This is a genomic window from Mesorhizobium sp. 2RAF45 (assembly GCF_052115225.1).
GTDB classification, from domain to species: Bacteria; Pseudomonadota; Alphaproteobacteria; order Rhizobiales; family Rhizobiaceae; genus Mesorhizobium; species Mesorhizobium jarvisii.
The window spans coordinates 845,725-901,261 of sequence record NZ_JBFRGG010000001.1; the positions used below are offsets into that span (position 1 = coordinate 845,725).

The following is a 55,537-nucleotide window of genomic DNA, read 5'->3' on the forward strand; positions in this document are numbered from 1 at the left end:
GCGCCAATCTTTCACGCACTTGCTCCCAGGCCCACCGGGCTCTCCTCGCCATGGATGTTGAGCGCGCTCGCTATCAGCGCCCGCTCGGTGATCTCGGCGCCGACCAGTTCGCGCTTGACCGCGCCGTCGTAGAGCACCAGCACGCGGTCGCAGCAGCCGATCAGCTCGTCATAGTCGGTCGAATAGAACAGGATCGCGGCCCCGGCGTCCGCCAGCTTGCGCATCAGCTGATAGAGCTCCTGCTTGGTGCCGACATCGATGCCCCGCGTCGGGTCGTTGAGCAGGATGATGCGCGGCTGGCGCATCAGCCATTTGGCGATGACCACCTTCTGCTGGTTGCCGCCCGACAGCGCGCCGACCGGAATATCGAGGCCCGCCGTCTTGATCGCGAGCAGGCCGACCATATCGTCGATCAGCCGCTGTTCGGCGGCGCGGTCGATGATGCCGCCCTTGGACAAGCGATCGAGCGCGGCGAAGGACAGATTCTCGCGCACCGTCATCGGCAGCATCAAGCCTTCGGTCTTGCGGTCCTCGGGGATCAGCGCCATGCCGATGCCGTCCTCGCGGGCCGCCGCGGGACTGCTGATCGCCACCGGCTTGCCGTCGATCAGCACCTCGCCGGAAAGGCCGCGCAGCACGCCGAAGAAGGCAAGCAGCAATTCGCGCTGGCCCTGGCCGTCGAGACCGCCGAGGCCGACCACCTCGCCTGCCCTGACGGTCAGCGAGATGTCGTGCAGCCGGTCGGCCCAGGAAAGCTTGCGGGCTTCAAGCCTGGGTGCGGCTGTAGCTGGCACGGTCGCCGGTTTGGGCGGGAAGATGTGACTGTATTCGCGGCCGATCATCAATTCGACCACCTCATTGTCGCTCTTCGAGCCGGCCTTGTAGCTGGCGACTTTGCGGCCATTGCGGAACACCGTGCACTGATCGGCAAGTTCGGCGATCTCGTTCATGCGGTGCGAGATGTATAGCAACGCCAGCCCTTCCGAGCGCAGCCGTTTCAGGACGCCAAAAATCTTCGAGACATCCGCCGCCGTGAGCGCCGATGTCGCCTCGTCGAGGATGAGAATGCGTGGCTTTCTGGCCAGCGCCTTGGCGATCTCGACCATCTGCCTTCTTGAAAGGGGAAGGTCCTTGACCAGCGCCAGCGGATGGATGTCGGCCGCGCCAGCGCGCGCAAGGGCTTCCTCTGCGACGCGACGTTGCGCCTTGCGGTCGATCATGCCGAAGCGTTTGGGCGGATCGGAAATGACGATGTTGTCGGCGACGCTGAGATCTGGAACCAGCGACAGCTCCTGGAAGATGCAGACGATGCCTGCCTGGTTGGCGGCGGCTGGCGACAGGAAGGTCACCTCACGGCCATCCAGCGTCATGCGGCCCTCATCGGGCGCCACGACACCGGCCATGACCTTGATCAGCGTCGACTTGCCGGCGCCGTTTTCGCCAAGGATAGCGTGGATGCTGCCGGATGTGACGACAAGCTCCGCCTTTTCCAGAGCTCGCACGCCACCATAGCGCTTGGATATGCCTTCCATCTGAAAGAGCGGAACCGCACTGTCCATCGGCCCTCCCCGGGGCGCTTTGAGCGTATCAATTGACCGGCGCCGCGGGAGATCCCACGGCGCCGGGAGTGCAGCCTACTGGTCCGCCTTGGTCTGCCCCATGATTTCCTGTGCGGTGAAATTGATGCCGCAGGTCGGGAAGGAATTGCCGACGAAGAAATTGTCGGACTGGTCGGGGAAGAAATCCTGACCAGCCTTGAAGTTTGGATCCTCGACGATCGCCAGCGGCAGCTTGACCGATTGCGGGACGACATTGCCTTCAAGCGCCGCGATCGCCGTCTTGATGGCAACCGCCACCTGCGCCGGGCCAGTACCGGCCGACGAGCACTTCAACCCGTCGGCCGCATGGGCCGCGCAGAATTTGCGGAAGCCGTTCTCGGTCTCGCCGCCGAACGGCACGAAGGGATGCTTGGCATCGATCATCGCCTGCACGATGCCGGTGTCGCCGCCCTGCCCGGTGACGCCGTCGAAGGGGCCGTTGGTGGCGATCGCATCGGCCGAAGCCTTTTGCGCAACGCCGTCGTCCCACTTGCCGACGACCTCGGTGACGGCCCATTTCTTGCCGGAGGCATCGAGAACCTCGTGGATGCCAGTGTGGCGGTCAGTGTCGACCGACGTGCCGGCAACGCCGCGCACCTCGAGCACCTTGCCGCCATTCGGCACATGGGAGACCAACCATTTGCCCCACAGCTCGCCAAGACCCTTCTGGTCGACATTGACGTTGATGGCGTCCTTGGTGTCGAGAATGTTGTCGAAGGCAACCAGCACGACGCCGGCTTCCTTGGCGCGCTTGATCACTGGCCCGAATGCGGTCGGGTTCTGCGCGTTGACGACGATCGCGTCATAACCGGAATCGATGAAGTTGTTGATCGCCGAAATCTGCGCCGGCACATCTTCGCCGGTCGAGACGACCTTGAATTCCTTCAGCTTCGCGGCGACGTCCTTCTGCGCCGCATAGGCCTTCGCGGTCTGCACCATCTGGATGCGCCACGTATTGGCGATATAGCCATTGGCGAGCGCGATGCGGTACGGCCCAGCCTTCTTGGGGAACTTGAAGAATTGGGTGTCAGCGGCCCAGGGCGCGAAACAGTCAGGCTCGGCAGCCGGACCTTTGACGATTTCGGGACCCGCGGCAATCGCCGACGAGCTCAACATAACGAATGCAGTGGCGGCAACGATGCCACCGACGATTGACTTGATCATCGATAATCCTCCCGATTGCAGTTCTGATTTGTTGCTTCAGTTTCATGCAATTCTCGCGTTTCCGGCAGGCCCTCCCGCCTTGCCCAGTCACGCCTACCCAGGTGCCAACGACCTTTGCGCCACCTCCCCTTTGCCGTCCCCGTCGATCGAAGAAAAACTATCATATTATACATAATAAACAAGCATGAGCTGTTGCTTATGTATAATAAACAAACCCAGCACTTCAGAGGCGAGGCTCGTTCAGAAAAATGGTAGCGCTACCATAACGTTGTGTAAAGCACCATTTGAGCGTCTTCTAGAAAGCGGGTTCAGCGGGCTGTACTCTCGCGGCGCTTGAGCTCGAAGCCGAGATCGACGACCCGCTCCTGCGGCCGGTCACCGGCGATCGCCGCCAGTGCCATGGCCACGGCACGCCTGCCGATTTCGTAGCGGTAGGTGCGGATGCTGGTGATCGAGGGAAACGCCACCTGCATCATGTCGAGATCGTTGAAACCGACGATGCCGATGGTCTTGGGCACATCGATCGCGGCGCGGTGGCATTCGAACAGCACACCGAGCGCGATGTCGTCATTGTTGCAGAACACGCCGTCGAGCGTCGGCATCTTGGCCAGGGCATCGCGGAACAGTTCTCGCCCAAGCGGCACGCTAGACAGCACCGGCGTGGTGGTGACCAGGCGCGGATCAAACAGCCCGGCCTTCTCCATCGCCGCGCGGTAGCCGGCGAGGCGCCGCTGCGAACGCGGGTCCATGCGCGCGCCGATGAAGCCGATGCGGCGATACCCTGCCTCGATCAGGTGCTCGGTCGCCGTCCTGCCGCCGTCGAAATGCGAGAAGCCGACCATCATGTCGACGGGATCGGGCCCGGTCTCCATCACCTGCACCACGGGGCAGCCGGCATTTTCGAGCAGTTTTCGCGAGGTAGGCGTCTGGTCGATGCCGGCGACGATCAGCGCTGCCGGCCGCTGCGAGCCGAACAGCTGCAAGAGCCGCTCCTCCTCGAGCCCGGAATAGTGCGTGTTGCCAAGCTGGATGCGGAACGGGCTGTCCGACAGGCTGTCATAGATGCCGCGCACCACCTCGGCGAAGACGTTGTTGGTGAGCGATGGCACCAGCACGCCGAACACCTCGGCGCGCGCCGAGGCCAGCGCGCGCGCATTGGGGTCCGGCACATAGCCGAGCTCGTCGACGGCGGCCTGGATCTGACGGCGCAATTCTTCCGAGACGCGCTCCGGCTCGCGCAGCGCCCGCGACACGGTGATGGCGCCGACGCCGGCCTTGCGCGCGACATCCGCTATGGTCGGGCGGCCGCCGCCGCGGCGCGAGCGCGGCTTGATCAAGGCCGAGGTCCGCTTGCACACATCCGCAGTACGATCATCTCAGCTGCCGCCATCTCACCGGCCTATCGCCGCAACCCTTGATGTCTGGGGTCGCGCAGTGCCTGCCTATTGTCAAGCCGAGGCGCGCCTCAGGCTGCCATGACGGCCCTTTGCCTTGCCTTCCACATGAACAGCCCGATCGCCACTATGTTCAGCAAATTCCAGGCGATGCCATTGAGGAAGGCTACGGCGTAGGATCCGGTCAGGTCGTAGATCCAGCCCGACATCCAACCGCCGATCGCCATGCCGAAGATCGTCGCCATCATGACGATGCCGATACGCTGGCCGGCCTCCTTGGCCGGCAGGTATTCGCGCACGATGATCGCATAGCAGGGCACGATGCCGCCTTGCGACAGGCCGAACACCAACGACACGACGTAGAGCGAGGCGAGCCCGTCGAACGGAATGTAAAACAGCAGCGACAGGCATTGCAGCACCGAGCCGATGACCAGGGTCTTCGCACCGCCGATGCGATCGGCGATGAAGCCCGAAGCGAGCCGGCTGACGACGCCCGCCGCCATCATGATCGACAGCATGTCGGCGCCATGCGCAATGCCGTAGCCAAGATCCATGCAATAGGCGACGATATGCACCTGCGGCATCGACATCGCCACGCAGCAGCCAAGGCCGGCGACAACCAGCAGCGCCTGCAGCGCCGCCGGCGACATGGGAATCGGCTGCACAGACCGGCTTCCCGGTGAGCCGGCGGCGGTAGCCTCAGGAGCGCCGCGCCGCAGCATCAGCACCAACGGCACCATGGTGACCAGGCAGAAGATGCCGATCGCGGCATAGGTGAAGCGCCAGCCTTCCGCCTTGATCAGCGTCGGCATGATGGTCGGCCAGAGCGTTCCGGCGAGGTAATTACCGGCCGCCGCCGCCGTGACGGCGACGCCACGCCGGCGGTTGAACCAGTGCGAGATGTCGGCGATGAGCGGCCCGAAGATCACCGACGTGCCGACACCGATAAGCAACCCTTGCGCAAGGGTGAATTGCAGGATCGAGGTCGAAAGTGCGGCAAGCAGCAGGCCGGCCGAGAGTGCCACGGAGGAAATCAGCGCCGGGATCCAATACCCCATGCGATCGATGGCGCGGCCGACCAACACATTGCCGGCGGCGAAGCCCACCATGGTCGCGGTGTAGGGCATGGATGCCGCGGCGCGGTCGACGCCGAACTCCGCCTGCACCGCGGGCAGCACCACGACGACAGCCCACATGCCGACCCCACCGATCGTCGCCAACACCATCGATATGGCCAGGCGCACCCAGGCGTAGGAACTGTCTATGCCGGGGCTCGGCCGGTTCAGGTCGGTTCGGGTCAATGGCGTTTCCTGTCGGCGGTCTCGAAAACCGGCCACCGTTTGCGCCACTATCGGCGCATTCTCTGCGTGCAGCAGCGCCACAGCAGGCAAATCCGTGGCTCCAGAGCGGACAGAAGGCGGGAACCGACGCCAATGTCTGGAGTTTTCCGACCATCAAACCGCAAAGGAGTGCCAGCCATGACCGCTGCCAGGCAGAAATGGTCGGCCGAGGTGACCGAGCACAGCAACGCTATGGATCTCGAGGATCACATCTTCGAGTCCGACGATGCCAGGAAGATCGCCGCCTCGCTCAAACGGTCGGCCGAACACAGCCACCGCCGCAAGGCCGAACCTTTTCAATCCGCCATGTCGATGCTGAATTTCTATATCAACCGCGCCGGCAAGAACCTGCCCGCCACGCGCAGGCGAGTGCTCGAGCACGCCAAGGACGAACTGCGCGTGGCCTTCGGCCGCGAGAAGGAAGGTTAGCTCCAGCCTCGGGTGTATTGAGATTCAGGTCAGGCCGAGCCGAGAATGGTGGTTTTCGAGAACCGGCGCGCAGCGTACGTTTGGGTACGTGAGCACCGGAAGCGCAGAAAACTGCCGTTCGCAGGCCGGCATCACCTGAATATCAACACACCCTAGCGCGACTTGATCACGTGATCGGTGTTGGCGAGCAACTTGCGCACCGCGGCGCGCGCTGCGTCCGGGCGTTGCAGCCGGATGTTCTTCTCGATCGCCTCATGCAGCTTCTGCACGTGATTGAGATCGTCGACCGCCCGTGTCGTAAAGGTGAAGAGATGGTCGAACGCGGATTCGATCAGTACTCCGAGCGGCACCAGAAGATCATTGCCGGATGCGCGCAGGATGGCCAGGTGGAAGCGTGTGTCGGCGCGCGTGCGTTCCTGCAGGCTGGCCGCCTCCCCCATCTCGCGGCAGGCCTGGCTGATCTCGGCCATCTGCTCGTCGGTCCGCCGCATGGCGGCGAAGGCGGTGGCTTCCGGCTCGATGATGTGGCGGAATTCCTGCACCGTCTTCAGAAACACCTCGCGGTCGGGCGAGGTCGCGTACCAGGCGAGCACGTCACGGTCGAGCAGGTTCCAGCGTTCCCTGGGCTCGACCCAGCTGCCGATCTTGGGGCGTGAAGCAAGCAAGCTCTTGGCCATCAGCATCTTGATCGCCTCGCGCACCGCCGAGCGACTGACGCTGAAGGTTTCCGACCATTTCGCCTCATTGGGCAGGATGGTACCGGGCGGATAATCGCCGCGCACGATCCGCAGGCCAATTTCGCTGGCCAGCGACGTGTGCACGCTAGCGCCGGGAATGCGTGCCGCGTCGGGCCGGCGAACACCGGAGGGGCGTTCGGCGGATGCCGGCTTTTTCGGCGATTTTTCCTTGTTCGGCTTTGCGTCCCGCATGGACTTCAGAAAGGCCGGTTTGCGGAAGCTGTCAAGCACCACCGGGCGGTTGGGCCACAAAGCGCGCCGCTATGCACAGCCCAACCCCGTTTTGCCTGCTTGCTCAGGCGGTTTTGACGTATTTGCGCCAGCTATGCTCCGGACGGAAGCCCAGCATATCGCGCGCCTTGCGGTTCGACAGCAGCGTCTCGTACTCACCGAGTTCGGCCTTGACCGGCACGTTGGGATAGAATCGCTTCAGGAGTTCGGCCGTCGGCAGGTCGGACGAAGTGTCGTCATTGGCGGCGTTGAACACCTGGTAGCCGAGCCCGTCCTTTTCGATGGCGCGCAGCGTGATCTGGCCGAGATCGCGCGCGTCGACATAGCTCCAGGCGATGCGCTTGCGGAAACCGGGATCGGCGAACCATTTCGGGAACAGCGAATATTCATGCGGCTCGATGACATTGCCGATGCGCAAGGCATAGATGTCGGTGCCGTTGCGCTGCGCGAAGGCACGCGCGGTCTTTTCGTTGACGATCTTGGACAGCGCATAGCTGTCCATCGGGTCGACGTCATACTCCTCGTCGAGCGGGAAATATTTGGGGTCGCGCGGTTCGTTGGCGAAAACCAGGCCGTAGGTCGTCTCCGAGGAGGCGACGATCACCTTGCGGATGCCGAGCTTCACCGCCGCCTCGATGACATTGTAGGTGCCCATCGCATTGATGCGGAACACTTCATTGTCCGGCGTGATCATGATGCGCGGGATGGCAGCGAAATGCACCACCGCATCCACCGGCTGCGGGCGCAGCGAGGGGTCGAATTCGTGCAGGCCCATATAACTCGACAGCGCGTTGAACACCTGCCCGCTATCGGTGATGTCGGTGACCAGCGTGCGCACCTTGGGATTGTCGAGCGGCTTGGTGTCGATGTTGAGCACCTGGCAGCCCTGTTCGACAAGATATTGCACGACATGGCGCCCAGCCTTGCCGCTGCCGCCGGTGAACATGATCCGCTTCGTCATTCTGGTCTCCATGACAGGCTCTGGAATTACCGTCTATTGTCAGACAATATTGCTTTCTGCAACCGCATATGGCTAAAACAGCGGCGCAATTATCGATAATCCGGGATAGGACGACGACATGAACACCACCACCGCGCGCGAAAAGATCGGCTTCATCGGCCTTGGACTGATGGGGCACGGCATTGCCAAGAATATCGTCGACAAGGGCTATCCCCTGACATTCCTTGGCCGCAAGAACCGCAAACCCGCGGAGGACCTCCTCGGCCGCGGCGCCAAGGAGGCGTCGACCTCGCGCGATGTCGCTGCAGCGTCCGATATCGTCTTCATCTGCGTCACCGGTTCGCGCGAAGTGGAAGCCATCATCCGCGGCCCCGGCGGCCTCAAGGAAGGCTTGAAGAAAGGCTCGGTCGTCGTCGATTGTTCGACCTCGGACCCGGTCTCGACCGTGGCGCTTGCGGCCGAACTCAAGGCGCTTGATATCGACTATGTCGACGCGCCGCTGAGCCGCACGCCGAAGGAAGCCTGGGAAGGCACGCTCGACGCCATGGTCGGCGCACCCGACGCCGTCTTTGCCAGGGTCAAGCCGGTGATCGAGACCTGGGCCGGCCGCATCGTCCACATTGGCGACACCGGCGATGGCCACCGCATGAAGCTGCTCAACAATTTCATTTCGCTGGGCTACGCCGCCATCTATTCCGAGGCGCTGGCCCTGGCCGAAAAGGTCGGCATCTCACCGCCGCGTTTCGACAGCGTCATCCGCAACGGGCGCATGGATTGCGGCTTCTACCAGACCTTCATGCGCTGGACGTTGGAAGGCGACCGCGACGCCCACAAATTCACCATCGCCAACGCCTTCAAGGACCTGACCTATCTGGAATCGATGGCGGGTGCCGCCGGCATCGCCAACCCGCTCGGCAACGCCACCAAGAACTCCTTCGCCGGCGCCCATGCCACCGGCCCGGCCGAGCAGTTCGTGCCGATGCTGGCGACGCATATCGGCAAGGTCAACGGCGTCGACCTGATGCCGACCAAGGATGGTAAGAAGCAGACGATTTAAGGCTCTAACTCTTTGTTTTGACGCAACTCCCTAGGGAGAGCGCTACGCGCTTTCCCGGGAATTGCTCTAACGGCCGGACGGCTACCGCCGCCGGCTGCCGATCCCCTCATCGGTGTCGGCGAGCAGCTTGTGCACGGCATTGCGCGCCGCCGCCGGCCGTTGCAGGCGGATGTTCTTCTCGATCGCCTCGTGCAGTTTCTGCGCCCGGTTCTGGTCGCTGACCTGGCGTGTCGTGAAAACGAAGAGATGGTCTAGTGCGGACTCGATCAGCACGCCGAGCGGCACCAGCAGGTCGTTGCCCGAGGCCCGCAGGATGGCGAGGTGGAAGCGCGTGTCGGCACGGATGCGTTCCGGCAGGTTCGCAGCCTCCCCCATCTCGCGGCAGGCCAGGCTGATCTCGGCCATCTGCTCGTCGCTGCGCCGCATGGCGGCGAAGGCGGATGCTTGCGGCTCGATGATATGGCGGAACTCCTGCACGGTGCGCAGGAAGGTTTCACGGTCGGGTGCGGTCGCGTACCAGGCAAGCACGTCGCGGTCGAGCAGGTTCCAGCGCTCCTTCGGTTCGACCCAGCTGCCGATCTTGGGACGTGATGCCAGAAGGCTCTTGGCCATCAGCATCTTGATCGCCTCGCGCACCGCCGAGCGGCTGACATTGAACGTCTCCGCCCATTTGGCCTCGTTGGGCAGGATGCTGCCGGGCGGATAGTCGCCGCGCACGATCCGCAGCCCAATCTCGCTGGCGAGCGAGGCATGAACACTGGACCCGGGAAAGTGCGCCGCATCCGCCCTGCGCACGACCGCCGGATCGCGGCTGGCTTGCGCCTTGGCCCGGCTGGCTTGTCTCTTTGCCTTGTCCTGGGGCATCCACGTTCCAATAGGTCGGCCGCCTGTCGCCCGGAGATACTCCGAACCCTTTGGCGCGCCGATCCCGTCACCGAAAAATCCAAACCACGGACGCGTCAAGGCCGGAGCCTGTTGCCCCTTGCCACGGCGTCTCGCTCAGGAATTGACGGGGCGCCCGTTGCCGAGCGCCCCGGATCGGAAGACCTATTTCTGGATGCAGGTGTCGACCGTATCCTTGGTGCATTCGTCGAGGCCGGTGAAGACCGGATCGTCGACCTTCTTGCCCTCGATCAGGTCGATCATCACCGACGGCGCCTTGTAGCCCATTTCAAAAGGCCGCTGGCCGACCAGCGCGGTGACCAAACCATCCTTGGCGATCGCCACTTCGTCGCCGATCGTGTCGGCGGCGCCGATGACGAAGTCGTTCTTGGCCAGCCGGTCCTTCAGCGGTCCAACCAGGTCACGATAAGGCTGCGGCGCGCCGAACAGCGGCCAGCCGCCCATGATGCCGAAGGCGTCGAGCTTGGGGTTGGCGGCGAGGATGTCGGTCATCGCCTGAACGCCCTTGGCGCCGTCGTCATTGGTGAACACCGGGCAACCGGCGACTTCCGTCCATCCGCCTTCACCGGCAAGTGTCGCGAGACCTTCCTTGCCCGTCAGAGCGTCGCGCATGCCTTGTGCGCGGCGCAGGATGTTGTCGGCAGCCGGATTGCCTTCGATCGTGCAGATCGTGCCGCCCTTCGGCTTGGCCTTCTTGATGTACTCGCCGATCTTCTTGCCCATCAGGTAGTTGTCGGTGCCGAGATAGGTCTTGCGAAGGGCTGCGTCTTCCTTGGCAAGGTCGGCGTCGACGGTCATGATCGGGATCGACGGATTGGCGCTCTTGATCGTCTGCGCGATCAGCGGCGCGTTGGACGGCGAAATCGCCATCGCAACGGTGTCGGGCTTGCTCAGCATATCCTGGACGATCTGTGCCTCGCCGGCCTCGTCGGACGTCGACGCCGGACCGGTGTAGAAGCACTCATATTCCGAGCTGGCATTCTCCTTGTTCCATTTCTCGCAGCCCTGATGGATGGCTTCGAAGAACGGGTTGTCGAGACCTTTCACCACGATGACGAGCTGCTTCTTGGCCAAAGCCGGCCCGGCGCCCAGCGCCATGGCGGCGACGGCGGCGAGCAATACTGTTTTCCTCATGTCAGTCCTCCCTTGGAAACAAACGGACACGGCGTGCCCGCCATACAAATCGACTTGATGCGAGATGGCAGAGCCAACGCTCGTGCCGCCGGGCAAGGCCGATAAGCATTTTCAGATGCGACCGGACCGGCAACGTGCCGGAACGGCCGATAACCTCCCACCGGTCCCGCCGCGACAAAGGCCCAGGACCGGAAATCTTTCTCCGACCATCAACTAATAACGGCGCGGCGCCAACGTCAATTGCTATTTGTCCTACAAAACGGATTTTTCAGAAGCACATGTCACTATTCGTCTGACAAATAGCCAATTTCGACAATTGACGCCCGAGTAGGCATTCGCGTAAATGCCGAAGATCGTTGCTTCCGGGAGGAATGGGGAGCACGATATCGGAGCTGCGACCTGGAAAAGGCATGCAGCAAGACATGGGAGGCAACAGGCTGGTGGCGGTTCTCGAACTCACCAACATCTCGAAGCATTTTGGCGCCATCCAGGCTGTCAACGACGTGTCGCTGTCGATCGAACCCGGCCAGGTCGTCGGCCTGATGGGCGACAATGGCGCCGGCAAATCGACGCTGGTCAAGATGATCGCCGGCAATTTCCATCCGAGCCATGGCACCATGCGCATGGACGACAAGGAATTGATCCTGAACAAGCCGGCGGAGGCCCGCCAGCACGGCATCGAAATTGTCCATCAGGATCTTGCACTCTGCAACAATCTGACGGCCGCCGCCAATGTTTATCTCGGCCGCGAGCTGCGGCGCGGCGTCGGTCCATTCCGCATTCTCGACTATGCCGCGATGTACAAGCGCGCCGGCCAGCTGTTCGCCGAGCTGAAGTCCGAGACCCGCCCGCGCGATCTCGTCAAGCAGATGTCGGGCGGCCAGCGCCAGGCGGTGGCGATCGCCCGCACCATGCTGTCGCAGGCCAAAATCGTGCTGATGGACGAACCGACGGCGGCGATCTCGGTCAGGCAAGTCGCCGAAGTGCTCAACCTGATCCGCCATCTGCGCGACCAGGGCATAGCGGTGGTGCTGATCAGCCACCGCATGCCCGACGTGTTCGACGTCGCCGACCGCGTCATCGTCATGCGGCGCGGACGCAAGGTCGCCGACAAGGCAATCGCGTCGAGTTCGCCCGAGGAGGTCACCGGGCTCATCACTGGCGCCATCGAGCAGGTCTCGTGAGCGCGGCTAATCCGGATTTCACCAGGCTGGCGTGCATCGCCGCCGGCAGGAAAGGTCGATAATGGCAGTCACCCTTGATCAGACGATCGCGCAGAAGCAGCACACTTTCCTGTCGCGGCTGTTCTCCACCCAGACCTTCTGGGTGGTGATCGCCGTCATCCTCGCCTGCATCTTCCTGTCGTTCGCCACCGACGCCTTCGCAACGTCGAAGAACCTCTACAACATCACCCGCAACATCACCTTCGTCGCCATCGTCGCGCTCGGCATGACCTTCGTCATCATCACCGGCGGCATCGACCTTTCGGTCGGCTCGGTTCTGTGCCTGTCGTCGATGGTGCTGGCCGTCACCATGCATGCCGGCTATTCGATCGAGATCGGCATCCTTGCCTCGATCGCCACCGCGCTCGCCATCGGTGCCTTCAACGGCATCCTGACCGCCTATCTCGGCTTTCCACCTTTCGTGGTGACGCTCGGCATGCTGTCGATTGCCCGCAGCCTGGCCATGGTCGCCTCCAACAACACCGTCGTCTTCCAGTTCGGGCCGGACCACGACAAGCTGCTGGCGCTCGGCGGCGGCGCCTGGGTGTTCGGCATCGCCAATCCGGTGCTCTACATGATCCTTTTGGCGCTGATCACCGGCTTCATCCTGCGCTGGACCAAGTTCGGCCGGCACATCTTCGCCATTGGCGGCAACGAGCACGCGGCGACGCTGACCGGCGTCCCGGTGAAGCAGATCAAGGTCGCCGTCTACATGATCTCGGCACTGTCGGCGGGCATTGCCGGCATCATCCAGACCGGATGGCTCGGCGCCGTCACCACCAATCTCGGTACCGGCATGGAGCTGCAGGTGATCGCCGCCACGGTCATCGGCGGCGCCAACCTGGCCGGCGGCGTCGGCACCGCCTTCGGCGCCATTGTCGGCGCCGCCCTCATCGAGGTCATCCGCAACAGCCTTGGCCTGCTCGGCATCAATGCCTTCTGGCAAGGCACCTTCATCGGCGGCGCCATCCTGCTGGCGGTGCTGTTCGACCGCATCCGCAATTTCAGGCGCAGCGACTGATTCAAGCGCCTTTCCTTCTCCCTGGTGGGAGAAGGAAAGTGCCGGCGTTATTCGTTTCACCTCCTATCGCTCAGTCTGAAAATCGCCTGAAGCGGCTCGCCCTGCCTATCGGCCAACGGCCGATGCCTTGACGGAAGCCGGAAACCGGCCGCACAATCCTCGATGCAGACGAAGGGAGGCCAGTCGCCTGCGGGAGGATATACCCATGACGGAAGCGATCAGGCTCTACTGGGGCCGGTTCGGACATGTTTCTGTCCTGAATGTCGCGAGCGACTTCGTCACCCATGCCCATGTCGAGGCCCATCTGATCATCTGGCTCGAAGGCACCGCCGGCGAGATGACCATCGGCCGCGAGACGGTGCGGCTCGGCCCCCGCACCGCCGCCGGCATCAATTCCTTCCAGCCGCACAGCCACGTCCTGTCGCAAAACGGGACGCCAGGTCTGTTTCTCGCCTTCTACATCGATCCCGACTGGGCGCGCCGCCGCCGCGACCTGCCCTCCTCCGCGCCGCTGTTTGCCCAGGCGAAGATCACGCTCGAGCCATGGCTGCACCAGGCCGCCGCCAGCCTGCTCGACCATCTGACCGACAATGAGAGCGTCGACGACGTCGCCAATTACGAGATCGAGCGCTTCATCGATTCGGTGCTCGATGCCGCCGATGCGTCTGCGCCGCAGGAGGCGCGCACCCGCATCAACACCATGCAGGACTTCCGCGTCCGCAAGGCCATCCAGCTGATGAAGGCCAATGTCTGCGAGCGCATTTCCTTCGACGATGTGGCGCGAAGCGTCGGCCTGTCGCGGCCGCATTTCTTCGCCCTGTTCAAGGAACAGACCAATCTGACGCCCAATGTCTACTGGAACACGCTGCGCATGGAGGAAGCGGTGCGGCAGTTGCAGTGGTCGCAGGAGCCGCTGATCTCGGTTGCCTGCAATCTCGGCTTCACCACGCAGGGCAATTTCTCGCGCTTCTTCCGCGACCATGTCGGCGTGCCGCCGACGCTCTACCGCGAGGCCGCGCGGGCAACCGCCTGAGCCTGCTTTTTCAGACTCCTTGATACGCGCGCAAGACGCTTTGATAAGTGCTGCCGTGAAAGGCGCCCTACCCTTGCCCGACTGTCGCATTCGCAAGGGAACGTCCTATGGCAAAAGTCACCATCTCCAGCGTCATCGACGCGCCGGTCGAAAAGGTCTGGGCGCGCATACGCGATTTCAACGGCCTGCCGGGCTGGCATCCGCGCATGGTCGAAAGCCATATCGAGGACGGCAAGAACGCCTCGACGATCGGCTGCGTGCGCAATTTCGAGCTGATCACCGGCGCGCGGCTGCGCGAAAAACTGCTCGACTTTTCCGATGAGAACTACCTCGTCAGCTATTCCATCCTGGAAACGCCGCAGCCGCTGACCAACCACAAGGCGACGCTGCAGCTCAGGCGTGTCACCGATGGCGACCGCACCTATGCCGAATGGACCGCCAGCTTCGACGCAGCGCCCGAAGAAGCCGACAAGATCGCCGCCGGCATGGGCGCCAACGTCTTCCAGGGCGGTTTCAACGCCCTGAAGAGCCATTTTCCGGCCAGGACTGAAAACAGGAGCGTTCCATGGCGCTTGCCCTCCAGACTTTCCCGACCGTGAAGGACGCCAACGCAGCGCTGAAGGCGGCCGGCACCCGCTATCTCGGCGGCGGCACCCTCGTGGTCCGCGCGGCCAATGAAGGCGATGTTTCAGTCTCCGGCCTTGTCATGTCGACCGACCCGGCCCTGTCGGCCATCGCGGCCGCCGGCGGCAAGGTCCGCATCGGCGCTTCGGTGACCATGGCGGCGATCGCTCGTCATCCCGACCTTGGCCCCCTCGCAAAGGCCGCACGCGCCGTCGGGGGTCCGGCGATCCGCAACATGGCGACCGTCGGCGGCAATCTGTTCGCGCCAGCGCCCTATGGCGATTTCGCCGTGGCCTTGCTGGCGCTCGACGCCGCGGTCGGCACCGAGGATGGCGAATTGCCGATCGAGACTTTTCTAGCCAGGCGGGACGGCAGCCGCTCCATCGTCACGTCAGTGAGCTTCACGCTGCCGAAGGCCGACGGCTTCCGCTTTCTGAAAGTGTCGCGGGTCAAGCCCAAAGGCGTTTCGGTGCTCAGCATCGCGGCCGTTCTGGAACAGGCTGCCGACGGCACCGTGTCCTCGGCGCGGATCGCGCTTGGCTGCATGGCCGACCGGCCAATGCGGGCCAAGGCGGCGGAAAAGGCGCTCAAAGGAAAGAAACTCGACCAGAACGGCATCGCGGCAGCACTGGCCGCCGCCACCGAGGGCATTGCGCCGATCACAGATCCGATCGCCAGCGCCTGGTACCGCGCTGAAGTCCTGCCGGTCCATCTCGGCCGGCTGCTGCTGGCCTGAAATCACCGTTGGGGGGCGCGCGTCTGTCCGATCCGTCGGGCAGGCGCGCAAGGAGGAAACATGGCGAAGGTCCCGGTTCAATTCACGCTCAACGGCTCCGAGAAAGCCGAATTCATCGACAGCGGCACGACGCTACTCAACGCTTTGCGCGACAAGATCGGCGACACTTCGCCGAAAGGCGGCTGCCACCAGGGCACATGCGGCGCCTGCTCGGTCATCATCGACGGCGAACTCAGGCTGTCCTGCCTGACATTAGCCGAAACCTGCAATGGCGCTGCCATCACCACGACATCCGGCCTTGCCGAAGGCGGCGTGCTGCATCCACTGCAGCGCGCCTTCCTCGACACCTTCGCCACGCAATGCGGCTTCTGCACGCCGGGAATGATCATGGCCGCCAAGGTGTTGCTCGACCACACGCCCAACCCCAGCCGCGACGAGGTGGTGGAGGCGCTGTCGGGCAATATCTGCCGCTGCACGGGCTACGAGCCGATCATCCAGGCGGTGCTCACCTCGGCCCGCGCCAATTCGCAGAACGCGGCCTAGAGCCGGATGATTTCAGGTCTGTTCGACCTGAAATCCGAATCCGGCTCTAAATCAAAGAGATAGAGCATGATGTCGTCCGAAAACCGCTTCACACTTTTCGGCATCATGCTCTGAGGGGAAGCAAAGATGGAACTGCGCAAGAACTACTTCGCCGATGTCCGCAAGGACGATCTGCACGAAATCGGCCAGCCCCGGCCCCGTTCGGATTCACCCGGCCATGTCACCGGCAAGACTGCCTTTTTCGCCGACCGCAGTTTTCCCGGCATGCTGCACCTGAAGATGGTGCGCAGCCCGCACCACCATGCCCGCATCCGCAGCATCGATACCTCGGAGGCCGAGAAGCATCCCGGCGTGGTGAAAATCCTCACCGCCAGGGATGTGCCGCACAATGTCTACACCATCCTGATCCTCATCCAGATCGGCCCTGAGGACGAGACGGTGCTGGCCGACGGCAAGGTGCGCTGGAAGGGCGAGGCCGTGGTGGCGGTGCTGGCCGAGACCGAGCGCGCCGCGCAGGAGGCCGCCGCCAAGGTCAAGATCGACTACGAAGTGCTGCCGGCCGTCTTCGACATGGAGGAAGCGCTGAAGCCCAGCGCGCCGCTGGTCAACGAATATCACGGCCAGAACTATTATCTCTATGACAGCGGCGAGTGCCGCAAGGTCCGCTTCGGCGATGTCGAGGCGGGGTTCGCCAGCGCCGACCACATCCTGGAGCAGAGCTACCAATCCTCGCCGATCGAGCATGCGCCGACCGAGACCACCGGTTGCGTGGTGGCGCCCGAAGGCAATGACCGCTTCACCTGCTACACCAACACGCAGGCGATGTTCTTCACCCTCGACAACACCTCGATCATCCTGCAGATGCCGGGCTCGAAGCTGCATTTCGTCGGCGGCACCGTCGGCGGCGGCTTTGGCGGCAAGGTCGACGTCATCGTCGAGCCTATCGCCATCCTCGGCGCCAAGCTCACGGGCCGGCCGGTCTCCTTTGTCTACAGCCGTGAGGAGGAGATGCAGATCTCCTCGCCCCGCGCCGCCGAAAAGGTGGTCATCAAGGATGGCGTGATGAACGATGGCCGCATCGTCGCGCGCAAGGTCACAGGCTACACCGATGCCGGCGCCTATTCACGCCACTCGCCCTATGGCGCGCAGAAAGGTGCCGGGCACTATCCCGGCCCCTACACCATCCCCAATGTCTGGATCGACACCTATTGCGTCTACACCAACCGCACGCCGTCCTCGGCCATGCGCGGCTTCGGCGTCACCATCGGCGATTTCGCGCTGGAGGTCCAGATGGACAAGCTGGCGCGGCTGATCGGCATGGACCCGCTCGAATTCCGCTTCATCAACGCCTATCGCGACGGCGACATGAAGGCACACCGCCAGCCGACGGAAGGGGCAGCACTCATCGAGTGTATGCAGGAAGCGTCGCGCGCCGCCAACTGGCCGGTGGCGGAGAAATTCATGGCGATGTCCTCCTACAGGAAGGGAGCCTGATATGGCGATCCGGCGTGGACGCGGCGTCGCCGCGATCAACTATCCCACCGGCATGAATCTTGGCGGCGACCCGACCCAGGCGCTGGTGCATTCGACGCCGACCGGCAATTTCATGGTGACGCTGTCCTCCGTCGATCTCGGCCAGGGCATGAAGCAGATCATGGCGCAGATCTGCGCCGAGACGATCGGCGTGCCCACCGACCGCGTCGTCGTCGACACCGCCGACACTGACACCGGTCCGCACTGCATGGGCACCTTCGCCTCGCGCGGCACGCACCGCGCCGGCAATGCCGTCATCCAGGCGGCCAGGGAAGCCCGCCAGGTGATGCTGGAAGTGGCGGCCGAGGAATTGGAAGTGAATGCTTCCGATCTTGAGACCGACGGCCAGGGCAACATACTGGTCAAGGGCGCGCCGCAGAAATCGATCTCGATCTTCGATGTCGCGCTGTCGGCGCATTTCAAGCGCGGCCGGTCCATATCGGGCCGCGGCATGTTCCTGATCCCGCGCTCCTATCCGGAGAAGGAAACCGGCGCGATGAAGCCGTCGACCTGCTACGCCCACGCCTGCACCGTGGCCGAAGTCGAGGTTGACGACGAGACCGGCGAGGTCACGGTTCTAACGGTCAAGAACGTCTTCGAGATCGGCCGTGCGCTGAACCCGAAAATGGTCGAGCAGCAGCTGGTCGGCGGCTCCTGGATGGGCATCAGCCACGCGCTCTACGAAACCACCGAGCCCTATTATCCCAACCGCGACCATGGCGGCACCGACTTCAACCAATATCTGATGCCCGGTCCTGGCGACCTCGCGCAAACCGAGATCATCGTCCTGGAGCGGCCTTCGGCGGATGGTCCTTACGGTGCCAAGGGACCGGGCGAAATGTGCGCCAATCCGCAGATACCGGCGGTCGCCAATGCCGTCTTCGACGCCGTCGGCGTGCGCATCGACACGCTGCCGATCACGCCGGAGCGCATTTTGCGCGCGCTCAAGGCGCAAGCGGCGAACTGACATGCCCAAGGTGAAAGCCGAGTCCGTCGCGACCTCGCCGGAGGCGGTGACGCAGCACCTTGCCGCCTCGCGCTATCTGGCCGACGACAGCCTGGCCACGGCCATCTTCCTGGCGATACGCCTGGGCAAGCCGCTGCTGCTCGAAGGCGCGCCAGGCGTCGGCAAGACGGAAGCGGCCAAAGCGATCGCCGAGCTGCTCGGCCGCGATCTGGTGCGGTTGCAATGCTATGAAGGCATCGATGCCGCGCATGCGCTTTACGAATGGAATTACCAGCGCCAGCTGCTCGCCATCCGCCATGCCGGCGAGCATGAGATCGACATCTATGACGACCGTTTTTTGATCGCCCGCCCGCTGCTGCAGGTGCTGAAGGCGCCGGAGCAGCGCGTGCTGCTGGTCGACGAGATCGACCGTTCCGACCATGAATTCGAGGCGCTGCTGCTGGAATTCCTCTCCGATTTCCAGATCAGCATTCCCGAGCGCGGCACCGTCCGCGCCGCAGCCCAGCCGATTGTCATCCTGACCTCGAACCGCACCCGCGAGCTCGCCGAGGCGTTGCGCCGCCGCTGCGTCTACCACTGGATCGGCTATCCCGATGCCGGGCGCGAGGCCGCCATTATCATGCTGCGCGCCGGCGACGTCGCCGAGGCAACCGCGCGCGCCGTGGCGGCAGCCGTGCAGACTATCCGTGCCCGGCCGCTGGCCAAGCCGCCCGGTATCGCCGAGGCCGTGGAATGGGCCAATGCCGCGACCATCCTCGAAAAAGGCGGCAGCCCCTGGCCGGAAGCCTTCCGCCGCGCCATCGGCGTATTGATCAAGGACGAGGAGGACCTCTCCTACATCGCGCCTGAGCTTGGCCGGATTGTTGAGGAGGCACTGGGGTGAGCCGCGACCTCAACAATCCCTTCTCCCCGTTTACGGGGAGAAGGTGCCCCGAAGGGGCGGATGAGGGGCAGCGCCATCATGGGCAGAAGATGGCGCTGCCCCTCACCTGCCTGCCGGCATCGGGGGTCGAGCCGCCTGTCTCGACCCGTCCTGCGGACCCCCGTAAACGGGGGGAGGAGAGCCTACCTCCCGCCGCCCAACCCTTCCTCAGCTTCGGCCGGCTGTTGCGCCGCTACGGCTTCGCCGTCGCACCGGAGCAAATCTCCGGCTTCATGCAAGCGGTGACATTACTTGGCCCGCGCTCAATGGCCGACATTCGCGAGGCGGCCCTCGCCACGCTGGCACCCCCACCCGATCGCCGCGACGAATTCGAAGCCCATTTCCAGAGCCATTTCTATGGGAACACTTCAGCCGTGGTCGAAGGCGAAGCGGAGGAGGAAACCCGCATCAAGGATGATGGCGGCGCCGATAACGAGCGGATCGAGGCCGAGCGCAGCCAGGAAGGCGGCGAGCTATCTTCGGCACTCGAGCAGTTGAGCACGCGCGATTTCCAGCGCGACGACGACAGCCTGACCGCCTTCCGCCGCAAGCTCTCCTCCGCTTTGCCCGCCCGCCGCTCCTTCCGCACCGTTCGCACCGCTTCGCGCGGCAAGCTTGATCTGCGCCGCTCGCTCAGGGAAATCGTCAGCGCCGACGGCGACGTGCCCTCGCCGCTGCTGCGCCGCCGCCAGACCGTGCCGCGCAAGCTGCTGCTCTTGATCGACGTCTCCGGCTCGATGAAGCTGCACACGGCGGACTATCTCAAGCTGGCGCATGCCGCCGTGCAAGGTGCGGACCGCGCCGAGATCTTCACCTTCGGCACGCGGCTGACCCGCATCACCTCGGCGCTGCGCATCCGCGACCGCGACCAGGCGCTGGCGCGTGCGGTGGCGCAGGTCGACGACTGGGACGGCGGCACCCGCATGGGGCCGACGCTGCTCGCCTTTCTCTCCGTGCCGCGCTTCTCGTCCTTCGCGCGCGGTGCGGCGGTGCTCATCCTGTCCGACGCGCTGGAGCGCGGCGATCATGCCGAGCTGGAGACCGCGATGCGAAGGCTGAGCGCCCGCGCCTTCCGGCTGTCGCTGGCCACGCCTTTGGCCGGCGACCCGCGCTTCCACCCGGCAACGGCGGCGCTGCGCGCCATCCTGCCTGACCTCGACGATCTCATGGACGGCTCGTCGCTGACCAGCCTCGCCGAATTCATCCTGTCGCTCGCCCGCCCTGCCCCTGCCGCATCGACAATCTGGAAAAGGGTATCGTGATGCAGAAAGCCATCGACGCGCATTTCCACATCTGGCGCCAGAAGGACCAGCCCTGGCTGGTCGGGCCGATGGTGCCGCGCATCTTCGGCCCCTACGAGCCGATCCGCCGCGACTATCCGATCGGCGAATTCCTCGAGGACCAGGAGGGGTCAGGCGTCGAGAAAGCCGTCTATGTCCAGACCAACTGGGCGAAGCAGGATTTCGAGAAGGAAGTCGCCTTCCTGCAGAAGACCGCTGACGAGACCGGCTGGCCGCACGCTATTGTCGGCTATGCCGACATGACGGTCGATGATGTCCGGCCGCAGATTGACCGGCTGATGAAATACAGGCTGCTGCGCGGGGTGCGCATGCAATTGCACTGGCACGAGACGCCGGCCTTCCGCTTCGCCGCTTCGGCCGATCAGGTCATCGACCCCAAGGTGCGGGCTAATGTCGCGCGGCTGAAGGATTACGGCCTGTCCTTCGACCTGCAGCTCTTCCCCGCCCAGATGAAGGACGGGCTGACGCTGGTCGGCGAGAACCCCGAGACCAACTTCATCCTCACCCATGCCGGCATGCTGACCGGCATGGGTGAGGAAACCACCGAGGCCTGGAAGGCTGGCCTGCGCACACTGTCGGCCGCACCCAATCTCTATGCCAAGCTGTCCGGTCTCGGCACCTTCGTCCACCGCAACGACCCGGCTGTCATCACCTACATCGTCGACAACGCCATCGACATCCTGGGCGCGGATCATCTGATGTTCGGCTCGAACTTCCCGATCGAGAAGCTCTGGACCAGCCACGCCGAACTGATCAAGGCGCACCGCGATGCGGTGGCGGGGCACGGCGCGGCGGCCGAGGCCGATATCTTCTGGAACACGGCGGAGCGCGTGTATCGGCCGGTATAGCACAGTTTCTTCCTTCCCCCTTGTGCGGGAAGGTGGATCGGCGCGCAGCGCCGAGACGGATGGTTCCAGCGGAGTGAGGCGTTGGCGTTCCCTGGAACACCCCTCATCCGACCTCGCTTCGCGAGGCCACCTTCTCCCGCAAGGGGAGAAGGGAAGACTGACAGTGAGACACCTTACTGCGTCGGCAGCATGCCTTCGACGTCACCGGCCGCGTCGTCGAGCGCTTCCTTCGGTGTCGCCGACTGGTCGACGATGCGCGACAGGTTGTCGACGATCGTCTGCGTCACCTTGACCCCATTGGTGCCCGGGAAGGCATACCACGGAACCATCCGCGGCATCTGGCTGAGCCCGGCCTGGAACAGCGGGTTCTTCTTGTAGAAATCGCCGAGATACTCGGGAGACTTCGCAGCCAGCTCGTTGTTGGGGACATAGCCGGTGCCCGGCACGACGACGGAGGCGCCATAGGGGCCGGCGGCGAATTTCGCGAACTTCCAGGCCGCCTCCTGCTTGGCTGCGTCCTTGGTCAGGATGACCACGGCATTGCCGCCGGTCGGCAGATGACCGTTGACCGGATCGATCAGCGGGATCTTGGCGGTGCGCAACGTGAACTTGTCGCCGACATTCTTGATCGTGTTGACCAGCGCACCGGTGGTCTGGAATTCGAACCCGACCTTGCCGGCCGCGAACGCCTGCTCGCCCGCCGGCTTGGTGAAGACCGGCATGCCGCCCTCCTTCACCATCCGCTCGAGGATCTCCACCGCCTTCTCGCCTTCCGGCCCGTTGAAGGCGACCTTGCTTTCGTCCTCGTTCAGCATCTTGCCGCCGGCGCCGAACAGCAGCGCCGAGAACATCCAGTCGTCACCCTGCCAGCGGAAGTCGATGCCGTCGACGCCATTGCCGAGCGCCTTGATCTTGCCGCCAAGCGCGATGACTTCATCCCAGGTCTTGGGCGGATTGTCCGGATCGCCGCCGGCCGCCTTCACCAGGTCGGCATTGTAATACATGATCGGGTTGGAGGTGGCGAAGGCGAGGCCAACCTGCTTGCCGTTGACCTGCGCCAGCTTCAGGATCGTGTCGGAAAAGCCGAGCTCCGCCATATTGCCTTCCTTCTTGACCAAGGGGCCGAGATCGACGGCAACGTCGCGCTCGTTGAGCATGCGCAGGCGGTTGAGGCCGATGAAGGTGATGTCGGGCATCTCGTCGGTGCCGGCCTGGCGAAGAATGGTCTGGATGCCTTCTTCGTAGGTCGCCGACGGGCTGGCGAACTGGATCTTGATGTCGGGATTTTCCTCCATGAACTTCTTCGAGATCGTGTCCATCACGTTCTTGAAGAAGCCGGGCATCGGGTAGTGAACCGTCAGCGTCGTCTCGGCATAGGCCGGAAGGGCCGCCGCCAGCGACACCGCCGCGGCGGCGAAGATCCTGGAAATATGCTTCATCGTTCGTGCTCCTTGTTGGCCCGGTCAGCCTTTGAGACCGGTCATGGTGATGCCCTCGACGAAGCGCTTCTGCGCAAGCAGGAAGGCGGCGACGAGAGGAAGGGTGATGATCAGCGTGGCGGCCATCAGCGCGCCGTAGTCGTCGCCGGCCTCGGCGGCGCGGAAATACATCAGGCCGAGCGGTGGCGTGGCGTAGGCTTGTTTGCTGACGACGATCAGCGGCCAGTAGAGATCGTTCCAGTGCGCGACGACGGAAAAGATCGCGAAGGCGGTCACCGCCGGCCAGGCATTGGGCACGATGACGCGCGCGACGATGCCGAGTTCGGACATGCCGTCGAGCCGTGCCGCGTGCAGCAAGTCGTCGGGCATGGCGCGGAAGAACTGCAGGAACATGAAGATCGCGAACACTGATATGGTAAAGGGCGCGACCAGCGAGGTGTAGCTGTTCAAGAGCGACATCCGGTCGAAGGCGACGTAGAGCGGCAGCGCCGTCGCGTGGATCGGCACCAGCAGGCCGAGCATGACCAGCACCATCATCAGCTGTGCGGCGCGGAACTTCAGCTTGGCCATCGCGTAGGCACAAGGGATCGCCACCACGACCTGGAAGAAGAAGATCAGGCCGCACACGACGACGCCGTTCCACAGCAGCGTCGCCATCGGCACCTTGGCAAACGCCTTGGCGAAATTCTCGGCGAAGTAGAAACACTGCGGGATCAGCGACAGCGACGAGGTGAAGATGTCGCTCTGCGTCTTGCCCGCGGTCGAGATCATGAAGATGTAGGGCGCAAGGATCATCAGCGCACCGAGCGAAAGCAGCGCGAAGCGGATGATGCGGCCGGCCGGGATGCTGTTCATGTGTAATGCACCCGCCGGTCGAGCACGCGGTATTGCAGAAGCATCAGCACGACCAGGATCGCCAGGAAGACGACCGTCATCGCCGAGGCGTAGCCGACACGCAGATAGACGAAGCCCTCCTGGTAGATGGTGAAAAGCAGCACTTCGGAGGCCTTGTTGGGCCCACCGTCGGTCAGCATCTTCACCGTCTCGAAGACCTTCACCGCATTGGTGATGCTGATGGTGACGACGAAGAGCGTCGTCGGCCCGAGCATCGGCCAGGTGACGAGGAAAAATCGGTCGAGCGCCGATTTCGCGCCGTCGACATGAGCGGCGGCATAGAGCTCGCGCGGGATCGCCGTCAGCCCCGCCAGGAACAGCACCATGTTGAAGCCGACCGACTGCCAGATGCCGATGATCGACAGGCTGTAGAGCACGGTGCTCGACGCGCCGAGCCAGTTCGGGCCGGGAATGCCGGCGAGCGAGAGCAAAGCGTTGAGCGGCCCGATCGTCGGGTGGAAGATGTATTGCCAGACCGTCGCCATGGCGACGATCAGCGAGGCGACGGGCAGAAAATAGACGGTGCGGAAAAAGCCGCGCGCCCGTCCCTCGCCTTCGATCAGCAGCGCAACCCCCAGGCCAAGCATGATCGAGACCGGCGCGACGATCGCCGTATAGACCGAGGTGTTCCACAGCGACCGGCGGAAGGTGCGGTCGTTCAGGAGATGCGCATAATTCTCGAAGCCGACGAAGCGAAACTTGCCGTAGCCGAGCTCGAAATCGGTGAAACCGAGGAAGATGACGGCGGCCACCGGCAACAGCACGAACAGCAGCAACAGCACGATGGCCGGCGCCGCCAGCAGCCAGGCGGTCCGGTCCTCGCTGCGCGCGCGCAGTGCCGCGGCGCTCGCGACATTGCCCGCCAGCGCGACGCTAGACATAGGCCGGCTCCTGCCGCGCACCCGCCGCGATGCGCAGCCGCTTTCCCTCCGGCCCGAAGACCATCGCCTGTTCAGGGGCCAGGACGACACCCACCTTCATTCCGGCGATCAAGTCCCTCGCCTCCTGAGGCGCCAGCTTGGCGACGACGCTGTCGCCCGAGGCATCGAGGCGGCAATGGGCAATGACTTCCGAGCCGAGGAATTCGAGACGCTCGATCCGCCCGGCAAGGCCGCTGCGCCCGCTTGGGGACAGTTTGACGAATTCTGGCCGGATGCCGAGGCTGACCGGGCCGTTTGCCACCTTCTCCAGCCAAGCCGGCCGGATGCCTTCGAAGCCGACACGACCGTTTTCGGCAAGCGCCGGGATAATGTTGATCCTCGGCTGGCCGACGAAGCGCGCGACCTCGATATGGGCGGGATCGTTGTAGATCACATCGGGCGCGGCGAGCTGCAGCAGATTGCCGCCGATCATCACCGCCACCCGGTCGGCCATCGAAAGCGCCTCGGCCTGGTCGTGCGTCACATAGAGCGTCGGCACGCCAGCGCGGCGGTGCAGTTCGACGATCTCGCCGCGGGCATGGACGCGCAGATTGGCATCGAGGTTGGACAGCGGCTCGTCCATCAGGAAGATGCTGGGATGGCGCACCATAGCGCGCGCCAGCGCCACGCGCTGCCGCTGGCCACCCGACATCTGCCCCGGCTTGCGGTCGAGCAAATGGTCGATCTTGAGCAGACCCGCTATCTCGCGGACATCGTGCGCAATGCCGGTGCGGATCTCCTTCTGGCCGGGCAGCAGGGAGCCGACCAGCGGCAGGCGCTGCGACCGGCTCAGCCGCTTCATGGCCAGCGGAACGGCAATGTTTTGTCCCGCCGTCAGATGCGGATAGAGCGCGTAGGATTGGAACACCATGGCGATGTTGCGGTCGGCCGCGGCAACCGGCGACATGTCCCTGCCGCTGACGAACATCTCGCCGCTGTCGGCATGGTCGAGCCCGGCCAGGATGCGCAGCAAGGTGCTCTTGCCGCATCCCGAGGGGCCGACGAGCGCGATGAACTCGCCGGCTTCGACATCAAGGCTCACACCATTCAAGATGGCATTCCCGCCGAAGGATTTTTTCAGGCCGCGAAGCGACAGCGCGCTCATGACGCGACCCGCTTTCGAACCTTGTGCGCCTCGTGCGGATAGACCTCGGCCACCACATCATCGAGGACGTAGGTGCTCATGCCGGGGATGGCGACGATCTCGCTGGCGACCGTATCGCCGAATTGGTGCCCGAACTGATGGATGACGGCGCCAAGCAGCCGTTCGCCCGGCATGTCGCGCTCCATGTCGCCGACGACGAAGGCGGCCGACGGCCCCCAGACCAACGATGTGTTTTCGTATTTGCCTTGCCATGCCCGGTGCAGGTGGCCGCTAGCGAACAGCGCGACATCGTGGGCGGCGATCAGATCGTACAGGCGCTGGCGCTCCGCCGGCCTGACGCTCCAGTAGCCGGTATCGCCCTCGCCGGGCGCATCGACGAACAGCGGCTTGTGGGCGAACAGCGCAACACGCCGGCCGCCGCGGCTTTCCAGCGCGCTGCGCAGCCATTCGAACTGCGCCTCGTCCTCGGCATCGTCAAAGCCCATCAGCAGGCTGTCGAGCCCGATGAGACGCCAGCTCCCGGCGTCCTCCATCCAGTAATCGAGGCCGACCAGCCGGCGCCAGCGCTCGAGGCGTCCGGCATTGACCGGCTGCAGCGAGCCCGGCAGATGACCGACATCGTGATTGCCGGGCACCAGTAGCATCGGCGCGGAGACTTCCCGCATCAGATCCATGCAGAAGGCGATGTCGTCATCCTTGTCGGCACCGTCGACGCTGAGGTCGCCGGTGTGGATGACAAGATCGGCGCAGCTCTGCTCGATCCAGGCGGCGAGCGGCGCCCAATTGCCGTTGAAGTGCGGCTTGGTCGGACTGAAATGTGTGTCTGTGATCTGAACGATTTTCATGCCGGCTCCACCATGCGAGCCGCGCCCCCAGGCAAGCGGCATCGCATAGGGGCTTCCTTAGTGCCGTTCCATGTCACTTCCTTAACAGCGGCTGGGATAAATCGTGCAATTGCGGGAAACGGTCGTCGAAGTGCGCCAGAGGCATGCGCCACAACGCGGAAATCGAAAAGATTTCAGCCGCTTACCGTCGATACGCGACCCATTGGCCGCGCTCACAATCTTGTGACGCGCGGCTGGAGATCATGCTCACTTCACCTCGAATTGCGGATCGACCGGGATCTGCATCGCCGTCACCAGATGGTTGGTCTGGCCCGCCAGCCCGATGATCGAGATCAGTTCGCCATGCTGTGCATCGGTCATACCCTTGGCACGCGCCGCGGCCGTGTGCGAATGGACGCAGTAGGAGCAGCCATTGGCGGTCGAGACGGCAATGTAGATCATCTCCTTGGTCAGCGGATCGATGGCGCTGTCGGCCACCATCACCGCCTTCAACTGCTCCCACACCCGCTTCAGCGACGCCGGGTCATTGGCCAGCCCGCGCCAGAAATTGTTGACGAAATCCGATTTGCGAGTCGACCTGATGTCGTCGAACACGGCCTTCACCGCCGGGATTTTTTCGACCTCGGCATCGCTGAGGAGTCTTGTCGTGGCCATGGTGTTTTTCCTTCGTTGAATCGATGGACTAGGTCGTTGAATCAGGTCTCGAGCAAAGGTAGCTAATCGGCTCTTCTGATTCAGTTTTCGATGCCGATTGGCGCAGAACGGTGGACGGCTGCGGAACCCCCTCACCTTCGTCATCCTAGGGCGGAGCAGGCGCGAAGCGCCGTCGCGGAGACCCTAGGATCCATGCCGGGACGTTAACCGTAGAGTGCAGCGGAGCAGTATGCTGCACCGTGACGGCGCACCTGAGTCCCGGCATGGATCCCTTGGGCTGCGGAGCAGCTCCAGGGGTCTGCGCCGCGTCGCTACGCTCCTTGCTCCGCCCGTGGATGACGAAGGGAGAGGCGACTCGGCCGACTGTCGACGTAGGCACCGGCCGCCACCTCAATGCACGGCCGCGTACATGATCTTCTCCTCCGTCGCCTCCGCCGGCGAAAACTCCTCGACGATGCGGCCCTGTCGGCAGACCAGTATCCGGTCCGACAGGTTCATGATCTCCGGCAAATAGGACGAGATCACCACGACGGCCAGACCCTCATCCGCCAGCCGGTTGATGATCTGGTGGATCTCGGCGATGGCGCCGACGTCGACGCCGCGCGTCGGTTCGTCGAAGATGACGATGCGCGGCTGCTGCACCAGCCCCTTGCCGATCACCACCTTCTGCTGGTTGCCGCCGGACAGTTCGACGACGCGGGCATTGTCGTTGATCGCCTTGATGTTGAGCGTCTTCGTCCATTCGGCGGAAAGCTGCCGCATCTCCTGCTGGTTGATCACCCAGGCCTTTTCGCGGCCCGCAGCGAGCAGCCCGCCGAACAGGTTTTCGGCAATGCCCATCGTCTCGAAAATGCCTTCGCTCTTGCGGTCCTCGGTGACGTAGACGATGCCGTCGGCCACAGCCTCGCTCGGCACGAGATAGCGCACGGGCCTGTCGTCGAGCTCGATCGCGCCGCCGCGCAGAAAATCGCGCTTGTAGATGCCCGAGACGATCTTGAAGGTCTCAGTTCGCCCGGAACCGATCAGCCCGAACACGCCGGTGATCTGGCCCTCGAAGATCGAGAAGGAATTGTTGCGCACGACATTGCTCATCGAAATGTCCTGCACCGACAGCACTTTCTTTCCGGCCTTGCGCAGCTTGGCCTCGTCGCGCTGGCGGTAGATCTGGCCTGATAGTGTGCGCCCGACCATGGCGGCGACGATCTTGTCGCGGTCGAAGGCCGACGTGTCGTCGGTGATGACCAGTTCGCCATCGCGCAAAATGGTAATGCGATCGGCAATGGCAAGCGCCTCTTCCAGCGCGTGGCTGATGAAGACGATGGAGACGCCGCTCGCCTTCAGCCGGCGGATCAGCGCGAAGAAGTGGCGCTTTTCTTCCGGCGTCAGCGTCGCCGTCGGCTCGTCGAAGATGATGATCTCGGCATTGTGGTGCACGGCGCGCGCGATCTCAACCATCTGCCGCTTGGCGGCGCCCAGCGTCGCCACCATGGCGTTCGGATCGACGGGGAAATTCAGCGACTGCAGGAATTGCTGTGCTGAAATATACGTGCCGCGCAGCCGGTTGAGGAATTTTTCAGTGCCGAGATAGAGGTTCTGCGCCACCGTCATCGACGGCACCAGGCTGGTTTCCTGGAACACCATGGCGATACCGGCCTCGAGGGCGGCATGCGGCGAGGCGTAGGCGATCTCACGGCCCTTGTGAAACATCTTGCCCGACGTGGCGTCGACCACGCCGGCGATGATCTTGGTCAGCGTCGACTTGCCGGCGCCGTTCTCGCCAAGCAGCGCGTGGATCTCGCCCTTGCGCAGCTCGAAGCTGACATTCTTGACCGCGGGCACACCGCGATAGTTTTTGGTGACGTTTTCCAGGCGGACGATCGGTTCCATCAAAAACCTCCCGAAACGAGGTCGACGGCCAGCACGCAGTCGCCGCCCTTGCAGGCGATGAACAGCCGTCCGTCCTTTTCCGCCACGCTGCAGATGCCATGGCGTGTGCCGTTGGCGCGGCTGTGCAGGCTGAACTGCGGCTGCATCTTCGCGTCGAGCCGGACCACCAGCCCGTAGGAACGGCTTGGCGACCACGGCTTGTGGATGCCCATGGTGCGTATGCCGCCGCATTGCAGCGGCTCGAGGAAGCTGCGGTTGGAGGCGAGCGCCGGCGCGATCCAGTAGGCCGGCGGCACCTGGTCGATCATGTCCTGCCGGTAGTGCGTTTCCTGCAGCACGAATTCGATCAGCCGGTTGCGCGGCGCAAACAGCGCCAGCCAGGCGCCGCCATCGCCGGCCGGCGCAAGCCGCGCGGGATAGCCAGGCAGATGCGTCAGCACCGTCGAGTGGCTGCCGGTGGCGCCGTCGAAGCGGATGAGCTGATGGCGCCAGCTTTCGCTGACCAGCACGTCCCGGCCGATTGGATGGAGCCCATAGGGGAAAGCGAGATCGCCGGCCACCTTGCGGAACGCGCCGCCCGTGGCGTCCCGCTTCCAAAGCGAACCGGACGCACCCTTCTTCATCAGATCGGCCGCCCATTGCGACGGCGCATGCGCGGCCGAACCATTGGCCAGCCACAACGTGCCGTCCTCGGTATAGGCAAGTGCGGTGATGCAGCTGAGATCAGCCGGCAGCGAAACCTCCTTGCCGGATATCATATCGGACGAGATGGCATCGGTGATCGCCTGCGCACCGGCGTCGACCACCCAGTTCGGATCGCGCGTCTCGAAGGTGCCGCCCCAGGGCCTCGACCTCCTTTTTCAGATAGTGCGCCCAGCCTTGCGCCAGGTCGAAGCCCATCGCCAGCGGCACCAGCATGACCCGCTTGCCCTTGAGCGCCTGTGCGTAGGCCGCCGGGCCCGGATCGTCGGCGGCGAAGGTCGGCGCCACTAAGGCAGTAACGGCGAGCGCCGTTGCTGCGGCCATAAATGTCTTGATCAGTCTCATGTCACATCCTCTGGTTCGGTTTTCATTGCCGGCCGATCGTCGCGATCGCGCCGGGTACCCCGAGCAAGATGGGCTAGCCCATCTGCTCTAAATGTCGCCCTGTTGCGCGGTCTGCTCGTCGCGCGGATTGATGATGCCGTCGACGATGATGGCCCCGAGCAGGATCGCCGCCTTGATCAGGTTCTGGTAGAGCAGCGGAATGTCGATGATGGTCATGGCATTGAGCAGGATGCCAATCAGCGCCGCCCCCACCAGCACATTGCGCACCCCGCCTCGCCCGCCGGACAGGCCGATGCCGCCGATCACCGCCACCAGCACGATGTCGTAGAGCAGCGTCGAATTGACGACGCGCGTGTTGATCGAATGCAGGCTGGACGCCGTCAGCAGGCCGGCGATCAGCGCCACGAAAGCGGAGAGCACGTAGCGCAGCACCAGCATCGGCCGCACCGGAATGCCGATGTTGCGGGCGGCGACCGGATTGTCGCCGGCGAAATAGATGTAGCGGCCCCATTTGGTGTAGCGCAGGAACAGGAAGAACAGGAAAGCCAGCCCGGCGAAGACGAACACCTCGATCGGGATATCGAGAAAGCGCAGGCCGCCGAGCAGTTCGACCCAATGGCCCTGCGGCACCGGAACCGCGTCCTGCGTGATCAGTTGCGAGCGCACATAGCCGAAGACGAAGGAGCCGGTTGCCAGCGTCACGAAGATCGCCGGCACGTCGGCATAGGCGACGAGAACGCCGTTGAGCAGGCCGATGGCGAGCACGCCGGCCACCACATAGGCGAAGGCCAGCCCGTCCGAGGTGCCGGTGTTGAGCAGTTGCAGATACCAGGCGACCGACATCGCCATGATCGCCACGGCCGACAGGTCGATGCCGCGGCCGATGATGACGACCGCCATACCGAGCGCCAGAATGCCCAGCACCGACACGGATCTGACGATAGCGACGAGGTTGTTGGGGTCGATGAAGCCTGGCAGGCCGATGGCAGCGGCAACGAACAGCACCACCGCGATGGCAAAGACAATGCCTTCCTGATTCAGGCTCCTGAGATTTAGCCAGCCGATCGCATTCATGTCTGCATTTGCCCCGATGGCAGCGCTGCCATCCCGAAAGCAAAAGCTAATCGGCTCTGCGCCGGTTCGTCAAATGAATCCGAGTTCAGAACGTGGCCATATGCCGATATTCGCCGAGTGGACGCATCGATTGCCAAAACTGGTGCAATGCCCGGAAAATCCTGCATTTTTGGCAATCGATTGCGCCATCGCAGCCATTCGCGAAAGTGCGGCATCAAGGCGAAAGGATGAGGCGGAATTTATCTCCGCTTCAGGCGAGAAAATCCGATTCTCAATTCCTCGGCGCGTGGCCGGAAACCTCGGCGCCAGCGCCGGGCGGCAGGACGACAAAACGCAGCGCCGCGACCAGCCCGATGGCGCCGATCACGAAAAAGGCTATTCGAAAATCGACGAGGTCGAGCGCCGGCTGCGCCCTGGCAATCTGCGACAAATTGAGAATCGCCGCCGCCACGGCGACGCCGAACAGCATCGCCACCTGCTGCAGCATCGAGGACAACGTCGCCGCCGAGCTGCGCTGCGCGGCTTCGATATCGGCGAAGGCCAGCGTGTTGAGCGCGGTGAACTGCATCGAGCGCGACAGGCCGGCGATCAGCATCAGCGCCACCACCAGTGCCTGCGGCGTCTGCGGCGAGATCACCCCGCAAGCCATGATCGAGGCCGAGGCGATGATGCCGTTGACCACCATCACAGAACGGAAACCGAAACGCCGCAGCGTTGGCGTCGTCACCGTCTTCATGCCGAGATTGCCAAGGAAATAGGCCAGGATCATCAAGCCGGCATCGACGGGCGAGAGGCCGAAGCCGAGCTGGAACAAAAGCGGCAGCAGGAAGGGCGTGGCGTTGATCGCCACCCGGAATATGGTGCCGGCGGCGAGCGTCGAGATGGCGAAGGTCAGCACCTTGAACGAGGAGAGGTCGAGCAGCGGATGCGGAGCGCGCCGCAGATGCCGCACCGCCAGCCAGCCGATGACGATGCCCGCCGCGATCAGCGCCACTGTCGGCAGCATGCCATCTTCCGGGTGCGCGATGCGCTCGAGGCCGTACAGCAGGCAGGCGAGCCCGAGCGAGGTCAGGAAAAACCCGAGCCAGTCGAGCGGCTTGGGATCGGCCTCGCGATCGCTCGGGATGAAGCGGGCAACCAGTGCCAGCCCAACCAGCCCAAGCGGGATGTTGATGAAGAAATTCCAGTGCCAGGACAGAGTGGTGGTGATGAAGCCGCCAAGCACCGGACCGACCACCGGCGCGAACAGCGCCGGCCAGGTGATCAGCGCGGTGGCGTTGAGCAACTCGGATTTCGACGCATTGCGCAGGACGAGAATCCGGCCCACCGGCGTCATCAGCGCGCTGCCCAGCCCCTGCACGGCGCGAGCGACGACAAATTGGGTCAGATTTCCCGAAAAGCCACAGGCAAGTGAGGCCAGCGTGAACAGCGCGATCGCCACGAGAAAGATGTTGCGCGCACCGAAACGGTCGGCGAGCCAGCCCGACAGCGGCACGAACACCGCCATGGTCAGCATGTAGACCGTGATGCCGATGCTCATTGCCACGGCCGGCACACGGAAGGATTCCCCCATCTGCGGCAGCGAGGTCGAGATGATCGTCGAATCCAGCAGCTGCATGAAGAAAGCGATTGCGACGATCAGCGCCACGCGCCGCGCATTGGTGGCCGTTTCGGGTAAGGCTTCAGTCTCGGGAATGGCAGTCATGTCGATCCGGTTTGAACAGCATTTAGCCGGCAGCGTCCAGACACAGCGCAACAAACTTTCGTGTCGCGCCGCGGCCTGCTATGGGATGAACGGGGTGATCGAGGAAAGTGCGCGCATAAAATGAAGCCGATCTATATCGACTATCTCAATGCCCTCGACATCGAAGCGCTCGCCATGACCGATGGCGAAATCATCGCCGCCGTCGAGGCGGGCTTGGTCGCCCAGGGCAAGGGCCAGACAGTGATCGAGCCGCGCGTCCATCTTGAACCGGATCCATCCTTCCACGGCCATTTCAACGTCTTGCGCGGGTATGTGGCGCCGCTCGACACGGCGGGCGTGAAAATCGTCGGCGACTATGTCGACAACTATCTGCACGGCCTGCCCTCGGAATTCGGCATCCTCAATCTGTTCGATCCGCGCACCGGCACGCCGCGCGCCATTCTCGACGCCACCGTCATCACAGACATGCGCACTGGTGCGCTCACCGCGATCGGCGCCAAGCATCTGGCGCGCAAGAATTCGAAGGTGCTCGCCCATATCGGCGCGCGCGGCACTGCCTATTGGAATGTGCGGCTGCTCGACCATCTCTTCGATTTCGACGAGATCCGCGTCCATTCGCGCCGACCGGAAAGCCGCGACGGTTTTGCCGCAAAACTCTCCGCCGATCTCGGCAAGACAGTCACGGCCGTAGCCGACTGGAAAAGCTGCGTCGAAGGCGCCGACATCGTCGTCGAGGCCTCACGGCTGCCGGAGCCGCAGCCGCTGCTCAAGACCGAATGGATCAAGCCCGGCGCGCTGGTCGTGCCCTATGGCACGATGAGCGCGGTGGAGCTGTCGCTGACCGACATCATGCAGAAGATGGTCGTCGACGACTGGGGCCAATGCAAGGGCGGCAAGTTCGGCTCGCTGCGCGCCCATGTCGAGACCGGACGGCTCAGCGAAAAGACGCTGCATGCCGAGCTCGGCCAGATCGCCGCCGGCCTCAAGCCAGGCAGGCAGAGCGACGACGAGACCATCCTGTTCTGGCATCGCGGCCTGTCGCTCTCCGACATTGCGCTGGGCAAGGCGATGCTCGCCAAGGCAGGAGAAAAAGGCATCGGCCAGAGGCTGCGTTTCGCATGAGCGCGCTCGTCCTAGCCGGAGCCGGCGTCAGTGTCGGTGATGTCGCCACCGTCGCCCGCCAGGCGCGCAAGGTGGAGATCGGACCCGATGTCATCGGCAAGCTGGACAAGGCGCGAAAAGTGCTCGACCAGGCCGCCGCCTCAGGCCAGCAGATCTACGGCCTGAACACCGGGCTTGGCGCCAATCTTGGCACCTCCGTCGAAGGCGACGCCAGCGCCTTCCAGCGCCAGTTGCTGCAGGGCCGCAGCGGCGCGGTCGGCGAAACTCTACCGGTCGAGGCCGTGCGGGCCACGATGGTCGCCCGCGCCTCGATGCTGTCGGCCGGCGGCTCCGGCCTGTCGCCCATGGTCTTCGTCGCTCTGGTCGACGCGCTCAATGCCGGCGTCCATCCGGTGATGCCGTCGCTCGGCTCGATCGGCGCCGGCGACCTCGTGCTGATGACCGCGCTTGCCCGCCTGCTGATCGGCGAAGGCGAAGCCGACTATCAGGGCCGGCGCATGCCGGCGACCAAGGCGCTGATGATGGCCCGCCTCGCGCCGATCAGCCTGGCTCCCAAGGACGGACTGTCGCTGATCAACGCCTCGGCGGTCTCCGCCGGCAGCGGCGCCCTCGCGATCACGGATGCGCTGTCGGCGCTCGCCCAGCAGCAGCAGGCCGGCGCGCTGACCATGGAAGGTTTTGGCGCCAACCGCACCATCCTCGATCCACGCCTGCAGATGGCGCGGCCGGCTGCCGGACAGCAGGAGGCGGCGAAGGCCTTGCACGACCTTCTCGCCCGCGACGAGATGCCGGCGCCCACCACCATTCAGGATCCCCTGTCGATCCGCTGCATGCCGTCGATCCACGGCGCGCTGATCGAGGCGATCGGCCAGGCAAAGAGTGCTGTCGAGATCGAACTGAACGCCGCCGCCGACAACCCGCTGGTGATCGGCGACGACGAACTGGTGATGTCGACCGGCAATTTCCACACGGCCGCACTCTCGCTTGCCTTCGAGACGCTCGGCCTGGCCATCGCGCAATGCGCCGCCGCGAGCGTCGCCCGCTTCATCCAGCTCACCGGTTCAGGCCGCAACGGCCTGACCAAATATCTGTCGCCGATCGGCGGCGCCTCGGCCGGTTTTGTGCCGCTGCAGAAGACGGCGACATCGATCCTGGCTGCCATCCGCCACAAGGCCAATCCGGTGATGCTCGACTTCCTGCCCGTTTCGGAAGGCGTCGAGGACCACGCGACCCAGTCGCCCCTCGCCGTTTCGAAATGCGCCGGAATGATCGCGCTGTGGCGGCGGCTGATCGCCTTCGAATTGATGGCCGCCGCCCAGGCCGTCGACCTGCGTGAGGGATTGACGCTGGCGCCGCGCACTGGCGCGATCTATGCGGCGGTGCGCGCGCATGTATCGATGCTGAAAGACGACCGGCCGCTGGGGACCGACGCCGAGGTGCTCCACGCCATGCTCGCCGATGGAGCGTGGCGAGGCGCTGCGGCGGTCAGCAAAGAAACCGAATAATCAGCTCTTCGCGTCTACCCTTTTCATGAACAGGCTGAGCTCGGCCGGGTCCATGTGCACGACGTGCCCGTCCTCGGGATAGGCGCCGCTGTTGACATCGGCGACATATTCGGAGAACGCCGCCACCCGCTCCGCTTGCAGCCGGTCATACTCGGCGGCGAAGTTGCGATAGACCTTGGAGTGGCGCGGCATGTGGCCCCGGTTCTGGCCGAGAATGTCGTCGGCGAAGAGGTACTGTGCGTCGCAGCCCGAGCCCGCCCCCATCGACAGCATGATCAGCGAGGTGCGCTCGGAAATCGCCTTGGCCACCTCGACCGGCACCACTTCGATCTCGGCGCCGACAGCACCGGCGGCCTCCAGCTGCTTCACCGCTTCGAAAACCTGGATGGCTGTGTCGGCGGTCTTGCCGACCGCCTTGAAGCCGCCGGTCCAGGTGGCGCGCGACGGAATGAGGCCGACATGGCCGATGACGGGGATCGCATCGTCCGCCATCCGCTTGATCGTGGCGTAGCCGGCGCTGCAATAGACCGCGTCGGCGCCCGCCTTGTAGAGCCGGAACGCCCAGCGCAGGAAATCATCCGCCGTGCCGATCTCGAAGAAATTCTCGCCCGGCATGGTGAACAGGCTGGGCGCGGCATCGCGATACTCAGGGTTGAGCACCAGTTCGGGCGGTACCGAGACGATATCGACCCCTGCCCGCTCGGCGGCCTGCGCCTCGTCCAGGTTGAGCACGCGCAGCATGGTCAGCTGCCGTTTGCCCTTCATCGCGCGCAGATCGGCGACGGTCGGTCTCTTTCGGCTCATGAAAACGTCCCCTTTGTGATGCTGGATCGGTTGCCGCGCGTCAAATCTGGATCATCACCTTACCGGCCTCGATCTTGACCGGATAGGTCACGAGATTAACGCAGACCGGCGCGCCCTTGGCGGCACCTGTCTTGTAGTTGAAGCGGCCATTGTGCTTGGGGCATTCGATGATGTCGTCCATCACCAGCCCGTCGGCCAGATGCGCCTTCTCATGCGTGCAATGGCCGTCGGTGGCGAAGAACTCGTCGTCGGGCGAGCGGTAGATCGCGAAGGTGCGGCCGCCATGGTCGAAGCGGATGACATCCTCTTCCTCGACATCATCCACCGCGCATGCTTCAACCCAATAGGCCATCTCGGTCTCCTGCAAAAAATTCGCGATCGCTATTCGGCCGCAGCCGACATATCGACCTCGTGGAACTCGCCGCGATAGGGCCTGGCCGTCGGCGGCAGTTCGCGCTTGAGGTAATAATCCTCGTATTTCAGCTGCCTGAGCAGCACCGGCCAGACCTCGCGATAGGCATGCCACATTGACGGGTTCGGGTCCGGCAGATCGTGCTTGATCAATTCATGCAGCCTGGGCAGCGCGTGATACGGCACCATCGGGAACATGTGATGTTCGACATGGTAGTTCATGTTCCAGTAAATGAAGCGGCTGACCGGGTTCATGTAGACGGTGCGGGTGTTGAGCCGGTGATCGACGACATTGTCGGCCAGGCCGATATGCTGCAGCAGGCCGGTCATCACCATGTGCCAGGTGCCGTAGAGGCGCGGCAGGCCGACTAGCACCAGCGGCACCCACGATCCCAGCGCGATCGCGAAAGCGATCGTCGCAACGTACACGGCCATGTGCCAGCGGGCGGCGACGACCGCCCTGTGCTGTTCCATCTCGGGGATGTAGCTCGTCTCCTCCTCCGACAGCGTGCCGAAGGCCTGGCGCACCAGCGTCGGCAGCGAATAGCGGAAATCGAGAATGCCGGTGAAGGCCAGCGCCGCCTTCAACAGGTCCGGCGGGCGCATGACCGCGATCTCGGCGTCGCGGCCGACGATAATGGTGTCGGTGTGGTGGCGGGCGTGACTCCACCGCCATTGCACGGGATTGCGCATCAGCATAAAGGAGGCGATGTGGTAGACGACATCGTTCATCCAGCGCGTGCGGAAGGCCGTGCCATGGCCGCATTCGTGCCAGCGCGAGTCGCTCGACGAACCGTAGAGCAAGCCATAGACGAACAGGAACGGCACCACCCACCACGAGCCCCAGAACCAGACGATGCCGGCGGCCGAGCCCAGGATGGCGGCGAGCCAGATGATGGTGTCGCGGATCGCCGGACCGTCCGAGCGCTGCATAAGCTCCTTCATCGCCTTGCGCGGCACGTCGGTGTGGTACCACTCGGCTGAGGCCAGGCCAGTCTCGATCGCGGCCCGCGTGCTTTCGCCGACCAGGCTGTAATCGCGCTTCGTCTTGGCCGTCGTCATCGTCACCTCCCGCGCGGCACCTAGAGGCCGTTGGCGCGGAATTTTCCGTCGAGGAATGTTTTCGCGCGCGGCACGTCATCCTCGGTCAGATGCTCGATGATGACCGGGATGTTCGGGTGCTTTTCGCTGAGCCGCCTCAGGTAAAGATCATAGTTGAGCGAGCCGAGGCCAGGAGCCGGCAATTCGATCTCGCCGACGCCGCGGAACGTCAGTCCCTCATGCGCGTCCTGGTCGCCGATGTCGGCGTGCTTTTCCGACTTGTCGCTGCCTGAGCGCTTCACATCCTTGGCATGCGCGATCCGGATCTTGTCGGTCAGCGTGTCGAACACCTGGTTCAGCACCTGGTCCATGCGATCGATGTTGTGCGCCTCGAAGTAATTGGTCGGGTCCATCAAGAGGCCAAGGCCGGGATGGTCGACCTGCGCGAACATCTTCACCGTCTCCTCGACCGAGCCGACGACATTGTTGACGTAGGTTTCGAGCAGGAAGACCGCGCCATGGTCATAGGCGGTCTGGGCAAGATCCGAAATCACCTTGCGGCATTCCTCGAAACCTTCCTCGGTCTTGTTCCTGGGGTGATGCACCCAGTCGGACTCGGTGTTGTAGGTCCCGGTCTCCGAGATCACGTAGGGCGAACCGAATTCGCGCGCGTTGCGGATGATCTCCTTGAGATAGCCGACGCGTTTCTCACGCTCGGCTTTGTCGGGATGGATGATGTTGGTGTAGCCGGAGATGCAGCAGACCGGCAGATTGTGATCGCGGAACATGTCGCGCACGGTCCTTGCCTTGTCCCTGGTGATCTGCCCGGCCGTGAGATCGATATCCCGGAAATGCAGGTCGAGCTGTACGGTGTTGAAGCCGAGCGCGCGGATGCGCTTGGCGGACTCGTCGAGTTCGTAGGGAAAGTAGCCGGTGAAGATCCCTGCCTGCATCATGATGTGAGCTCCTCCCGGTAAACGATTCAGCCGCCACGCTTATTGCGCGGTGGCGTACTTTCAGTTGGTCGAGATTTCAGAAAGCCTGACGGTGCGGCCTTCCGCCATCGAGCGATAGCCGGCCTCGACCAGCGCCATGGTCTTGACGTTGTCGGCAACGGAGAGGGCCGGTGGCGTGCCGGTCTTCACCGCATATTGCAGCTGCTCCATCACGCCGATGAAGGCATGCGGAAACCACATCGTGTCCCAACTCGGCGTCACCCACTCGCCGCCTGTCGTCTGCGTCGAGGCATAGGTCAGCGTCGAAGCGACGCCCGTCGGCCAGCCGATCGTGCCCTTGGCGACACCCTTGGTGCCGTCGACACGCCAGTTGATGTGCTGGTCGTCGCGATAGCCCTGCTCGCGCGGACCGGACCAGACATCTTCCAGCGAAACGGCGAGCACCCCGGAGGGGAAGCGCAGCGTCGACACCGTGATGCCGTCCGAATGGTCGAAAGTCGTGCGCGGATCCTTGCGCGTCAGCGTCGTGATTTCGTGGGGATCGCCGAACAGGAAGCGCAGCACATCGAGATGATGCACGCTCATATTGGCAAGCGTCAGCCGATCGTAATCGGCAAGGAAAGCCTGCCAGTGCGGGATCGCATGCATGTCGATCTGCGCGAAGACGATGTCGCCCAGCGCACCGCTGTCGATGATCTGCTTCAGGACGCGCATCGACTGGTCGTAGCGCATGTTCTGGTTGACCGAGAGGATCTTGCCTGACTTGGCGGCCTCGTCGCGCAGCTCGACGGCCTCCGCCACCGACAGTGCCAGCGGCTTCTGCGCCAGGATCGCCTTGACGTGCGGCTGCTTCAGCGCGTGACGGATGAGAGCCGGCTGCTGGTCGGGCGGAAAGGCAAGGTCGACGATCTCGACCCTGGAATCCTCGATCAATCGCTCGGGCGTATCGTGAACGATCGGAATATCCCAGCGCCTGGCCACCTTCTCGGCGCTGGCCTTCGTCCGCGAGGCGATCGCCACCACCGGGAAGCCTGCTTGCGCATAGGCGGCCAGATGGCATTCGGCCATGATCATGCCCGCACCGACGCAGCCGATCCGGTATTCCCTGCTGCGAACCTTCACATCCGGTTCGAAATCCGCGCCTGCCATCCATTCCTCCCTGGAGGACAGCATATAGCGCCAGGGCTTGCCGGTCAGCCAAGGCCGGCACCATCATTTCCCATCAGCGACACCAATCACCGGGGGCAGCGTTTATTGGGCTTTATGGATGACCGCCTCGCCCTGCTCACCGACACGGACGGCGATCCGGTCGCCGGAAGCAATCCCTGCAATGTCGCAGATCACCAGCGGCATATGGATGTCGTAGAGAAACTCGGCGACGATGGCGCCCACCGCCAGGATCGGGTCCGGCCGCTCCAGAAGAATGCCGGCCGGCGCGGTGCCCCGGCGGATCGCTTCGGCCAGGACAGAGGACGAGGAGGATGAGCCTCGCCCGCTTGGCATGACCAGGATCCTGCCGGCGACATTCTGGCCCAGCCCAGGATGCGAATGGTCGATGATTTCCCCCGTCTCGGCATCGATGCCGCCCCAGAAACTGAGCGGCTGCGAGAACACCAAAGCCGGGCCATCGGCCTCACCGGCGAGTTGAAAAGTGCCCAGCCGATCGACGGCGTCCTTTGCAACGGGTTGCGTCATGAGGCACCTCGCACGACATGTCCGGCAGCGGCGGAGCGGATGCAATCCGCCATCTCGGCGAAGGCGACCGTCACGCCGATATTGCCCGGCGCGTAATGCGCCCACTTGCCGGAATTGGTCATCACCACGCCGTCGAGCCGCTCGATGATGGAGGTGACATAGGTGCAGGTGTCGGCGACCGGGATCAGGCCGAACGCCTCCATGCCGGTCAGCGCGCCCTCCTCCTGCAGCCGCGTCAGCGTCGCGCGACCGGTGTTGACATAGATCGGGATGCCCCTGCCCGGCGCTGCCTCGCGCAGCATCGGCAACAGGCGCGTCCATTCCTCGTGCGAGAAATGCGGCGTGCCCAGCGAGACGGCGGCGAGCGGCGCCCCGTCGGCCACTCCGGACAATCTGGACAGCGCATGATCGATGTCTGCTGGGGTGATGCGGATCGTCTCATCCGGCGCGTGGCCATGAAACGCTTCGTCTGGTGTGTTGGCCTCCGGTGTGATGCCGACCGCATGGAACAGTGCCACGGCACCGGTCGTCGCGGCCGCCGCGCCAAGCGCCTTCAGCTGATCCTCGTCGCGCGGCTGCGGCAGGCCTGATATGACCGGAATGCGGTCGCCACTGGCTTGTCCGATGATCAGCCCGACGCCGACGAACAGGCTGTCGTTTGGTTCGGCCTCGCCGATGTCCAGTTCGAACAGGATGCGGCCACGCCGGTTTTCGCTCAGATGCAGGCCCCAGGCCGGCGCGCGCCCGGTCATGGCGCAGCACAAATCGATGAAGTCGCCATAGCGGTTGGTGCGCGCGCCGATCACCGAATTGGCAAAGACGATGGCGTTGGATTCGCCCCAGGCGACCTGTTGGCCGAATTCAGGCCGGAACCGCGTCTGGTAAGGCGCGCAAGTGAAGGTCGCCTGGCAGCCAAGCTCCAGATGCGCCTTCATCAGCCGCCGCGCCGGCACCTCTTCCGACGCCGGCATCTTCACCATGCCGGGATGGATGAGGTCGAACGAGCCGACATTGAGCGTCGTCGGCACCTGCACCCGCCCGCCGCCCTCGACCAGCCGTTCGACGAAATCGAGCCCGGCCTTGCCGTGATAGAGGCAGCCATCGATATGGGCGCCGCTGATGTCGAGCAGGCCGCGCGCGCCGATCGCGTTGGAGAAGGCGACCAGGATTTTCATGGCGGCGGCGGCCGACGGGCCTTGCTCGCCGTCGAGCATGGATTGGTCCTGTGCGGTCAGTTCTAGCGTCATCGGAATGCTCCGGGCTTATGCCTGACAGGATGGTGGGAAGCACCCCCCTCTGCCCTGCCGGGCATCTCCCCCGCAAGGGGGGAGATTGGCCGTCATCTCTGCTTTCGCAAATTTTCAGCTTTGCCGGAAGAGCAGCAGCGCCAAAGCTGCCGATCTCCCCCCTTGCGGGGGAGATGGCCGGCAGGCTAGAGGGGGGTGACGGGCGCCCGCCTCCCCCATTTAGGCCTAATTGGCCGCAATCAACACCGTGCTCTCCGGCGACCAGCGCAGCACCACGTCCTGCCCCTCCGCCAGCCGGTCGGCGCCGGTGTTCTGCACGATGACCTTCAGCGTCTGGCCGTCACGCTCGACGAAATAGGTGCTGTTGTTGCCGGCGAAGATGCGCTTGGAAACCTGCCCCTTCAGCGTGTTGGCATCGCCATCCGAAGCTCCGGCATCGGTGGCAATCCGAATGCGCTCGGGCCGTACGGCGCAGCTCGCCTTGGCGCCGGCGGCAAGCGTCGCGCCCGCACCTGCGGCAATCGCCGTGCCGTCCGGCAGGCGGATGCCGTTGCCGGTCGTATCGCCGCGAAAGATGTTGGCGTCGCCGAGGAAGGTGGCGGCGAATTCGCTTTTCGGCCGGTCGTAGATTTCCTCCGGCGGCCCTTCCTGCACAAGCCTGCCGTCGCGCAGGATGCCGATGCGGTCGCTCATCGTCAGCGCTTCTTCCTGGTCATGGGTGACGAAGATGGTCGTGATGCCGATCTCGCGCTGGATGCGCTTCAACTCGATCTGCATGTCGACGCGCAGCGCCTTGTCGAGCGCGCCGAGCGGCTCGTCGAGCAGGAGCACGCGCGGCTTGGTGACGATGGCGCGCGCCAGCGCCACGCGCTGCCGCTGGCCGCCGGAGAGCTGGTGCGGACGCCGGCCACCGAGCTTGCCGAGCTGGACGAGATCGAGCGCGCGCTGCACTTCTGTCGCAATTATCGCCTTGGCCTCGCCGCGCACCGAAAGGCCGAAGGCGACATTGTCGGCGACGCTCATATTGGGAAACAGTGCGTAGTTCTGGAACACCATGCCGATACGCCGCTTCTCGACCGGCACCCGCTCGACGCTTTCGCCGCCGATGGAAATGCGGCCGGTATCGGGAAAATCGAAGCCGGCGATCTGGCGCAGCAGCGTGGTCTTGCCGCTACCTGAAGGCCCAAGCAGCGCGTAGAAGCCGCCATCGGCGAAATCGATGGAGACATCGTCCAGCGCCTTGTGTGCGCCAAAGCTGCGCGAGACATTCGATACCTGCACGCCGGCCATTATTTCTCTCCGCCGAATTTGAAGAAGCGTGCCGTCAGCAGCATCAGCGCCATCGACACGACAATGATGATGGTCGAGACCGCATTGATCTCGGGCGTGAAACCCTTGCGGATCGCGGCGTAGATCTCGACCGGCAGCGTCGTCTGGCCGGGCGTCGACAGGAAGTAGGAGACGACGAACTGGTCGAACGACACGGCGAACGCAAACAGCCCGCCGGCAATGACGCCCGGCATGATCCACGGCAGCGTCACGCGCATTGTGACCTGCCACTGGTTGGCGCCGAGCGAGCGCGCCGCCTCTTCCAGCTCCGGCGCGAAGGTCTGCAGCCGCGCCGAGACGACGACGATGACATAGGGCAGCGCCAGCGCGACATGGCCGAGCAGGATGGCGAACAGGCCGCGCCCGATGCCGACGCCGAAGAAGAAGATCAGCATCGCCGTGCCGGTGATCAGCCACGGAATGGCGATCGGCGGGAAGAGCAGCGCCTGCAGCACCTTCTTGCCGCGAAATTCGTAGCGGTAGAGCGCCAGTGACGCCGCCGAGCCCAGCACCACGCTGATCAGCGTGGTGATGATTGCGATCTCGAGGCTGTTCCAGGTGGCCGCGATCAGCTGGTCGTTCTGCCACAGCGAGGCATACCATTCGGTCGTCCACTCGAACGGCAATTGGTAGAAGGGCGAGACGTTGAACGACATCAGCGCCATTATGATGATGGGCAGATAGAGGAAGGCGAGCAGCAGGAAGATGTAGAGGCGGCCAAGTCCTTCGAGGATTCGGGTGGTCGCCATCACGCAGCCCTCCGCAGCACCGGCGAGGCGATCGCCAGAATGACCAGCACGACGGCGAGCAGGATGAAGGACAATGCCGCTCCCAGCGGCCAGTTGAACACGGCGACGAACTGGTCCTCGATGACCGTGCCGTAGAAAGTACCGGTGCGGCCGCCGAGGATGCGCGGCTCCATGAACGAGCCCACGACGGGGACAAAGATGAGCGCGGCACCGGCCACCAGTCCCGGCATCGACAGCGGGATGATCACCCGTTTCAGCACCTGCAGCCGCGAGGCGCCGAGCGAGCGCCCGGCCTCGATCAGCGAGTCGTCGATCGCCTGCAAGGTGAGATAACAGGTCAACACCATGTAGGGCACGTAGGAGTGCACCAGCCCGATGATGACGGCCGGATAGGAATACATGAGATCGATGTTGATCTTGAACGGCAGCACGGCGTTCAGCGCCGTATCGAGTATGCCGCCTTCGCGCAGAACCATCGCCCAGGAGAAGATGCGCACCAGCCCGTTCGACCAGAACGGCAGGATGACCAGCAGGAAGATCGCTTCGCGGCTGCGGCCCTTCAGCACCTTGGCCAGCACGTAAGCGGCGGGATAGCCGATGACGACGCACCACAGCGTCACTTCGAGCCCAAGCCGCAGCGAGGCGAGCAGCAGCGTGAGATAAAGGCTCTGCGAGAAGAAGGCGGCGTAGTTGCCAAGGGTGAAAGCCCAGGGCTTTCCCGACAGCGGCAGGTCGGTCATGAAGGAGAAAAAGACCATGGCCGACAGCGGCAGGAAGATCGCCACCGTCAGCCAGAGATAGGCCGGCGCCAGCAGCGGCAGAGCCGATCTCAACCCGCTGCGCGATGCGGTCGCGCTTTGTGCTGCCATGCCACCCTCCTCCCCAGGATTGAAAGCACCAGCCGGCGCGAACCGCCAGCTGGTCCGGACGTGCGTTTTATTTCACGTCGACCTTGAGCTGCTGCCAGAGCGCCAGATAGGCCTCGCGCTGGGCATCGGTGATCGGCGCCTGGAACTGGATGCGCTTGGCGACCTCGGGATCGCCCATCACCTTGCGGTTGAAGGCATCCTGCGGCAGCGCCTCCACCGCCTTGGTGTTTGCCGAGACAGGCGCGCCGACCTTGGTGACCCATTCGACGTAGAATTTCGGGTCGATCATCCAGTTGATGAAGGCCTGCGCGCCTTCGACATTCTTGGAGCCGACCGGAATGGAGAAGGCATCCAGCCAGGCGACGGCGCCTTCCTGCGGAATGACCAGCGAAACCGGCAGCTTGAAATGCGTCTTGGCACGGTCGGCCGAGCCGCTCCAATAGGTGCCGATGTCGATCTGGTTGGAGGCGACCATCTGGTTCCAGTCGTTCTCCGAGCTCCAGAAGGTCTTGATCTGCGGCATCAGCGAGGTGAGCTTCGTCTTGACCGCATCCATATCCTTGATGTCGTTGATGTTCTGGCCGGTGGCGATAGCGCCGAACTGCACCGCCTCGACGGCGTCGTCGCGAATGACGACGCGGCCCTTGTGCTTGGGATCCCACATTTCGGCGATCGACGTCGGCGGCTTGTCGAAGGATTTTTCATTGATGGCGAGCGCCGTCAGGCCCCACACCCATGGCACGCCATAGACCTTGCCGTCATGGTCGAGCATCGGCGAACCGGCCTTGTCCTTGCTGATGTCGGCATAGTTCGGCAGTTTCGAGGTATCGATCGGCTGGATCAGCTTTTCCGCCATCGCCTGGTCGTTGAAGGCGGCGTTGATCATGACCACATCGTAGAGGCCGGGATTGGTCCGGATCTTGGTCAGCATTTCCTGTTCGGAGTTGAAGAAGTCGTTGACGACCTTGTTGCCGGTCGCCTTCTCGAAGGCGGCGACCGCCCAGGGTTCGTCGGCGCCGTAGCCTTTCCAGTTGAGCACATGCACTTCGGCGGCACTGGCGGCCAGCGTGAGTGCGGTGGTGAAGACGGCGGTCGCCGTCAAGAGAGCAGTCAGTCTTGGCATGCGCATGTTGGTTCCTCTCTTTGTTTGCCCGCTTAGCGGGGCTTGTCAGGCTGTCTGATGGGCCTTCTGGTTCTGGCCCGGCGCGCCGGTCGCGGCGGCCTGGCTCAGGAAAGTCTGGATTTCCTCATCGGTCGGCGCCGATGAGCCGCCATGGCGTGTCACCGAAATGGCGGCTGCCGCATTGGCGTAGCGCGCCGCCTGGAAGGGCGGCACACCACGCGCCAGCGCACTGACGAAAGCGCCGATATGGCTGTCGCCGGCGCCGTTGGTGTCGACCGCCGTGACCTTGAAGCCGGCAATGGTCTGCGCCGTGCCGTCGGCCAGCCTGACATGGCAGCCCTTGGCGGCCGAACGGATGACGACACCGGCGGCCCGGGGGCAATAGTCGGCAAGCAGCCGCGCCGCCAGGCTCTCGACATCACCTGGGCCGGCAATCTCGGCCGCCTCCGTCGCGTTGCAGCTCAGCCATGTGGTGCGGGAAAGCACGCGCGACAGGATGGGACGCGGAATGTCTGAAATGACCGGCGTTGGGTCGAAGACGAACGGCGTTTGCGCAGGCAGCGCCTCGATCCAACCGGTGAGCGCGTCGCGGCTGCCGGGATAACTCAGCGTATAGCCCGAGGTGAACGCCCAATCACCGGGCGCCACCGATACCGGCGCCATCATGTCGAGGGTGAGAACGCTCTCCGCACCAGGCCAGGAGACGAAGGTGCGCTCGGCATCGCTCGAGATCATGGCAACGCAATTGCCGCTGTCCATATCCGGCGATGGCGGCGTCAGCGTCTCGATGCCTTCGGCGGCGAAGGCGGAGCGCAGGAAATCGCCGTTCGGCCCGCTGCCGAGTTGCCCACCGAACACCACCGTCATGCCGGTGCGGCTGGCCGCGACCATCATGTTGAAGCCGCCGCCGGCGACCCGGGCAAAGCTCGATGCCGTCTTCTCCGTGCCCGGCGCCGGCAAGGCGTCGATGCGGTAGACATAGTCGACCACCGCGCTGCCGATATGGACGAGGCGCCCACTCATGCCGCCGCATCCTTGCCGATCTTCGCCACCCTTGCCGCCACGAGATCGGCGGCAAGCGCGCGCACCTCGGACATGTCGATGCCGACAAGCCGGGCAATATGCTGCTGCGGCAACCGCGAAAAGCCGGTGCAGGCGCCGGCCATGCCGGCCGCGATGGCGCCGATCGTGTCGGTGTCGCCGCCGAGATTGGCACTGATGACTGCCGCTTGCCAGGGATCGCCGCCGGCGACTTCCAGCACGGCGAAGGCGGCCGGAACCGATTCCTGGCTGGCGACGCCGGTGCCGACCAGGTCGGTGATCAGCCGGATTGCATCCCCCGCCACCTTGCCGCGCACCAGATCCTGCGCCCAGACGATACGCGCGGCGATGTCGCCGCCGGTCACCCAATGGCCAAGCGTCGCCCCTCGCCTCGCCGCCGCGACGGCACTGTCGGATGCGGCGCGCGAGTCGCCGCCGGAAACACCGCGGCTGACGGCGGCCGCAACCGCTGCGGCCGACGCTATGGCGATCGAGGTGTTGTGCGTGGCGCGGCAGGTCTCGGCCACCTTGGCGACGAATGCGTCGAGCGGCTCCAGCGGCATCATGATGCCGACCGGCGCGATGCGCATGGCCGCCCCATTGGTGTCGCCACTGCGCCCCGCTTCCTCGGCCGGCACGCCATTGTTGATGGCATCGATGGCGCGCTTGGTCGACGGCCCCAAAAGATCGTAGCTGCCACGCGCCTTGACCTCGCGCTCCCAGTCGAGCAGCGCGTTGACCCAGCGTGCATGATCGAAACGGTCGCCTGACTCGACGAGAATGCGGCCGAGCAGCAGCGCCTGTTCCGTATCGTCGGTGATGGTGCCGGCCAACAATCCCTTCGACACCGGATGATCGGCGAAGGGCGCTACGAAATCGTCGACATGACCGTAGAGCTCGGCAATGCGGGCCGGCGACAGGAGCTGCGTCGGCATGCCGAGCGCGTCTCCCAGCGCCCCGCCGACAAGCGCGCCCATGGCACGATCGAGAATGGTGTTATCCGCCATCGCTCAGAACCTCATATGCAGCGCGAAATGCGCCGGATTGAGCAGGCTGGTGACATATTCGATCGGCCGGTCATCGGCCGCGCGCGTCAGCCGGCGGCCGCGCAGGAACGGCGTGCCTTGCGGGCAGCCCAGGATCGCCGCATCCTCGGCATTGAGCATCTCGATGCCGACCCATTCCTCGCCATGGTCGGGGATGAGGCCGGCATCGCGCAGCGTCTGGTGCAGCGAGCCTTCGCGCAGGCCGCGCAGCGGCACATCCTCAAGCTCCGGCGATAGCGGCAGGCGGCTGCGCTCGATGGAAATCGCGTGGCCGTCGCTGGCATTGGTGCGCACACGGTCGACGGCGATGAAGAACGGGCTTTCGATCTCCAGCAAGGCGGCGAGATCGGCGTCTTCGATGACCTCCAGCCGCAGCGTCCTCGTCTCGGCATTGGCGCCGGCATTGGCCAGCGCCCGCGACCAACCGATGGCGTCGTCGACCGGCTTGCCGTCAAAGGTGACGAAGGAGCCGATGCCGACCTTGGTGGTGATCAGCCCGCGGCTGGACAGTTCCTCGAGGCCCTTGCGGACCGTATTGCGGCTGACGGAGAAGCGCTGGACGAGTTCGTTTTCGCTTTGCAGGCGGTCGCCGAAGCCGAGCACGCCGGAGCGGATTTCATGCTCCAGAACGGTCGCGATCTGCTCGGGCTTGCCCGTGCCGGGAGACAGTTGAACCGCGCGCCGCTTCATATGCATACCTGTTCAGTGAACCTGTATAGTCCTGTTCAATACATGGCTGTAAACCTCCTGTCAATGCGATGCCGAGACAGGTCAAACAGACCGCCCTTGTTCCCGGTAGTGTGGTAGGTTCCAGGTCGAAGGAGCAACATGTCCCAATCAACAGAGCATAAGAATCCTAAGCTGATCGTCGTGGCCGCATTCGACCGCGGCGAGGACGGTGAATTGTTTCCAGCCTTCGGCCCTGCCGACCAGCAGAGCGAAGACCGCGCCATACGCACCGCCCGAGCTCTGGCGGCAAAACATGTCGGCGTCATCGCCTGGAGCCGCGATGCCGACCCGACAGTTGGCGACTACGGCCCGCCGACCACGCTGTTTGTTAGCGGCGACGTGCCCGACATGGAGTAGGGGCGACGCCCCTCTGTAGGCTCGGTAAAATAAAATCTGGTTTTAATATTTACCGATAGAGAGGAACTGTTTTCTCTCGATACCGTTTACTTGCAGGTCGTTTATTCCAATGACCTCGATAGAGAGGAATTTCCAGATGAACTTCAAGATACTGACCATGGGCGCGATGGCGCTTGCAATGATGACCGGCTCGGCGCTCGCCGCCACCCACACCTCCGCGCTGGACGATCCGGCAAAGATGGCGCCCTTCTACACAGACTCCGGCATGAAAACCATGAAGTCCGAGAAGGAGTTCAAGGCAGCCTGGATGGCTATGAAGGACGAAGACCGCACCTCGATGACGAAGGATTGCGGCGACAGTGTCATCGGCAAGTCGCACGACAATTTCTGCAAGATGACCAAGCAACTCGGCGGCGCGAACTGACGCACCGCGATTGGGCGCAGGCCCGATTGACCATTTGGATAAGGCGGGCCCAGTGCCCGTCTTTTCCTTTCGGCGATACGCCCGCGACGCAGCCGCTGGCGGATTCAATTCGCGACAACGGTCCTGCAAAGGTGTAGCTTCAATCCTTGGAGCGGCAGGACGCCGCTCGTCTGGCTTTTGCCCATGTTTCAACCCATTGCGAATATCGAGGATGCGCAAACGCTGGCGCAGGCGATCGTCAACACGATCACCGAGCCATTCCTGGTGCTTGACGAGCGGTTTCGTGTGCTGGCCGCCAGCCGCTCCTTCTACAAGACATTCGAGGTCGACCCCGCACAGACGCAAGGTACGCTGCTCTACGCCCTTGGCGACGGTCAGTGGGACATTCCCGCGCTTCGCGTGCTTCTGGAGACGATCATTCCCGAGAAGACCGCCATGGACGGTTTCGAGGTCGAGCATGATTTCCCGCGGATCGGCCGCCGCACCATGCTGCTTAACGCCCGCAAGGTGCTTTACGACCACAGTCCGGCCGTCACCATCCTTCTTGCCTTCAATGACATCACCGCCCGCCGTGTCATCGAGCGCGAAAAGGAAGAGCTGCTGCGCCGCACCGAGGATCTGCTCCGGCAGAAGGACATGCTGCTGCGCGAAATGGAGCACCGGGTTGCCAACAGCCTGCAGATCATCGCCAGCATCCTGTTGCTGAAGGCGCGCTCTGTCACGTCGGAGGAGACACGCCAACACCTCAAGGACGCCCATCAGCGCGTGCTGTCCGTGGCCGAGGTGCAGCGCCATCTCCACACCTCGGTCGGCGTCGACGAGATCGATGTTGGCTCCTACCTTTCTAAGCTGTGCGGAAGCCTCGCCACTTCGATGGTTGGCGAGGCCCAGCCGATCGAAGTCACCGTAACGACCGAAGGCGGCAGGATGGACTCGCAAAAGGCAGTCAGCCTCGGACTGATCGTCACCGAACTGGTGCTCAACGCCATCAAATATGCCTTCCCCAAGGAAAAGGACGGCGCTCGGATCCAGGTGAGCTACGAGACCGCCGGCAGTGACTGGAAACTGACGGTTTCGGACAATGGCGTCGGCAAGATCGCTAACGACGTGCCGGCCACCGGCCTTGGAACAGCCATCGTGGAGGCGCTGGTGAAACAGCTCGAGGCCAAGGTGGAAGTCATCGGCGACAACGACGGCACCAGCGTCTCGGTCACCCGGGCAACGTTCACCTCACGGGTGCCGCGCGCGGCGTAAGAACCGTTACCACGAGGCCTGCCTTCCCGACAGCGCCTCGATCCTGATCTGATAAAAGAGATGGCTGCCCGAGGGCGCCAGGGCATCGCCGGGCTTCAGTGCTCCCGGCTCCCACCAATTCGCATGCGTGGCAAGAAGCGACCAGGCAAGCTGGCGGTCGCCATCGACGGGAGTGGTCATCCTTTCGGCGCTCGTCAAGCCGGCATCCGGATCAGGCGCTTTGGGCAATTCCTCGAACACGCCTTCCACCACGACGCTCCTCCAGCCATCGACACCCCCGACATCGTCGACCTGAAGGCAGACATGGGGGTTGGTCCGCATCCAGTCGACTTTCCGGCCGGGAAGCGAGAAACTGAAAATGGAATTCTCGCCGAAGGCGAAATGGACCGGCACCACATAGGGTTTATGGTCACGCACGCAGGCTAGGCGACCAAGGCGTTGCGCCTTCAAAAGGGCGACGCAATCCTGTCGCGTCATCTCCTTAATGTTCATCCAATCCTTCTTCCTGTTCAGGCCGCGCGATCGATGTGGCGTATCACCTTGATAGCCTCTGCTTTCGCGATGCCGATCAGCGCGTCTATGCTGTGGAGGTCTCGATATGGCCGCGAGCCGCCACAGGACGTGAAGATCATCGCGAGTTTCGCAGAGTGCCGTTCTGAGCGTTGCGGGCCTAACGCAAACTCAACTGTCTCGACGCCAGCCGGTTCCCACGGCTTCAACGCAAAAGCCCGCTCCGGGATACCGGGGCGGGCCTTGGAGGAGGATGAAGGGGTGGGACCCTCTCCTCTTGTTTCCACGGGGGGTGTGGACCGAAATCACCATACGCGAGTCCCGCGGAATTTCGGATCACAAGCCGGCTTGCTTGCATCACAATCCGGTGCGCCTCGGCCCCGGCGCGGTCACGAGATTGCGATCATCCTGCTTGCAGGCAGCTAGATGCGCCCCAGCACGACAAGGATGATGATGATAAGCAAGACAAGCCCGAGCCCGCCGCCGCCGTAGTAGCCCGTTCCATAGAACGGCCCGCCGCCGAGCCCGCTGAAGCCGCCAAGCAGCGCAATGACAAGAATGATGATGAGTATCGTGCCTAAGCTCATTTTTCCCGCTCCCTTGGGCGCTGATGCGCCGGTTTGAGCACCGCCTGATACGGTGTTTCGAAGACGAGAACGCTCGAGCCGCCTTACCGTTCCGCCCCCAATGTCCACCGGCGAACGAAAGAACCCGATCGTCCCGATAGATAGAGGGTCGGAATTGAAAGGCCCGATACGCAGGAAGCCCGCCTGAATGGCGGGCTTCCGACCGGCCGGAAGCCAGGGCGCCAAGCCTCACGGCTCCATCCCTGGCAGCATTGGCTTCAGCGACGGGCGATCAACAGGCAAAGCTGACGCAGGTCGCGATCATAGGTGCCTTCGCTGCCGAGCACGTCGACACAGCGCTTCTTCATGCGCGCAACCTGGCTGCTGGACATCTGCGCCACGACACCCGGCAGGCTCGGATGGCTGGGATTGCTGGGATTGCTGGGGTTCGAGGGATTGCTGGGATTGGTTCCGCCACCAATACCCAAGCCGACGCCGACGCCGCTGGTGCCACCGACATTGGCGCCGAGGCCGGCGGTGACGCCGCCAGCGCCACCGACGTTAGTGCCCAGCCCGGCGGTGACGCCGCCCGTGCCGCCAACATTGGCACCCGCTCCGGCATTGATGCCGTTGCTGCCCCCGACGGAAGCACCGAGCCCGGCACTGGCGCCGTTAGAGCCGCCGACATTGACGCCGGCCCCGGCATTGATGCCACCGCCGCCGCCGACAGAAGCGCCGACGCCGGCGTTGACGCCACCGCTACCACCGACCGAGGCGCCGACGCCGGCATTGATACCGCCACTGCCGCCCACCGAGGCGCCGACGCCGAGCCCAGCCGCGCTTGCGGGCATGGAAAGGACGAGGACCATTGCACTACCCGCCAACACATTGGCGACTGTCTTGATGGTGAAAGCCATAACACTCTCCTGTTGTCGTTGCCCTATGACAGCCGGCGCACAGCCGACTGCACATTCAGCTACGCCGCAGGTGAGATTCAGTTTCATTCGGCGCATACTTACGCAGATGATGGTATTTATTGATGAAATGCATATATTATAAGAGTGATAAAACTATAATACATATGTAAAAAATATTCCAAATCGAGAACGATAATCGTCGATATACCTTTATCGCGCGGAAAGAAACTCGATTCCATATTGCTGACGCCCAGCGCATATCGTGATGATTGGACATCGGCCACGATGGTTGTGCTCGCAGCGCAGAACCCAGCGGGCGGCGTTGGAAAACCAGGCCGTCACAGGCTTGAGGCAGTTCCAGGAAATCTGGAACCGGTTGTCGCGGGAAAGGCGCGTAGCGCTTCCCTTGGGAACTTGCCAAAAACACGAGATGGGCAGGTTGGCGTTTCTGAGAAACGGCGAACAGCTATTAACATACGCGGCAGGCCACAAGCCAAACGCCACTCGGCCTTTCGACAGTCTGCCCTCAGAATAGGCGGTAGAACAGCCTGTAGCGCACACGTTCCATGTAAGCGCGATACTCCGGCTCGGCGGCCAGCAGAGCCTCCTCGCGCAGGATACGATACAGCTGCATATAGGTGATGACCGCATAGACCGCGAGGTTGTGGAAGGAAAAGGCCGACAGCAGATAGAGCACATGGCCGGCAAGGTAGCCGGCATAGATCGGGTGCCGCACAATCCGGTAGGCACCGCCCGTCATCACGCCGCGATTGGCAGGCAGGATGGCAAAGGAACGGCCAAGCGATATCTTGCCCCAGATGACAAACAACAGCGCAACGAACTGCAGCGGCGCGGCGAAATAGACCGGAACAAGCGCAATGCCAGGCTGGAGGCTGATCAGCGCAACCCCGAAACTGGCGGTCACGGAGACGATGACCGTAAGCGGATTCCAATCACGCGTCACCGGACGCCGCGACAGAAGCAGCCAGGTGAACGTGAGTATCTCGGAAATCGCCACCAGCGCGGCGTTGAGCCGGGTCGGGTCCTCCATGAGCTGGGACACGCCGCGATAGACGAACAGCCCCGCGCAGGCCAGGGCACAGAGGCGAAAGAAGCCTTCGCGCAGGTCGACCAGGATGTCACGCCTTCGCGCGGCGGAGAAAAATCCGCCCTCATTACTATGCGAAAACGCTTCACTTTTTGACGTGAGCAACGCAAACACCCCGCTGATCCCTCGAAGGGACCATTGCACGCAACCATTGCCGGGCGGTTAACCGGGAAGATCGGATCGGCATCAAATCGGGTTCGCGTCAGGCGCGAGATCAGGTTCAGGCAGTGTCGGCGCGGGCCTACAATTTATGCTTGCATTTTTGGAACAAATAAGGAACAATACATGGATTAACCGCTGAGGCGGACCAAGGTTTTTCGGGGGAGGACCAGCAATATGACGAGCTGGAAAGGTGTGGGATTGTCCGCAGCCGCGATCGGATTGCGTGTGCCGATGAAGCTTTCGCCCAGCCGGCTATTGGCTGGGCTTGCTGTCGTTCTTGCGCTGAACGTATCGGCGCTCGCGGCAGAGAAGGATTATGCTACCTGCATCGGCAAGGACATCGAGCCGGACAAGCGCATCGCCGCCTGCACCCCGATTGCCAAGGACACCACGGAGGTGACGCGCATCCGCGTCGTGGCCTACTTCTATCGAGGCGTCGCCTGGGACGACAGGCAGGATCAAGATCGGGCGATCGCGGACTACAGTGAGGCGATTGCGCTCGATCCAAAACAGGGCTCGCCATACATCAACCGCGGAGCCGATTGGTACGACAAGGGAGACAACGACCGGGCTATCGCGGATTTCAACGCCGCCATCAGCCTGGAGCCGTCGTCCAGCGATGCTTATTCCAGCCGCGGCGCTGCCTTCCTGCGCAAAGGCAAGACCGACGCGGCCATTCTCGATTTTCAGCAGGCGATCGAGGCCGATCCCAGCAACGGCAAGGCGCATGCCGGCCTCGGGATCGCCTGGGACAGGAAGAATGACCTGGTGCGCGCCGTCGCCGAATATGACGAGGCGATCCGCATCGATCCGCAGGACGCGATCGTCTACATCAACCGCGGCATTGCCCGCGCCGCCAAGGGTGAATTCGATCCCGCCATCGCCGATTATGACGTGGCGCTGGGCCTCGATCCCAAGAACGCCGACGCCTATGCCAACCGCGGTGCCGCCTGGCTTGGCAAGAACGATTGGATTCGCGCGATTTCCGACACCAGCAAGGCAATCGAACTCGATGCCGCTGGTATCGACGGTTACTATTACCGAGCCGTCGCGTGGGCAAGCAAGGGCAACAACGATCGCGCCATAGCCGATTTCGACAGAGCGATCGCTCTTGATGCAAACTATGCCAGGGCCTATTTCGGTCGCTCCCTGGTGCGCACCCGCAGGGGCGACGCCACCGGCGCTGCCGCCGATTGCCGAAAGGCCATCGAGCTCGATCCGAAAAAGGCAGGTGGCTGCGACACAGGGCCGGTGGGCGCGAAGGCGCCGGCTGTGCCACAGACACCCAAGCCTGCCGCGTCCC

The 55,537-nt window shown here is 63.7% G+C and carries 55 protein-coding genes and 1 pseudogene (2 of these 56 running past the window's edge); 19 read left to right on the forward strand and 37 right to left on the reverse strand.

Features of this window, described 5'->3' with window-relative positions; translation table 11 throughout:
* From AB4Z43_RS04110 to AB4Z43_RS04130, 5 genes are all read right to left on the reverse strand, one after another.
* Positions 1–15, reverse strand: partial view of an ABC transporter permease gene (locus tag AB4Z43_RS04110; protein ID WP_019859206.1) — the 5' end (the start) only. It extends 966 nt beyond the left edge of the window; only the first 15 of its 981 coding nucleotides appear in the window; it begins with the start codon at positions 13–15; the stop codon falls past the left edge of the window.
* A complete protein-coding gene (locus tag AB4Z43_RS04115; protein WP_441936024.1) occupies positions 12–1,559 on the reverse strand; it encodes a sugar ABC transporter ATP-binding protein in 1,548 nt (515 codons plus the stop codon). Before AB4Z43_RS04115 ends, AB4Z43_RS04110 begins: the two co-directional genes overlap by 4 nt.
* A 75-nt stretch (positions 1,560–1,634) precedes the next feature.
* Positions 1,635–2,762 (reverse strand): sugar ABC transporter substrate-binding protein, encoded by a 1,128-nt coding sequence (locus AB4Z43_RS04120; protein ID WP_202359632.1) that lies wholly within the window; start codon positions 2,760–2,762, stop codon positions 1,635–1,637.
* A 308-nt stretch (positions 2,763–3,070) separates the two neighbouring features.
* Positions 3,071–4,099, reverse strand: a complete 1,029-nt coding sequence (locus tag AB4Z43_RS04125; RefSeq protein WP_027047039.1) for a LacI family DNA-binding transcriptional regulator — start codon at positions 4,097–4,099, stop codon at positions 3,071–3,073.
* 128 nt (positions 4,100–4,227) lie between these two features.
* Complete coding sequence (locus AB4Z43_RS04130) at positions 4,228–5,457, reverse strand: MFS transporter (protein ID WP_027047040.1); 1,230 nt, start codon at positions 5,455–5,457, stop codon at positions 4,228–4,230.
* 177 nt (positions 5,458–5,634) lie between these two features.
* Here AB4Z43_RS04130 and AB4Z43_RS04135 point away from each other — a divergent pair, with 177 nt between their 5' ends.
* On the forward strand, positions 5,635–5,925 hold the full coding sequence (locus AB4Z43_RS04135; RefSeq protein ID WP_038647836.1) for a DUF3175 domain-containing protein: 291 nt from the start codon (positions 5,635–5,637) through the stop codon (positions 5,923–5,925).
* A gap of 152 nt (positions 5,926–6,077) precedes the next feature.
* Here AB4Z43_RS04135 and AB4Z43_RS04140 read toward each other — a convergent pair whose 3' ends face one another.
* Entirely contained in the window at positions 6,078–6,854 is a 777-nt protein-coding gene (locus AB4Z43_RS04140) for a FadR/GntR family transcriptional regulator (RefSeq protein WP_027047041.1), read from the reverse strand.
* Between the two features lie 103 nt (positions 6,855–6,957).
* Complete coding sequence (locus AB4Z43_RS04145; protein ID WP_441936028.1) at positions 6,958–7,854, reverse strand: NAD-dependent epimerase/dehydratase family protein; 897 nt, start codon at positions 7,852–7,854, stop codon at positions 6,958–6,960.
* 118 nt (positions 7,855–7,972) lie between these two features.
* On the opposite strand from AB4Z43_RS04145, the gene AB4Z43_RS04150 reads away from it, so the two are divergent.
* Entirely contained in the window at positions 7,973–8,911 is a 939-nt protein-coding gene (locus AB4Z43_RS04150) for an NAD(P)-dependent oxidoreductase (protein ID WP_441936030.1), read from the forward strand.
* An 81-nt stretch (positions 8,912–8,992) separates the two neighbouring features.
* Here the strand turns inward: AB4Z43_RS04150 and AB4Z43_RS04155 are convergent, their stop codons facing one another.
* Together AB4Z43_RS04155 and AB4Z43_RS04160 are read right to left on the reverse strand one after the other, a co-directional pair.
* Entirely contained in the window at positions 8,993–9,775 is a 783-nt protein-coding gene (locus AB4Z43_RS04155) for a FadR/GntR family transcriptional regulator (RefSeq protein ID WP_019859216.1), read from the reverse strand.
* Positions 9,776–9,958: 183 nt separating this feature from the next.
* Positions 9,959–10,948 carry a sugar-binding protein gene (locus AB4Z43_RS04160; RefSeq protein ID WP_019859217.1) on the reverse strand — a complete coding sequence of 330 codons (990 nt, stop codon included), beginning with the start codon at positions 10,946–10,948 and terminating at the stop codon, positions 9,959–9,961.
* Positions 10,949–11,388: 440 nt separating this feature from the next.
* Between AB4Z43_RS04160 and AB4Z43_RS04165 the strand changes: the two genes are divergently transcribed.
* The 11 genes from AB4Z43_RS04165 (at position 11,389) to AB4Z43_RS04215 (ending at position 21,699) form a co-directional block, all read left to right on the forward strand.
* Positions 11,389–12,132 (forward strand): ATP-binding cassette domain-containing protein, encoded by a 744-nt coding sequence (locus AB4Z43_RS04165; protein ID WP_027047043.1) that lies wholly within the window; start codon positions 11,389–11,391, stop codon positions 12,130–12,132.
* Between the two features lie 61 nt (positions 12,133–12,193).
* Entirely contained in the window at positions 12,194–13,192 is a 999-nt protein-coding gene (locus AB4Z43_RS04170) for an ABC transporter permease (protein WP_019859219.1), read from the forward strand.
* 205 nt (positions 13,193–13,397) lie between these two features.
* Positions 13,398–14,225, forward strand: a complete 828-nt coding sequence (locus tag AB4Z43_RS04175; RefSeq protein WP_441936033.1) for a helix-turn-helix domain-containing protein — start codon at positions 13,398–13,400, stop codon at positions 14,223–14,225.
* A 107-nt stretch (positions 14,226–14,332) separates the two neighbouring features.
* Positions 14,333–14,824, forward strand: coding sequence for an SRPBCC family protein (locus AB4Z43_RS04180; protein WP_441936035.1), 492 nt, complete (start codon positions 14,333–14,335; stop codon positions 14,822–14,824).
* On the forward strand, positions 14,791–15,585 hold the full coding sequence (locus AB4Z43_RS04185) for an FAD binding domain-containing protein (RefSeq protein ID WP_019859223.1): 795 nt from the start codon (positions 14,791–14,793) through the stop codon (positions 15,583–15,585). The genes AB4Z43_RS04180 and AB4Z43_RS04185 overlap by 34 nt, the downstream gene beginning before the upstream one ends.
* Positions 15,586–15,645: 60 nt before the next feature.
* The gene (locus tag AB4Z43_RS04190; RefSeq protein ID WP_019859224.1) at positions 15,646–16,128 is read left to right on the forward strand and encodes a (2Fe-2S)-binding protein; all 483 of its coding nucleotides are present in this window, start codon (positions 15,646–15,648) and stop codon (positions 16,126–16,128) included.
* Between the two features lie 126 nt (positions 16,129–16,254).
* The gene (locus AB4Z43_RS04195; protein WP_019859225.1) at positions 16,255–17,622 is read left to right on the forward strand and encodes a xanthine dehydrogenase family protein molybdopterin-binding subunit; all 1,368 of its coding nucleotides are present in this window, start codon (positions 16,255–16,257) and stop codon (positions 17,620–17,622) included.
* Between the two features lies 1 nt (position 17,623).
* Positions 17,624–18,628: a xanthine dehydrogenase family protein molybdopterin-binding subunit gene (locus AB4Z43_RS04200; protein ID WP_010910368.1), complete on the forward strand. Its 1,005-nt coding sequence runs from the start codon at positions 17,624–17,626 to the stop codon at positions 18,626–18,628.
* A 1-nt stretch (position 18,629) separates the two neighbouring features.
* Positions 18,630–19,511 carry an AAA family ATPase gene (locus tag AB4Z43_RS04205; RefSeq protein ID WP_019859227.1) on the forward strand — a complete coding sequence of 294 codons (882 nt, stop codon included), beginning with the start codon at positions 18,630–18,632 and terminating at the stop codon, positions 19,509–19,511.
* Positions 19,508–20,812 carry a vWA domain-containing protein gene (locus AB4Z43_RS04210; RefSeq protein WP_027047044.1) on the forward strand — a complete coding sequence of 435 codons (1,305 nt, stop codon included), beginning with the start codon at positions 19,508–19,510 and terminating at the stop codon, positions 20,810–20,812. The genes AB4Z43_RS04205 and AB4Z43_RS04210 overlap by 4 nt, the downstream gene beginning before the upstream one ends.
* Positions 20,812–21,699, forward strand: a complete 888-nt coding sequence (locus AB4Z43_RS04215) for an amidohydrolase family protein (protein ID WP_441936039.1) — start codon at positions 20,812–20,814, stop codon at positions 21,697–21,699. Before AB4Z43_RS04210 ends, AB4Z43_RS04215 begins: the two co-directional genes overlap by 1 nt.
* A 173-nt stretch (positions 21,700–21,872) precedes the next feature.
* On the opposite strand, the gene AB4Z43_RS04220 is transcribed toward AB4Z43_RS04215, so the two are convergent.
* The 10 genes and pseudogenes from AB4Z43_RS04220 to AB4Z43_RS04265 form a co-directional block, all read right to left on the reverse strand.
* Positions 21,873–23,138 (reverse strand): ABC transporter substrate-binding protein, encoded by a 1,266-nt coding sequence (locus AB4Z43_RS04220; RefSeq protein WP_441936041.1) that lies wholly within the window; start codon positions 23,136–23,138, stop codon positions 21,873–21,875.
* 24 nt (positions 23,139–23,162) lie between these two features.
* Positions 23,163–23,993: a carbohydrate ABC transporter permease gene (locus tag AB4Z43_RS04225; RefSeq protein WP_441936043.1), complete on the reverse strand. Its 831-nt coding sequence runs from the start codon at positions 23,991–23,993 to the stop codon at positions 23,163–23,165.
* Entirely contained in the window at positions 23,990–24,913 is a 924-nt protein-coding gene (locus AB4Z43_RS04230; RefSeq protein WP_019859234.1) for a carbohydrate ABC transporter permease, read from the reverse strand. Before AB4Z43_RS04230 ends, AB4Z43_RS04225 begins: the two co-directional genes overlap by 4 nt.
* Positions 24,906–26,057, reverse strand: a complete 1,152-nt coding sequence (locus tag AB4Z43_RS04235) for an ABC transporter ATP-binding protein (RefSeq protein WP_441936045.1) — start codon at positions 26,055–26,057, stop codon at positions 24,906–24,908. Before AB4Z43_RS04235 ends, AB4Z43_RS04230 begins: the two co-directional genes overlap by 8 nt.
* On the reverse strand, positions 26,054–26,902 hold the full coding sequence (locus tag AB4Z43_RS04240) for a metallophosphoesterase family protein (protein WP_441936047.1): 849 nt from the start codon (positions 26,900–26,902) through the stop codon (positions 26,054–26,056). Before AB4Z43_RS04240 ends, AB4Z43_RS04235 begins: the two co-directional genes overlap by 4 nt.
* 246 nt (positions 26,903–27,148) lie before the next feature.
* Positions 27,149–27,556, reverse strand: coding sequence for a carboxymuconolactone decarboxylase family protein (locus AB4Z43_RS04245; protein ID WP_441936048.1), 408 nt, complete (start codon positions 27,554–27,556; stop codon positions 27,149–27,151).
* Positions 27,557–27,946: 390 nt separating this feature from the next.
* On the reverse strand, positions 27,947–29,443 hold the full coding sequence (locus AB4Z43_RS04250) for a sugar ABC transporter ATP-binding protein (RefSeq protein ID WP_064983703.1): 1,497 nt from the start codon (positions 29,441–29,443) through the stop codon (positions 27,947–27,949).
* Positions 29,443–30,490: pseudogene (locus AB4Z43_RS04255) on the reverse strand (hypothetical protein). The gene AB4Z43_RS04250 and the pseudogene AB4Z43_RS04255 overlap by 1 nt, the downstream one beginning before the upstream one ends.
* 87 nt (positions 30,491–30,577) lie before the next feature.
* On the reverse strand, positions 30,578–31,564 hold the full coding sequence (locus AB4Z43_RS04260) for an ABC transporter permease (RefSeq protein ID WP_038647866.1): 987 nt from the start codon (positions 31,562–31,564) through the stop codon (positions 30,578–30,580).
* 271 nt (positions 31,565–31,835) lie between these two features.
* Positions 31,836–33,269 carry a DHA2 family efflux MFS transporter permease subunit gene (locus tag AB4Z43_RS04265; protein WP_441936051.1) on the reverse strand — a complete coding sequence of 478 codons (1,434 nt, stop codon included), beginning with the start codon at positions 33,267–33,269 and terminating at the stop codon, positions 31,836–31,838.
* Positions 33,270–33,389: 120 nt separating this feature from the next.
* Here AB4Z43_RS04265 and AB4Z43_RS04270 point away from each other — a divergent pair, with 120 nt between their 5' ends.
* Together AB4Z43_RS04270 and AB4Z43_RS04275 are read left to right on the forward strand one after the other, a co-directional pair.
* Positions 33,390–34,391, forward strand: coding sequence for an ornithine cyclodeaminase family protein (locus tag AB4Z43_RS04270; protein WP_038647870.1), 1,002 nt, complete (start codon positions 33,390–33,392; stop codon positions 34,389–34,391).
* Complete coding sequence (locus AB4Z43_RS04275; RefSeq protein WP_069092541.1) at positions 34,388–35,896, forward strand: HAL/PAL/TAL family ammonia-lyase; 1,509 nt, start codon at positions 34,388–34,390, stop codon at positions 35,894–35,896. The genes AB4Z43_RS04270 and AB4Z43_RS04275 overlap by 4 nt, the downstream gene beginning before the upstream one ends.
* On the opposite strand, the gene AB4Z43_RS04280 is transcribed toward AB4Z43_RS04275, so the two are convergent.
* From AB4Z43_RS04280 to AB4Z43_RS04345, 14 genes are all read right to left on the reverse strand, one after another.
* Positions 35,897–36,700, reverse strand: a complete 804-nt coding sequence (locus tag AB4Z43_RS04280; protein ID WP_441936053.1) for a 3-methyl-2-oxobutanoate hydroxymethyltransferase — start codon at positions 36,698–36,700, stop codon at positions 35,897–35,899.
* 40 nt (positions 36,701–36,740) lie between these two features.
* Positions 36,741–37,052: a MocE family 2Fe-2S type ferredoxin gene (locus tag AB4Z43_RS04285; RefSeq protein ID WP_069092543.1), complete on the reverse strand. Its 312-nt coding sequence runs from the start codon at positions 37,050–37,052 to the stop codon at positions 36,741–36,743.
* Positions 37,053–37,081: 29 nt separating this feature from the next.
* Positions 37,082–38,173 (reverse strand): fatty acid desaturase family protein, encoded by a 1,092-nt coding sequence (locus AB4Z43_RS04290; RefSeq protein ID WP_441936055.1) that lies wholly within the window; start codon positions 38,171–38,173, stop codon positions 37,082–37,084.
* Positions 38,174–38,193: 20 nt separating this feature from the next.
* Positions 38,194–39,108, reverse strand: a complete 915-nt coding sequence (locus AB4Z43_RS04295; RefSeq protein ID WP_441936057.1) for a sugar phosphate isomerase/epimerase family protein — start codon at positions 39,106–39,108, stop codon at positions 38,194–38,196.
* A gap of 60 nt (positions 39,109–39,168) precedes the next feature.
* Entirely contained in the window at positions 39,169–40,257 is a 1,089-nt protein-coding gene (locus AB4Z43_RS04300) for a Gfo/Idh/MocA family protein (RefSeq protein ID WP_038652960.1), read from the reverse strand.
* 102 nt (positions 40,258–40,359) lie between these two features.
* Entirely contained in the window at positions 40,360–40,803 is a 444-nt protein-coding gene (locus AB4Z43_RS04305; protein WP_038647878.1) for an aconitase X swivel domain-containing protein, read from the reverse strand.
* On the reverse strand, positions 40,800–42,050 hold the full coding sequence (locus tag AB4Z43_RS04310) for an aconitase X (protein WP_038647880.1): 1,251 nt from the start codon (positions 42,048–42,050) through the stop codon (positions 40,800–40,802). Before AB4Z43_RS04310 ends, AB4Z43_RS04305 begins: the two co-directional genes overlap by 4 nt.
* A 225-nt stretch (positions 42,051–42,275) precedes the next feature.
* Positions 42,276–43,340, reverse strand: coding sequence for an ABC transporter ATP-binding protein (locus AB4Z43_RS04315; RefSeq protein WP_441936060.1), 1,065 nt, complete (start codon positions 43,338–43,340; stop codon positions 42,276–42,278).
* Positions 43,340–44,128, reverse strand: a complete 789-nt coding sequence (locus AB4Z43_RS04320) for an ABC transporter permease (protein WP_019859259.1) — start codon at positions 44,126–44,128, stop codon at positions 43,340–43,342. Before AB4Z43_RS04320 ends, AB4Z43_RS04315 begins: the two co-directional genes overlap by 1 nt.
* Positions 44,128–44,997, reverse strand: a complete 870-nt coding sequence (locus AB4Z43_RS04325; RefSeq protein ID WP_010910396.1) for an ABC transporter permease — start codon at positions 44,995–44,997, stop codon at positions 44,128–44,130. Before AB4Z43_RS04325 ends, AB4Z43_RS04320 begins: the two co-directional genes overlap by 1 nt.
* Positions 44,998–45,064: 67 nt before the next feature.
* A complete protein-coding gene (locus AB4Z43_RS04330) occupies positions 45,065–46,126 on the reverse strand; it encodes an ABC transporter substrate-binding protein (RefSeq protein ID WP_010910397.1) in 1,062 nt (353 codons plus the stop codon).
* 39 nt (positions 46,127–46,165) lie between these two features.
* The gene (locus AB4Z43_RS04335) at positions 46,166–47,143 is read right to left on the reverse strand and encodes a PfkB family carbohydrate kinase (RefSeq protein WP_441936063.1); all 978 of its coding nucleotides are present in this window, start codon (positions 47,141–47,143) and stop codon (positions 46,166–46,168) included.
* Positions 47,140–48,168: an ADP-ribosylglycohydrolase family protein gene (locus AB4Z43_RS04340; protein WP_038647887.1), complete on the reverse strand. Its 1,029-nt coding sequence runs from the start codon at positions 48,166–48,168 to the stop codon at positions 47,140–47,142. The genes AB4Z43_RS04335 and AB4Z43_RS04340 overlap by 4 nt, the downstream gene beginning before the upstream one ends.
* Positions 48,169–48,171: 3 nt before the next feature.
* Positions 48,172–48,897: a GntR family transcriptional regulator gene (locus AB4Z43_RS04345; protein WP_038647889.1), complete on the reverse strand. Its 726-nt coding sequence runs from the start codon at positions 48,895–48,897 to the stop codon at positions 48,172–48,174.
* 138 nt (positions 48,898–49,035) lie between these two features.
* Here AB4Z43_RS04345 and AB4Z43_RS04350 point away from each other — a divergent pair, with 138 nt between their 5' ends.
* The 3 genes from AB4Z43_RS04350 to AB4Z43_RS04360 all read left to right on the forward strand — a co-directional run bounded on the left by AB4Z43_RS04350 (position 49,036) and on the right by AB4Z43_RS04360 (position 50,971).
* The gene (locus tag AB4Z43_RS04350) at positions 49,036–49,293 is read left to right on the forward strand and encodes a hypothetical protein (protein WP_441936066.1); all 258 of its coding nucleotides are present in this window, start codon (positions 49,036–49,038) and stop codon (positions 49,291–49,293) included.
* A gap of 136 nt (positions 49,294–49,429) precedes the next feature.
* Entirely contained in the window at positions 49,430–49,717 is a 288-nt protein-coding gene (locus tag AB4Z43_RS04355) for a hypothetical protein (RefSeq protein WP_027047048.1), read from the forward strand.
* 183 nt (positions 49,718–49,900) lie between these two features.
* Positions 49,901–50,971 carry a sensor histidine kinase gene (locus AB4Z43_RS04360; protein WP_019859268.1) on the forward strand — a complete coding sequence of 357 codons (1,071 nt, stop codon included), beginning with the start codon at positions 49,901–49,903 and terminating at the stop codon, positions 50,969–50,971.
* Positions 50,972–50,977: 6 nt separating this feature from the next.
* Here the strand turns inward: AB4Z43_RS04360 and AB4Z43_RS04365 are convergent, their stop codons facing one another.
* From AB4Z43_RS04365 to AB4Z43_RS04380, 4 genes are all read right to left on the reverse strand, one after another.
* On the reverse strand, positions 50,978–51,463 hold the full coding sequence (locus tag AB4Z43_RS04365; RefSeq protein WP_441936068.1) for a pyridoxamine 5'-phosphate oxidase family protein: 486 nt from the start codon (positions 51,461–51,463) through the stop codon (positions 50,978–50,980).
* A 440-nt stretch (positions 51,464–51,903) separates the two neighbouring features.
* Entirely contained in the window at positions 51,904–52,068 is a 165-nt protein-coding gene (locus tag AB4Z43_RS04370) for a DUF3309 family protein (RefSeq protein ID WP_064983672.1), read from the reverse strand.
* Positions 52,069–52,325: 257 nt separating this feature from the next.
* A complete protein-coding gene (locus tag AB4Z43_RS04375; protein ID WP_441936070.1) occupies positions 52,326–52,964 on the reverse strand; it encodes a hypothetical protein in 639 nt (212 codons plus the stop codon).
* Between the two features lie 526 nt (positions 52,965–53,490).
* Positions 53,491–54,186, reverse strand: coding sequence for a methyltransferase family protein (locus tag AB4Z43_RS04380; protein WP_441936072.1), 696 nt, complete (start codon positions 54,184–54,186; stop codon positions 53,491–53,493).
* A 279-nt stretch (positions 54,187–54,465) separates the two neighbouring features.
* Here AB4Z43_RS04380 and AB4Z43_RS04385 point away from each other — a divergent pair, with 279 nt between their 5' ends.
* A protein-coding gene (locus AB4Z43_RS04385; RefSeq protein WP_441936165.1) for a tetratricopeptide repeat protein crosses the window boundary here: on the forward strand, positions 54,466–55,537 show its 5' portion. 2,429 nt of this gene lie beyond the right edge of the window; 1,072 of the gene's 3,501 nt are visible here — the first part of the coding sequence; its start codon is at positions 54,466–54,468; the stop codon falls past the right edge of the window.

Excerpts from the sequence above, each read along its gene's own strand:
- AB4Z43_RS04345 (WP_038647889.1), bottom strand. The coding sequence starts at position 48,897 with ATGAAGCGGCGCGCGGTTCAACTGTCTCCCGGCACGGGCAAGCCCGAG.
- AB4Z43_RS04365 (WP_441936068.1), bottom strand. The coding sequence starts at position 51,463 with ATGAACATTAAGGAGATGACGCGACAGGATTGCGTCGCCCTTTTGAAG.
- AB4Z43_RS04305 (WP_038647878.1), bottom strand. The coding sequence starts at position 40,803 with ATGACGCAACCCGTTGCAAAGGACGCCGTCGATCGGCTGGGCACTTTT.
- AB4Z43_RS04235 (WP_441936045.1), bottom strand. The coding sequence starts at position 26,057 with ATGAGCGCGCTGTCGCTTCGCGGCCTGAAAAAATCCTTCGGCGGGAAT.
- AB4Z43_RS04145 (WP_441936028.1), bottom strand. The coding sequence starts at position 7,854 with ATGACGAAGCGGATCATGTTCACCGGCGGCAGCGGCAAGGCTGGGCGC.
- AB4Z43_RS04360 (WP_019859268.1), top strand. The coding sequence starts at position 49,901 with ATGTTTCAACCCATTGCGAATATCGAGGATGCGCAAACGCTGGCGCAG.
- AB4Z43_RS04275 (WP_069092541.1), top strand. The coding sequence starts at position 34,388 with ATGAGCGCGCTCGTCCTAGCCGGAGCCGGCGTCAGTGTCGGTGATGTC.
- AB4Z43_RS04330 (WP_010910397.1), bottom strand. The coding sequence starts at position 46,126 with ATGCGCATGCCAAGACTGACTGCTCTCTTGACGGCGACCGCCGTCTTC.
- AB4Z43_RS04195 (WP_019859225.1), top strand. The coding sequence starts at position 16,255 with ATGGAACTGCGCAAGAACTACTTCGCCGATGTCCGCAAGGACGATCTG.
- AB4Z43_RS04280 (WP_441936053.1), bottom strand. The coding sequence starts at position 36,700 with ATGAGCCGAAAGAGACCGACCGTCGCCGATCTGCGCGCGATGAAGGGC.
- AB4Z43_RS04260 (WP_038647866.1), bottom strand. The coding sequence starts at position 31,564 with ATGAATGCGATCGGCTGGCTAAATCTCAGGAGCCTGAATCAGGAAGGC.
- AB4Z43_RS04315 (WP_441936060.1), bottom strand. The coding sequence starts at position 43,340 with ATGGCCGGCGTGCAGGTATCGAATGTCTCGCGCAGCTTTGGCGCACAC.
- AB4Z43_RS04355 (WP_027047048.1), top strand. The coding sequence starts at position 49,430 with ATGAACTTCAAGATACTGACCATGGGCGCGATGGCGCTTGCAATGATG.
- AB4Z43_RS04160 (WP_019859217.1), bottom strand. The coding sequence starts at position 10,948 with ATGAGGAAAACAGTATTGCTCGCCGCCGTCGCCGCCATGGCGCTGGGC.
- AB4Z43_RS04140 (WP_027047041.1), bottom strand. The coding sequence starts at position 6,854 with ATGCGGGACGCAAAGCCGAACAAGGAAAAATCGCCGAAAAAGCCGGCA.
- AB4Z43_RS04115 (WP_441936024.1), bottom strand. The coding sequence starts at position 1,559 with ATGGACAGTGCGGTTCCGCTCTTTCAGATGGAAGGCATATCCAAGCGC.
- AB4Z43_RS04300 (WP_038652960.1), bottom strand. The coding sequence starts at position 40,257 with ATGGCAGGCGCGGATTTCGAACCGGATGTGAAGGTTCGCAGCAGGGAA.
- AB4Z43_RS04335 (WP_441936063.1), bottom strand. The coding sequence starts at position 47,143 with ATGAGTGGGCGCCTCGTCCATATCGGCAGCGCGGTGGTCGACTATGTC.
- AB4Z43_RS04150 (WP_441936030.1), top strand. The coding sequence starts at position 7,973 with ATGAACACCACCACCGCGCGCGAAAAGATCGGCTTCATCGGCCTTGGA.
- AB4Z43_RS04340 (WP_038647887.1), bottom strand. The coding sequence starts at position 48,168 with ATGGCGGATAACACCATTCTCGATCGTGCCATGGGCGCGCTTGTCGGC.
- AB4Z43_RS04135 (WP_038647836.1), top strand. The coding sequence starts at position 5,635 with ATGACCGCTGCCAGGCAGAAATGGTCGGCCGAGGTGACCGAGCACAGC.
- AB4Z43_RS04350 (WP_441936066.1), top strand. The coding sequence starts at position 49,036 with ATGTCCCAATCAACAGAGCATAAGAATCCTAAGCTGATCGTCGTGGCC.
- AB4Z43_RS04370 (WP_064983672.1), bottom strand. The coding sequence starts at position 52,068 with ATGAGCTTAGGCACGATACTCATCATCATTCTTGTCATTGCGCTGCTT.
- AB4Z43_RS04265 (WP_441936051.1), bottom strand. The coding sequence starts at position 33,269 with ATGACTGCCATTCCCGAGACTGAAGCCTTACCCGAAACGGCCACCAAT.
- AB4Z43_RS04205 (WP_019859227.1), top strand. The coding sequence starts at position 18,630 with ATGCCCAAGGTGAAAGCCGAGTCCGTCGCGACCTCGCCGGAGGCGGTG.
- AB4Z43_RS04290 (WP_441936055.1), bottom strand. The coding sequence starts at position 38,173 with ATGACGACGGCCAAGACGAAGCGCGATTACAGCCTGGTCGGCGAAAGC.
- AB4Z43_RS04220 (WP_441936041.1), bottom strand. The coding sequence starts at position 23,138 with ATGAAGCATATTTCCAGGATCTTCGCCGCCGCGGCGGTGTCGCTGGCG.
- AB4Z43_RS04295 (WP_441936057.1), bottom strand. The coding sequence starts at position 39,108 with ATGATGCAGGCAGGGATCTTCACCGGCTACTTTCCCTACGAACTCGAC.
- AB4Z43_RS04190 (WP_019859224.1), top strand. The coding sequence starts at position 15,646 with ATGGCGAAGGTCCCGGTTCAATTCACGCTCAACGGCTCCGAGAAAGCC.
- AB4Z43_RS04375 (WP_441936070.1), bottom strand. The coding sequence starts at position 52,964 with ATGGCTTTCACCATCAAGACAGTCGCCAATGTGTTGGCGGGTAGTGCA.
- AB4Z43_RS04175 (WP_441936033.1), top strand. The coding sequence starts at position 13,398 with ATGACGGAAGCGATCAGGCTCTACTGGGGCCGGTTCGGACATGTTTCT.
- AB4Z43_RS04170 (WP_019859219.1), top strand. The coding sequence starts at position 12,194 with ATGGCAGTCACCCTTGATCAGACGATCGCGCAGAAGCAGCACACTTTC.
- AB4Z43_RS04320 (WP_019859259.1), bottom strand. The coding sequence starts at position 44,128 with ATGGCGACCACCCGAATCCTCGAAGGACTTGGCCGCCTCTACATCTTC.
- AB4Z43_RS04215 (WP_441936039.1), top strand. The coding sequence starts at position 20,812 with ATGCAGAAAGCCATCGACGCGCATTTCCACATCTGGCGCCAGAAGGAC.
- AB4Z43_RS04155 (WP_019859216.1), bottom strand. The coding sequence starts at position 9,775 with ATGCCCCAGGACAAGGCAAAGAGACAAGCCAGCCGGGCCAAGGCGCAA.
- AB4Z43_RS04180 (WP_441936035.1), top strand. The coding sequence starts at position 14,333 with ATGGCAAAAGTCACCATCTCCAGCGTCATCGACGCGCCGGTCGAAAAG.
- AB4Z43_RS04200 (WP_010910368.1), top strand. The coding sequence starts at position 17,624 with ATGGCGATCCGGCGTGGACGCGGCGTCGCCGCGATCAACTATCCCACC.
- AB4Z43_RS04120 (WP_202359632.1), bottom strand. The coding sequence starts at position 2,762 with ATGATCAAGTCAATCGTCGGTGGCATCGTTGCCGCCACTGCATTCGTT.
- AB4Z43_RS04245 (WP_441936048.1), bottom strand. The coding sequence starts at position 27,556 with ATGGCCACGACAAGACTCCTCAGCGATGCCGAGGTCGAAAAAATCCCG.
- AB4Z43_RS04325 (WP_010910396.1), bottom strand. The coding sequence starts at position 44,997 with ATGGCAGCACAAAGCGCGACCGCATCGCGCAGCGGGTTGAGATCGGCT.
- AB4Z43_RS04250 (WP_064983703.1), bottom strand. The coding sequence starts at position 29,443 with ATGGAACCGATCGTCCGCCTGGAAAACGTCACCAAAAACTATCGCGGT.
- AB4Z43_RS04230 (WP_019859234.1), bottom strand. The coding sequence starts at position 24,913 with ATGTCTAGCGTCGCGCTGGCGGGCAATGTCGCGAGCGCCGCGGCACTG.
- AB4Z43_RS04285 (WP_069092543.1), bottom strand. The coding sequence starts at position 37,052 with ATGGCCTATTGGGTTGAAGCATGCGCGGTGGATGATGTCGAGGAAGAG.
- AB4Z43_RS04185 (WP_019859223.1), top strand. The coding sequence starts at position 14,791 with ATGGCGCTTGCCCTCCAGACTTTCCCGACCGTGAAGGACGCCAACGCA.
- AB4Z43_RS04240 (WP_441936047.1), bottom strand. The coding sequence starts at position 26,902 with ATGAAAATCGTTCAGATCACAGACACACATTTCAGTCCGACCAAGCCG.
- AB4Z43_RS04310 (WP_038647880.1), bottom strand. The coding sequence starts at position 42,050 with ATGACGCTAGAACTGACCGCACAGGACCAATCCATGCTCGACGGCGAG.
- AB4Z43_RS04270 (WP_038647870.1), top strand. The coding sequence starts at position 33,390 with ATGAAGCCGATCTATATCGACTATCTCAATGCCCTCGACATCGAAGCG.
- AB4Z43_RS04225 (WP_441936043.1), bottom strand. The coding sequence starts at position 23,993 with ATGAACAGCATCCCGGCCGGCCGCATCATCCGCTTCGCGCTGCTTTCG.